This window comes from Mesorhizobium sp. FG116, from assembly GCF_057809835.1.
On record NZ_JBMDKS010000016.1, the window covers coordinates 56745 to 114415 of the forward strand.

Sequence of the window (57671 nt, forward strand, 5' to 3'; positions counted from 1 at the left end):
AGCACCACCGCCGGCACGAAGTAGAACGAGACGCGGTCGGCGAGACCCTGGATCGGGGCGCGGCTGCGCTGCGCCTTGGCGACCAGTTCGACGATCTGCGACAGCGTGGTTTCGGCGCCGACCTTTTCGGCCAGCATGATGAGCGTGCCGTTCTTGTTCAAAGTGCCGCCGATGAGGCTGTCGCCCTCGGCCTTTGCGACCGGGATCGGCTCGCCGGTGATCATCGACTCGTCAATGGTCGAACGGCCCTCGACGACTGTGCCATCGACCGGGACCGATTCGCCGGGGCGGATGCGCAGCCGCTCGCCGGCCTTGACGTCCGCAAGCGGCACGTCGCGTTCGATGCCGTCGGCACCGATCAGCCGCGCCGTCTTGGGCGCGAGGTCGAGGAGGGCGCGGATGGCCGAGCCGGTCTTTTCGCGGGCTCTGAGTTCCAGCACCTGGCCGACGAAGACCAGCGCGACGATGACGGCGGCGGCCTCGAAATAGACCGGCACGGTTTCGCCATGGCCGCGCACTTCATGCGGGAACAGGTCGGGGAACAGGGTTGCGGCGACGCTGTAGAGATAGGCCGCGCCGACGCCGATGGAGATCAGCGTCCACATATTGGGGCTGCGGTTGAGGATGGACGACCAGCCGCGCTTGAAGAAGGGCAGCGCCGCCCACAAGACGACCGGCGTGGCAAGCGCGAACTCGACCCAGGCTGCGGTGCGCTCGCCCAGCCAGTCGCGGAACGGCAGGCCGACCATCGGAGCCATGGCGATGACGAACAGCGGCAGCGCCAGGAGCGCGCTGACCCAAAGGCGGCGTGTGAAATCGACCAGCTCGGGGTTGGGGCCTTCCTCGCCGGTCGGCACGCCCATCGGCTCCAGCGCCATGCCGCAGATCGGGCAATCGCCCGGTTTGTCGCGAATGATCTCGGGATGCATCGGGCACGTGTATTGCGTGCCCTTGGGCATTGGGGCGGGTGCCGGGCGGTCGCCGAGATATTTTTCTGGCTCGGCTTGGAATTTGTTCAGGCAGCCTTCGGAGCAGAAATAGTACTTGGCCCCGTCATGGCGATGGAAATGGCGGGCGCTGGCGCGGTCCACATTCATGCCGCAGACCGGATCCTTGGCGGTCAGGTAGTCTTCAGGTGCTACCTCGAACTTGGTTCGGCAGCCGTTGCAGCAGAAATGGAAGATGCGGCCCTTGTACTCCGCCGTCGGCTTGCCGGCGGCAGGATCGACGGTCATGCCGCAGACCGGATCGCGAACGATCATTTCAGCCTGAGGTGCTGCCTTGGCCGAGCAGCACGAGCCGTCGGCCGAATGGCCGTGCCCGTGGTGGTTGTGCCCGTGGTGGGTGTGATCGTCGTGCGAATGCGCCATGGCGAGCCTCGAAATCGTTCCGTTCAGCCGAGATAGGGCTTCCAGTAACTGGAAGGTCAAGACCGCTTTGTAAAAATTGGATTTTCAACGAACCGCTAAAATACGATCCAATTCCATAACCCTACGTCATCGTAATCTATGTTAAGACGGGTCATTATGGATCAACGCACGAAGCGGATAGCCGCCAGAACCTTGCTTGTTGTCGGCCCGGCCATCGTGGCGACCTTCACCATCTCGTTCTCGTTGCGTTGGGCCCTGTCGATGACGATCGACTGGCTGGGCTGGGTCGAGTGCCTGGCGATTCCGATTTTCGTCGGCACGCCGATTGCCGTCTACATCTTCACCCAGGCCGAGAAGCTGCAGAAGACGCACGAGAAGCTGGAACAGTCGTTCGCCGACCTTGCCAAGGCGCATGAGCAGTTGAGTTTCGTCGCCAGCCACGATCAGATGACGGGCTTGCTCAACCGGGAAGGCTTCCTGCGCCATGTCGATGAGCAGCGCGACCGCAGCGAAGGGCACTACCTTTTGATCGTCGATGCCGACCACTTCAAGGCGGTCAACGACCGCTACGGCCATCCCAAGGGCGACGAGGCGCTGGTGAAGATCGCCCGCGCTTTGCAATATGCGGTGCGCCGCAAGGACATCGTCGGCCGCATCGGCGGCGAGGAGTTTGCCATCCTGCTGGTTTCGGTCAGCAAGGATGAGGCCATGCAGATGGCGGAGCTTGTTCGCCGGCAGGTGCAGTGCATTCCGTGGCAGACCGAAGACCAGGATGGATCTGCGCTGACCGTCAGCATCGGCGGCGCCGAAGTCGGACGCCGTCGCGTCAAGTTTCCGGAAGTCATGCGGCAGGCCGACCGCTGCCTTTACGAGGCCAAGCGGCAGGGCCGCAACCGCGTCTCGTTCGACTATGTTCTGTCGGCGGTGGCCTGACGCGCCTTGCCGTCCCTTGCGACAAGCCCATACCGTTTGCCGTAAAAACAGGATATAGACGCCGCCGAAACGAAGAGGCGTTCCGGCGCATATGGCGAAAATCTCCCTCAAGCTGGATGAGCTGATCGACGGCGAGGCACTGCGCCGCGAGCTTTCGGCGCTGGTGGTCGAAAATGCCGCCTCCGCGCCCGAAACGCGCGCGGCCGCGCTCAACCTTCTCAAGGACCGCAGGGCGGCCGGCATGAAAATCGCCGAGGCGCTGCTGAAGAAGGACGGCGGCGGCACCGCCTGCGCGGCAAGGCTGTCGCATGTCATGGACGAGATTGTGCGCGCGCTCTACGACTTCGCCGCCAGCCACGTCTATCCGGCCAAGAACCCGTCGGCTGCCGAGCGCATGGCGGTGGTCGCCGTCGGCGGCTATGGGCGCGGCACGCTGGCGCCCGGCTCCGACCTCGACCTGTTGTTCCTGCTTCCCTACAAGCAGACGCCGTGGGGCGAGCAGATCGTCGAATACATGCTCTACATGCTGTGGGACATGGGGCTGAAGGTTGGCCACGCCACCCGCAACATCGACGAGTGCATCCGCCTTTCGCTGTCCGACATGACCATCCGCACCGCCGTGCTCGAAACGCGCTTTTTGTGGGGCGAGGAGAAGCTGTGCCAGGAACTTCTGAAGCGGTTCGACAAGGAAGTCGTCGCTTCGACCGGGCTCGAATATGCGCAGGCCAAGCTTGCCGAGCGCGATACGCGCCACGCCAAGGCCGGCGAGAGCCGTTATCTGGTCGAGCCCAACGTCAAGGACGGCAAGGGCGGGCTGCGCGACCTGCACACGCTGTTCTGGATCGGCAAGTATTTCTACCGCGTGCGCACCGGCGCCGAACTGGTCGGCAAAGGTGTGTTCACCCAGAGCGAATACCGGCAGTTCCTGAAGTCGGAGGATTTCTTGTGGGCAGTGCGCTGCCACATGCATTTCCTGACCGGCAAGGCCGAGGAAAGGCTGCATTTCGACATACAGCGCGATATTGCCGAGCGGCTTGGCTACACCAGCCATCCCGGCCTGTCGGCGGTCGAACGCTTCATGAAGCACTACTTCCTGATCGCCAAGGAGGTCGGCGACCTCACCCGCATCTTCTGCGCGGCGCTGGAAGAAGAGCAGGCCAAGCATGTGCCGGGCTTCAACCGCATGATAACCGGTTTCTCGCGTCGCCGCCGCAAGCTTGCCGGCACCAGCGACTTCATTCTCGACAATCATCGCCTCAACGTTGCAGACGACGAAGTGTTCGAGCGCGATCCGATCAATCTGGTACGGCTATTCTGGTTCGCCGACCGGCACGGGCTGGAGTTCCACCCCAATGCGCTGAAGCTGGTGACGCGCTCGCTGCGGCTGGTCGACAAGAACCTGCGGCGCAACGCCGAGGCCAACAGGCTGTTCCTCGATATCCTGACCTCGGACCGCTATGCCGAGCTCAATTTGCGCCGCATGAACGAATCCGGCCTATTGTCGAAGCTCATTCCGGACTTCGGCAAGATCGTCGCCATGATGCAGTTCAACATGTACCACCATTATACGGTGGACGAGCATCTGATCCGCTGCGTCGGCGTGCTGGCCGAGATCGAACGCGGCGACGACGCCAAGGTGCACCCGCTGTCGCATTCGCTGATGCCGGGTTTGAGGAAGAGCCGCGACGCGCTCTACGTCGCCGTGCTGTTGCACGACATCGCCAAGGGCAGGCCCGAGGACCATTCGGTTGCCGGCGCTCGCATCGCCCGCAGGCTCGGTCCGCATATGGGCCTCTCGGCTGCCGATACCGAGACGGTGGCGTGGCTGGTGGACAATCACCTCGTCATGTCGATGACGGCGCAGACGCGCGACCTCAATGACCGCAAGACCATCGAGGATTTCGCCGCAATCGTGCAGTCGGTCGAGCGGCTGAAGCTTCTGCTGATCCTGACCGTCTGCGACATACGCGGCGTCGGGCCGGGCGTATGGAACGGCTGGAAGGGGCAGTTGCTGCGCAATCTCTATTACGAGACCGAGCTTCTGTTGACCGGCGGCTTTTCCGAGATGTCGCGCGCCGAGCGCGCCGCCGAGGCGCGCGACAAGCTGGCCGCCGCCCTGACCGGCTGGACCGAGCAAGCGCGGCGCGCCTATGTCGGCCTGCACTATGAGAATTACCTTTTGACCGTCGATCTCGCCGATCAGGTCCGCCACGCCGAGTTCGTGCGCGAGGCCGATGCGGCGGGCCGCAAGCTCGCCACCATGGTCAAGACGCATGAGTTCGAGGCGGTGACCGAGATCACGGTTTTGGCGCAGGACCACCCACGCCTGCTTTCGGTGATCGCGGGCGCTTGCGCCGCTGCTGGCGGCAACATCGTCGATGCGCAGATTTTCACCACCTCGGACGGTCGCGCGCTGGACACCATCCTGATCAGCCGCGAATTCGATCTCGACGAGGACGAGCGCCGCCGCGCCGAACGGGTCGGCAAGCTGATCGAGGACGTGCTGTCGGGCAGGGCCTGGCTGCCGGAGATGATCGCGAAGCGCACCAAGCCGAAGCGCGGCGCCAAGGTGTTCCGCATTCCGCCGCACGCCGAGATCCGCGACAGCCTGTCCAACCGCTTTTCGGTGATCGAGGTGGAGGGGCTGGACCGGCCGGGCCTGTTGTCGGAGATCACCGGGGCGCTGTCCGACCTGTCGCTCGACATTGCGTCCGCCCACATCACCACCTTCGGCGAGAAGGTCATCGACACTTTCTATGTCACCGACCTGACCGGGCAGAAGATCGACAACCCGGCGCGCGTCAAGCAGATCCGCGCCAAACTGGTCGAGGCGCTGGAAGGCTCCGGTCTGGAGCAGCTTGCCAAGTCGAAAGCCGCGGCGGAATAGAGTGAGAGCCAGTTTCTTGAAATCCTCCCCATTTGCGGCGGTCGCACGATGAGCCTGGTGAAGAAATTCGCGACGGTCGCCTCAGGCACGCTGGTAAGCCGGGTGCTTGGCTTCACCCGCGAGATGCTGATGGCGGCAGCACTTGGCACCGGGCCGGTGGCCGACGCCTTCTACGCCGCGTTCCAGTTTCCCAACACATTTCGCCGGCTGTTTGCGGAGGGCGCGTTCAACACCGCCTTCGTGCCGCTGTTTGCCAAGGAGATCGAGGCCGACGGCATCGACGGCGCGCGGCGCTTTTCGGAAGAGGTGTTCGGGGTTCTGTTCAGCGCGCTGATCGTTTTGACCATCGCCATGGAACTGGCGATGCCGCTTCTGGTGCGCACCATCATCGCGCCGGGCTTCGCCGATGATCCGGAAAAATACGATCTGACCGTGGCGCTGGCCACGATCATGTTTCCCTATCTGGTGTGCATGTCGCTGGCCTCGATGATGGCCGGCATGCTGAATTCGCTGAGGCGCTACTTCGCCGCCGCGATTGCACCGGTATTCTTGAACGTCATCCTGATCGGCGTGCTTTACCAGGCGTGGCGAAGCGGGGCAGACGGCCTGTCGGTTGGCTATGCGATGGCCTGGGGCGTGATGGCGGCGGGCGTTGTGCAACTGGCGATCGTATGGATCGCCGCCCGCCATGCCGGCATTTCCATCGGCTTCAAGCGGCCGCGCCTGACGCCGGGGGTGAAGCGGCTTTTGTTGCTGGCGCTGCCGGCGGCGGTGACCGGCGGCATCACCCAGATCAACACGCTGATCGGCACGGCGATTGCCTCGACGCAGGACAGCGCCGTGTCCTCGCTGGCGTTGGCGGATCGCGTCTATCAATTGCCGCTCGGCGTCGTCGGCATAGCGGTGGCGATCGTGCTTTTGCCGGAACTGTCGCGGGCGCTGAAGGCGAACAACATGGTCGAAGCGGCCAATCTGCAGAACAGGTCGGTCGAGTTCGTGCTGTTTTTGACCTTGCCGGCGGCGACGGCACTTCTGGTGTTTTCCGAGCCGATCGTGCGCCTGCTCTATGAGCGCGGTGCCTTTGCCGCCAACGGTTCGACGCCGACGGTCGCCGCGATCCTTGCCATCTTCGGCCTCGGCCTGCCGGCGTTTGTGCTGATCAAGGCGTTCACGCCGGGCTACTTCGCCCGCGAGGACACGAAGACGCCGATGATTTTCGCCGCTATTTCGGTTGCGGTGAATGTTGGCTTCGCGCTCGCCCTGTTTCCGCGCATGGGCGCTCCGGGCATTGCGGTGGCGTCCGCGGTCGCCGGCTGGGTCAACGCACTGATGCTGCTCGTGGGGCTCGTTAGGCGTGGCCACTGGCAGCGCGAGGCGGCGTTGATGAAGCGCATTCCGAGGCTGGTGCTGGCGTCGGTCCTGATGGGGGCAGCACTTTATTTTGCCGGCATCTGGTGCGCGCCATGGCTCGGATCGTCGGCTCCGTTGGTCACCAAGGCGACGGCGGTGGCGGCGCTGTCGGGGGCTGGTGCGGCGCTTTATTTTGCCATTGCCTTCGCCATTGGCGGTGCGGACATCGGGATGATCCGCCGCAATGTCAGGCGCGGCGCGGCGCGCTCCGACACGTCAGAGAAATAAAGACAAAAAGAAAGGGCGTTGCCGCCCTTTCAAAGCCGGAGTCAAACCACTCCGGAAATTGCCGCGTCGAAGGCTTACTTCAGCGCTGCTGCCGCGTGCTCGGCATGCTGCTGGTGACCCTGGAACAGCTTCAGGCCGGTCTCAAGCAGGCTCTTCAGCTCGGGATTGGTGGCCGAGGGGATGAGCAGGGTCTCGAGAGCGCCGTTGACCTGTGCGTGGTAGGCAACTTCGTTTTCGATGTAGGCCTTGTCGAAGGCAGCGCCATCGAGCTTGGACAGTTCGTCACGCTTGGCGGCGCCAGCGGCAGCCAAAGCCTTCGAGGTGTCGTTGTCTTCCGGCGTTACGTTCAGCTTCTTGACGAGGTCGAGCGCCTGGACGTTGACGGCTTCGTGGTCGGCCAGCATCGAGTTGGCGAAATCGACGACTTCCTTGGTCTTCGACTTCTCGACGGCGAGCTTGGCAGCTTCGATGTCGATCACGCCGGCGGTGTAGGCGATGTGGGCGATCTGCGGATCGGTCGGCTTGTCGGCAGCCTGGGCAAAGCTGACGGTGCCAAGCAGGGCAGCGGCCATGACGGCCAGGTTCAACTTGATGGTCATTTGGAACTCCATTTTTCAGGCGCGGCAGGGTGCGCGCCACCTTCTGACGCTGCTTGGATGCGCGGCATGCCGAAACGTTCCCGGCATTTCCGCAGATTGCGGAAACAATCTCGCGCAATGGAGTTTTCAGGGAGAGTTGGAAGTTGGTTGCCGGTTTCAGGTCTCCCCGGTTTCAGGTATCTTTGGGGTCGCTCGGAAAGCCGAGCCTCTTCATCACTTTCTCCGTAACGCAGGCGCAGCGCTCGCCGGCAAACGGAAAGGCATCGCCAAGCACTTCGCCAACCTGCGCTTCCATGCGCTCGCGCAACAGCTTGCGGGCGCGAAACAGCCGGGTCTTCACGGTCTCCGGCTTGATGTCGAGAAGTTCGGCGGTCTCTTCCGTGCTGAGGCCCTCGATCGCGCGCGCCATGAACACGGCGCGAAAGCTTTCGGGCAGGCTGTCTGTGGTCTTTTCAACCAGTTCGAGGATTTGTCTTTGTGCCATGTGTCGTTCCGGATCGTCCGGGCTCGCGGTGTTGGGAAATGCGATGATCTGTGCGCTGTCTGGGCCGGGATGCGCCGGCGGCACGGTGGGAAAACGTCGTTTCTTGCGCAGGCGCGCGATCGACTCGTTGATGACGATGCGCGACAGCCAGCTTGCCAGCGCCGCGTCGCCGCGGAAGTCCGCGAGATGGGAAAAGGCGCTGAGGTAAGCCTCCTGCAGCACGTCTTCCGCTTCACTGTCGTCAACGAGAATGCTTCGCGCCAGCCGGTATAGCCTCTGGTTGTATCGTGTCATGATGGTGCGCAACGCGGTGGCATCCTGCGCCATTGCCAGACGGACCAGCGTCTGGTCGTCAAGGTCGCCAGCGCGCCTCAGCGCACTTTGCTCCGGCAACGGCATTAGAATTCCTCCGTCCGGCCCATTGGATGGCCGGCGGGAAAAAACGTTCCCGCCAAGGTTGTTTTATCACGGGAGGGCCGGAGGCGTCAGCAACAAGAATGCTTCGATCCGGCCTCTTGATCGCGCCCTTGCCATCGTTCATAAGCGCGCCGTCGAACGACGTCGAAACGCAGGTTCTAAAAAAAGCCGCATGATCCTTCCCGAAAAGCCGGCAGCTTTTCAAGGTCATGCTCTAACGGCCCTCCACAAGCCAAGAGGACATCATGACCGCCTTCAAGCCCCTCGTTTTCTCAGGCGTCCAGCCGACAGGCAACCTGCATCTCGGCAACTATCTCGGCGCCATCAAGAAGTTCGTCGCACTGCAGGAAACCTCCGACTGCATCTATTGCGTCGTCGACCTGCATTCGCTGACCGCGCAACTGGTGCATGACGACCTCAAGGACCAGACGCGCCAGATCACCGCTGCCTTCCTTGCCTCCGGCATCGACCCGAAGAAGCACATCGTCTTCAACCAATCGCGGGTGATGCAGCATGCCGAACTGGCATGGATCTTTAATTGCGTTGCGCGCATCGGCTGGATGAACCGCATGACGCAGTTCAAGGACAAGGCCGGCAAGGACCGCGAGAATGCCTCGCTCGGCCTGCTCGCCTATCCGAGCCTGATGGCGGCCGACATCCTCGTCTACCGGGCGACCCATGTGCCGGTCGGCGAGGACCAGAAGCAGCATCTGGAGCTGACGCGCGACATCGCCCAGAAGTTCAACAACGACTTTTCCGCCCGCATCGCCGAATTGGGCATCGGTGTCGAGATGAAGGTCGGCGACGAGACCGTGAACGGCTTTTTCCCGATTACCGAGCCGGTGATCGGCGGGCCGGCGGCACGCATCATGAGCTTGCGCGACGGCTCGAAGAAGATGTCGAAGTCCGATCCGTCTGACCTGTCGCGCATCAACCTGACCGACGATGCCGACACCATTTCGAAGAAGATCAAGAAGGCCAAGACCGATCCCGAGGCGTTGCCAAGTGAAGTCGACGGGCTGGCCAGCCGGCCCGAGGCGGAAAACCTCGTCGGCATCTATGCCGGGCTTGCCGAGATCACCAAGGAAGCCGTGCTGAAGCAATACGGCGGCCAGCAGTTCTCGGTGTTCAAGCCGGCGCTGGCCGACTTGGCGGTGGACAAGCTTGCCCCGGTGGCGAGCGAGATGCGCCGCATTTCAGCCGACCGCGCCTATGTCGACGCCGTTTTGAAGGACGGCGGCGAACGGGCCGGCGCGCTGGCCGAAAAGACGATGCGCTCGGTGCGCGACATCATCGGCCTCTTGCAGGATTAATCTGTAGTCAGGCGCGCGCGGCGAGGAAGCCGGGCAGTTCGGCAACCGATCCGAGCACGACATCGGCAATCGGCGACAGGCTTTCGCGCGTGCCGGTGCCGGACAGAACGCCGATGGCCAAGCCGCAGCCGCCGGCCCGCGCCATTTCGAGATCGTGGCGGTTGTCGCCGACCATCGCGATTTCGGCCGATTTCAGCCCGGTGAGGTCGCAAAAGGCAACGACGGTATCCGGCGCCGGCTTCGGATTGGCCACCGCATCGTAGCCATAGGCGGCGTCGAACAGTTGCGCGATGGAGAGTGTGGCCAGCGTCCGCTCGCAGCCGAGCGTCGAATCGTTGGTGGCGACGCCCAGCCGGTACGGCCTGGCATGCAGCGTGTTGAGTGCGTCGATGATGCCCGGCAGCGGCACCGCAAGCGCGGCGCCCTGTTCGGTGGTGATGATGTTGAACCGCTCGACCGCCGCGATCTGCTCGGCGCGTGAAAGATGCGGCAGCCACAATTCGATCACGTCGAGATTGGTGCCGGCGGCAAAAACAGAATCCGCCTTGAAGCGGCGGGTCTTCGGATCGAGCCCGGCGGCGGCCAGAAGACTGTCGGCTTGCGTGCGGTCGCCTTCGGCAGCTTCCAGCGCCATGAAGTCGGCAACGCCGGACCATGTCGCGTCGAAATCGACAAGGGTGCCGTCCTTGTCGAAGAGGATTCCCTTGATGTCGGCCAAAACCTACCCCCTCAAATGGTGGATATGTGCCACCAGCCCCGCGGTCGACGCATCCCTGCCAGCGGCATCCTGCTTGCCTTCGACGACAGGCAGAAGCTGCGTCGCCAGTTCCTTGCCCAGTTCGACGCCCCACTGGTCGAACGAGTTGATGTCATAAAGCACGCCTTCGACGAAAACGCGATGCTCATAGAGCGCGATCAGGCGGCCGAGCGTGCGTGGGTCGAGGCTCTGGTAGAGGATGGTGAGCGAGGGCCTGTTGCCGGAAAAGACGCGGTGCGGCGCGATCTTTTCAACTTGCTCGGCCTTCATGCCCTTGGCCAGCATCTGGGCTCGCGCCTCCTCCAGCGTGCGGCCCTTCATCAGTGCTTCCGACTGGGCGAGGCAGTTGGAGAGCAAAAGATCGTGATGATGCTTCAGGTCAGGCTCGTGGCCGTTGGCCGCGGCGAGGAACTCGACCGGGATGATGTCGGTGCCCTGGTGCAGGAGCTGGAAGAAGGCGTGCTGGCCGTTGGTGCCGGGCTCGCCCCACACCAGCGGTCCGGTGGGCGTCGGAACGGGACCGCCTTCCAGCGTGACGCTCTTGCCGTTCGATTCCATGTCGAGCTGCTGGAGATAGGCAGGCAGCCGCGACAGCCGCTGGTCGTAAGGGATGACGGCGCGGGCCGGATAGCTGCACACCACCCGGTGCCACCAGCCGACGAGGCCGAGCAGCGCCGGCAGGTTCTTCGCCAGCGGCGCGGTGCGGAAATGCTCGTCCATCTCATGCGCGCCGGCGAGCATGGCGCGAAAATTCTTCGGGCCGACGGCGATCATCACTGGCAGGCCGATCGCGCCCCACACCGAATAGCGGCCGCCGACCCAATCCCAGAAGCCGAACACGCGTTCGGACGCGATGCCGAATTTCGCCACGAGGTCGAGCGCGGTGGAAACGGCGGCGAAATGCTTGCCGACGGCGTTGGGGCCGAGCGCCTTTTCGATCCAGCGCCGTGCCGTCTCGGCATTGGTCATCGTCTCGACCGTGGTGAAGGTCTTGGAGGCGATGATGAAGAGCGTCGTCTCGGCGTTGAGCCCTTTGAGCGTGTCGTGGATGTGCGCGCCGTCGATGTTGGAGACATAGTGCGCGCGCGGGCCGTCATGGTAGGGCGCTAGCGCCAGCGTCGCCATGGCGGGGCCGAGGTCGGAGCCGCCAATGCCGATATTGACGATGTCGGTGATGGCCTTGCCGGTCGCGCCCTTGGCCTTGCCCGAGCGAACCTCGTCGGCAAAGGCGCTCATGGCGTCGAGCACGGCATTGACGTCGGCCTGCACGTCCTGTCCGTCGAGGGTGAGGCCCTTGCCGTCGAGATTGCGCAGCGCGGTGTGCAGCACGGCGCGGTCCTCGGTCAGGTTGATGTGCTGGCCGGAAAACATGGCTGCCCGGCGTCCCTCGACGTCGGCTGCTGCCGCCAGCTTGACGAGCAGGTCCATCGTCGTCTGATCGACGGCGCATTTCGACCAGTCGAGCAGGAGATCGCCGTCGGTTGCGGAAAAGCGGCTGAAGCGCTTGGCATCAGTGGCGAAGGCCGCGCGCATGTCGGCTGGCCCGGCAGGGCGATGATCGCGCAGGGCCGCGAGGTTTTCTCGGAAAGACGGTTTATCCACGGGGAGGCTCCAGAGACGAGATGCAGGGCACTCTAGCAGACCTCGCGCGGCTGCGGCGAGGTTCAGGTCGATCTATCTAATCGAATTTCAATCGATTGAATAGCGGTTTAGCAATTGGAAACCTAAGCTGGCCGCATCGGGATCGATCACTGGCATAAATCCTAGCGATCAGAAAAATTGATTGGCTTAATGTCTTGTGCCACGGCACATTCGACTGGTCCACGAAAATAAAAAAGACTGACCACCGAGGAAACTCTCATGCCACAGCGAAATGACACGGCCATTTGGTCGGGCCTGTTCCGCATTTCGGCGGAATCCGGCCAGACCCTCCAGGCGCAGATCAGGCAGGCGATCGTTGCAGCCATTCTGGACAGGCAGATTGCCGCCTCCATGCCGCTTCCCTCGTGCCGCATCCTGGCCGAGAAGCTCGGCGTTGCCCGCGGCACCGTGGTGCTGGCTTTCCAGCAACTGGTGGACCAGGGCTTCCTCGTGGCGCGCGAGCGCCGCGGCCATTTCGTCAATCCGGAAGTGCTGGCGACGCCCGCCAAGCCGCAAAAGGCGCCCGAGCAGGCCAACGAGATCGACTGGAAGGCGCGCTGCCAGATTTCGGCCAGCGACATGCCGCCGCCGGCCAAGCACGACAACTGGATCAAGTCGTCCTATCCGTTCGTCTACGGCCAGTTCGATCCGGCGCTGTTCCCGACCGCCGAGTGGCGCGAATGCAACCGCATGGCGCTGGCGGTGCTGGAAATCCGCAGCTGGGCGTCCGACATGGTCGACCGCGACGACCCGTTGCTGATCGAGCAGATCCAGGCAAGGCTTCTGCCGCGCCGGGGCATCTTCGCCAATCCGGACGAGATCATCGTTACGCTCGGCGCGCAGAACGCGCTTTATATGCTGGCGACGCTTTTGATGACCAAGGGCTCGAAGGTGGCGATGGAAGATCCGGGCTACCCGGATGCGCGTTCGATCTTCAGGCTGGCAGGCGCCCAGACGCTGCCGGTGCCGGTCGACCAGTCCGGCATCGTAACGTCATCCATCCCGTCGGACGCGGGCTTTGTCTTCGTGACGCCGAGCCATCATTGTCCGACCATGGTGCCCTTGTCCGACGAGCGCCGGCAGGACCTTCTGGCGCGGGCCAACCGCAACAACCAGATCATCATCGAGGACGGCTATGACAGCCAGTTGCTCGACGAAGCGCCGCAGCAGGCGTTGAAGAGCGTCGATCGCTCGGGGCGTGTCATCTATGTCGGCTCGATGTCGAAGACCTTGGCGCCAGGCCTGAGGCTTGGCTACATCGTGGCTTCCGCCGGGTTGATCGCGGAGTTGCGCGCGCTGCGCCGCTTCATGCTGCGCCACCCGCCAGCCAACAACCAGCGCGCGGTGGCGCTGTTCTTGTCGCTCGGCCATCACGAGGCGCTGGTGCGCCGGCTGTCGTCGGCCTTCGAAGAGCGGCGCAAGCGCCTGGTCCATGCCATTTCCGCATTCCTGCCGGAATGGAGCTCGACCAATTCGGCCGGCGGCACCTCGCTTTGGCTGGAAGGGCCGCGCGGCACCGATTCTCGTGATCTGGCCATCGCTGCCGCCAGCCGGTCCGTCATCATCGAGCCGGGCGGCCGCTTCTTCGACCAGAACGACAAGCCGTCGCGCTTCATGCGGCTGGGCATTTCCTCGATCGCCTTGCAGCACATCGAGCCGGGCATCCGCGAGCTTGCCACGGCGGCGGGCCGCCGTCCCGCAGCCGCCTGACCTACCCGTTGCCGCGCATTTCCCGCAGGAGATGCGCGGTATTCTTCTGGCCCATCTGGTGAAATTTCCTGGCCCATGGTCTGTGCCAATGGCGAGAGCATAGTCACGCAAAATGGGAACAAGGCCGGCAAGCGGTGGATCAACCATCGAGGCTAGGCTTTTCTACAACCAGGAGGACCAGCCATGTCTGTAGTGGCTGAAAAGCAGGAAGAATCGACCGATCAAAGGGCGCGACGCGCCGGTGGACGCGAGGCAAGGCGTGCGATGCGGGCCGCGCCGCTGGCCGATGACGTCAGGCCGATCCGGCCCGGAATGGAGGGCGGCAGGTATAAGCCGTTGGACCAGAACGATCTGGAACGCATCCACGAAGCCGTGCTGACGATCCTCGAAACGGTCGGTTTCGCCAACGCCATACCTTCCTGCATCGAAGCCTTGACACGGGCGGGCGCGATCCTCAGCGATGATGGCCGCATCCGCTTTCCACGCAACCTGGTGCTCGACACGATCAAGCGCGCGGCGCGCAATTTCACGCTGCACGGGCAGGACCCGAAGCATGACATGGTGATCCAGGGCAAGCGCGTGCACTATGGCACCGCAGGCGCTGCCGTGCATCTGGTCGATGTCGAGAAGCGCCAGTATCGCGAATCGCTGGTGCAGGACATTTACGATGCCGCCCGCCTCGTCGATGGGCTCGACAACATCCATTTCTTCCAGCGCCCGATGGTGCCGCGCGACATTCCCGATCCGCTCGAAATGGACTTCAACACGCTCTACGCCTGCGTGATGGGGACGTCGAAGCATGTCGGCACCTCGTTCACCGTGCGCGAGAACGTCAAGCCGGCGCTGGAGATGCTCTATGCGATTGCCGGCGGCGAGGACAATTTCCGGGCGCGTCCGTTCGTCTCCAACTCAAACTGCTTCGTCGTGCCGCCGATGAAATTCGCCGAGGACGCTTGCGGCGTGCTCGAAGCCTGCGTCGAAGGCGGCATTCCGATCCTGCTTCTGTCGGCGGGACAGGCGGGCGCGACCGCGCCGGCGGCGATTGCCGGCGCTGTGGTTCAGGCGGTGGCCGAAGTGCTGGCCGGCCTCGTCTACGTCAACGCCATCAAGCCCGGACATCCGGCGATCTTCGGCACCTGGCCGTTCGTGTCGGATTTGCGGACAGGCGCCATGTCGGGCGGCTCGGCCGAACAGGCGGTGCTGACTTCGGCTTGTGCGCAGATGGCGCAATTCTACGACCTGCCCGGCGGCTCGGCGGCCGGCATGTCGGACTCCAAGCTGCCCGATATTCAGGCGGGTTACGAAAAAGGCATCACCAATGTCATGGCCGGCCTGTCGGGGCTGAACCTCGTCTATGAGTCGGCGGGCATGCACGCCTCGCTGCTCGGCTTTTGCCTCGAAAGCCTGATCATCGACAACGACATGCTCGGCCATTGCCTGCGCTGCGTGCGCGGGGTCGAGGTGACCGACGACGCGCTGTCGATCGCCACCATTTCGGAAGTGTGCCTGAACGGACCCGGCCACTATCTGGGCAACGAGCAGACGCTGAAGCTGATGCAGACGGAATATTTCTATCCGGCGGTGGGCGACCGGTTTTCGCCCAAGGAATGGAACGAGAAGGGCCGTCCCGATATCCTGATCCGGGCAATCGCGGAAAAAAAGCGCGTGCTGGCCGAAGTGTTCCCTCGCCATGTCTCGCGGGCAACCGACGACAAGCTGCGCCAGCGCTTCGAGGATTTGATCAAGCTGCCGAGAAGCGGCATGGGCGGATAGTTATTCAGGTGAGGGCGGCCTGCAAATCGCAGCTTTCTGCGCTTCCGGTGATCACGTCCCTTAAAGTACGTTCCGCTCCGGTTCTCGAAAGCTACGATTTTCGGCGCGCCCTGACCTGAAAACCTCGCGCACTCCCCAAAGCGCTGCGCGCCACGCGTAGGGGACTCAGGCCTTCACCTCGCCGATCGACCACGGCAGCACCTCGCCGCCGCGGAACACGACCACTTCCTTTTCATCGACCGGCACCGCCGACAGGACGCTGGACGGGCGCTTGAGAAGCGTGAGCGTGCCCTTGTTCGGCTCGAGCCCATGGAAGCGCGCGCCGTTCAGCGAGGCAAAGCCCTCGAAGCGGTCGAGCGCACCCTCTTCGTCGAAAACCTGGACATAGGTCTGCAAGGCGGTGACGCCGCCGAAAATGCCGGCCGAGCAGCACTCGGCTTCCTTTGCGCCGCGCACATGCGGGGCGGTGTCGGTGCCGATCATGAAGCAGCTTTCGCCCGACGTGACGGCCTTGCGCAGCGCAAGGCGATGGCTTTCGCGCTTGGCCACCGGCAGGCAGTAGAGATGTGGGCGCAGGCCGCCCTGGAAAATCGAGGTGCGGTTGATGACAAGGTGATGCGGCGTGACGGTTCCGGCAACGCGCGGCGCATGTGCGCGCACGATATCGACCGTGCCGGCGGTGGTGACGTGTTCGATCACCGCTTTCAGGCCCTGATGCCGCTTGAGCAGCGGCAGCAGGCTCTTTTCCATGAACACTTCCTCGCGGTCAAAAATGTCGACTGTCGGGTCGGTCGATTCGCCGTGGATCAGCACCGGCATGCCGATCTTTTCCATGCGCTCCAGAACGGGAGCCAGCCCGACGAGGTCGGTGACGCCATGGTGCGCGTTGGTGGTGGCGCCCGCCGGATAGAGCTTGGCGGCGATCCAGACGCGCTCGGAAAAGCCGCGTTCGATTTCATCCGGGCTGGTGTGGTCGGTGAGATAGCAGGTCATCAGCGGCCGGAAATCGGAGCCGGCTGGACGGGCAGACATGATGCGCTCACGGTAGGCGATGGCGTCGGCAACGCTCGTCACCGGCGGCACGAGATTGGGCATGACGATGCCGCGCGCAAACTGCGCCGCGGTGAAAGGCAGCACGGCCTTCAGCATCTCGCCGTCGCGCAGGTGGATATGCCAGTCGTCCGGGCGGCGGATGGTGATCGACGGCACGGCGTCCGCAGCATCTGCCGTCGCGTCGAAAAGCTCGCCGATGTTCATCGCATTCCCCCTTCGCAGCCGGAACCGGCACTACTTGTGAGCAGCGATATACATGGCTTGCCGCCGAATGGCAGGCCCTTATTCAGTCGAGGCCGCGCGTCGTGGCGTCAGGCGTGGCCGTGCGAGATCAGGCGGTTCAGCACCGGCTGCAGCCGGTCGGGCGTAATCGGCTTGGCCACCACGACATCGATCAGGCCCGACAGCGACAGATTCTCCGGTGAGCCGGTGCGGTTGGAAAGCAGGATGACCGAGGGTCTCGATTGGCCCGATGCCCGCCGCAATGCGGCAATTGTCGGCATCAGGGCATCGCAGTCCTTGTTGTCGGCGCCGCCGTCGAGAACAATGGCGCCGGGTACCATGGCCAGCAGGATCTTCGTCGCTGTTTCGGGTGTTTCCGGGACCGGCTTAAGTCCCAATCCCTCGATGATCTTCGAAACCACCACCTGGTTGATGCGGGATTTTCCGACGATCACGACTTTAGACATGTCCACGACCAGTTCACCTTGCCCGCCTCTCGCGGTTCTGGAGGTCTCGTCGTTTCTTTCGGTATGCGTAGGCAAGGCGACTTTACACCAATACTTCAATTCAAGGTTGAAAGGAGTAGAACCTTTGGTTGATGTGGCAAGCCGTGTCAAGGACCAAAAAAGCGGCCCGGACCATGTTCGCCGTAGGTTGAGTAAGGCAAATTCCGATGCAGATGTCTATAGGGTCTAGCCCGTGCGGGCTGTGCGCTCAAAGTGCCGTGGAAATGGCAACGGACACTGCGACGATGGACCCGAAAAGCCCGCAAGCCGAAGCGGTTCCGACAATAGAGACGGTCGAATGTCCCGCCTGAAACGAAACCACCCGCACGTCCAACGCGCGGGTGGTCACTAAATCGTGAGCCTTCTCGGATCGAAGAATCGATGCCTGATCAGCTATGACTTTGCGTAACGATCACCGGGATGAGCAGGTCGCCCCAGTTGCCGTCGCCGCCGTGATGACGGGCGGAGCGAACCAGTTCGACCGACACGCCGGCTTCGACCGCCTTCATCACCGACTGGTTGAGGCGGTGCAGGTCGTTGGCCAGCATGCGGATGGTCGCCTGCTGGTCGGTGTTCATGGCCGACGACTGTTCCTCGGCTCTTTCCTTGACTCGGCTGATCGAAGCCATTTCGGTTCTCCCTGGAAATTGACGTCTTTCCGGACGTCGGTGCTGGTTATTCCGCAGCCGGCTTGAATTGAGCCTGCTCGGTCGATTCCTTCATTGCGGTGGTGGACGACTGGCCGCCGGTGATGGCCACCGACACGGCATCGAAATAGCCGGTGCCGACTTCGCGCTGGTGCTTGGTCGCCGTGTAGCCATTGACCTCCGCCGCGAATTCCGCCTCCTGCAACTCCGAATAGGCTGCCATCTGACGATCCTTGTAGCCGCGCGCCAGTTCGAACATGCCGTAGTTGAGCTGGTGGAAGCCAGCCAGCGTGATGAACTGGAACTTGTAGCCCATGGCGCCGAGCTCGCGCTGGAACTTGGCGATGGTAGCGTCGTCGAGGTTCTTTTTCCAGTTGAACGACGGCGAGCAGTTGTAGGCAAGCATCTTGCCGGGATGGGCCTTGCGCACCGCTTCGGCGAACTTCTTGGCCTGGCCGAGATCCGGCTTGGAGGTTTCCATCCAGATCAGGTCGCAATTGGGCGCATAGGCGATGGCGCGCGCAATGCACGGCTCGATGCCGTTCTTGACCTGGTAGAAGCCTTCCACCGTGCGGCCCGCGTCGTAGTCGACGAAGGGCTGGTCGCGCTCGTCGATGTCGGAGGTGAGCAGCTTGGCCGCTTCGGCATCGGTGCGGGCGACGATCAGGGTCGGCGTGCCCATGACGTCCGCTGCGAGGCGGGCGGCATTGAGGTTGCGGATATGCGCCGCGGTCGGGATCAGGACCTTGCCGCCGAGGTGGCCGCACTTCTTTTCCGATGCGAGCTGGTCTTCGAAGTGAACGCCGGCAGCGCCCGCCTCGATGAAGGCCTTCATGATCTCGAAGGCGTTGAGCGGACCGCCGAAGCCGGCTTCCGCGTCAGCCACGATCGGCGCGAACCAGGTGTCGACCGAGAGGCCCTTGCCCTCGGAAACTTCGATCTGGTCGGCGCGCTGCAAGGTTCGGTTGATGCGCTTGACCAGCTCCGGCGCTGCGTTGGCCGGATAGAGCGACTGGTCGGGGTACATCGCCGAAGCGGTGTTGGAGTCTGCGGCGACCTGCCAGCCCGACAGGTAGATGGCTTTCAGGCCGGCGCGAACCTGCTGCATGGCCTGGTTGCCGGTCATGGCGCCGAGCGCGTTGACGAAGGATTCTTCGTGGATGAGCTTCCACAGGCGGTTGGCGCCGTTCTCGGCCAGCGTGTGACGGATCTGCACCGAACCGCGCAGCCGCTTCACGTCTTCCGGGGTGTAGGGGCGCTCGACACCGTCGAAGCGGCCTTCCGACGCGGATGGGACGAGGTTGTAAAAATCGGTCATTTGCGGCTCCAACTCACTTGGCTTGTAAGAAAAGCACCATGCCCGCAACCCGGATTTATGGTGCATCGATATGACTGTCTTTACATTGCGCCGCGAAAAGGGCGAGAAAAACCGTATGAAAGCCCGGAAAATAAAGGAAAATCTGTGTTGCCTTTGACATCGAGGCGTTGTAAATTTGTAAAAGATGTAAAAGGCCTTTGTGGCCTTCAGGTCAGTCAAACTTGTAAATTGCTGTAAAGCCGGAGTGTAGGGCGACTGGCATGGCCGAACAGAAGATCTTCGCCGGGCCGCGTATTCGCCGCATCCGCAACGCCAAGGGCCTGACCCAGACGGCGATGGCGGAAGGGCTCGGCATTTCGCCGTCCTATCTCAACCTGATCGAGCGCAACCAGCGGCCGCTGACGGTGCAGCTCATCCTCAAGCTTGCCTCGGTCTACAAGGTCGAGCCCGACGAATTGCAGGGCGAGGCGCGCGGTTCCATCGCTGCGCTGAAGGAGGCCTTTTCCGATCCGCTTCTGGCCGGCGAACTGCCGGGTGACCAGGAGCTGGTCGAGGTTGCCGAGGCTGCGCCCAATGCGGCGGCGGCCATCGTCAAGCTCTACCGCGCCTACCGCGAGCAGGCGGAGCGGCTGTCCGACCTCAACGAGCTGCTTGCCCATGAAGGGCGCGGCACGGCCCTTTCCGGCGCGCGCCTGCCGATCGACGAAGTGCACGAAGTGTTCGAGCGGCGGCCCAACCACTTCACCAATATCGAGGAAGAGGCGGAAGCTTTTGCCGGCGTGCTCGACCCGGGCGACGACCTGTTCGGGGCGCTGAAGGCGTGGCTGAAGCGCGAATACGGCATTGTCGTCAAGGTGCTGCCGGTGGCGACCATGCCGAACTGGCGTCGTCGCTATGACCGCCATTCGCAGCGCCTTTTCCTGTCGGAGCGGCTGTCGCCCTTCGACCAGTTGCGCGAAGTGGCGATGGAGGCCTGCCTGATCCGCATGACGGTCGCGGTTGCCGCCGAGATACAGGGACTGAAGCTGTCGAGCGACGAGGCGCGGCGGCTGGCCCGCTTCGAACTTGGCCGCTATGCGGCGCATGCGCTGATGATGCCCTACCAGCCGTTTCTCGCCGCGGCGAACCGCTCGCGCTACGACATCGACGTGCTGCGCTCGCGCTTCGGAGTCTCGTTCGAGCAGGCCGCCAACCGGCTGACCATGCTGCAGCGGCAAGGCAGCGCCGGCGTGCCGTTCTTCATGCTGGAGATCGACAATGCCGGCCATCCGTTCCGCAAATCCGGCAGCCTCGGCTTCCCGCACAGCCGGTTCGGCGGCGGCTGCCCGAAACTGCCGGTGCATGCCGCCTTCACCCAGCCCGGCCAGATCTTCGTCGAGGCGGTGGAAATGCCGGACGGAGCGGAATTTTTCTGCCTGGCCCGCACGCTCGAAGGCCCGCAGGGCGCTTACAACGAACGCCCGCGCCGCACCGCGCTTCTGCTCGGTTGCGACATCGCCTTCAAGGACGAAATCGTCTATGGCGCGGCGCTGATCACGGCGGCAGGCAAAGGGCAGGGCGCGGTCGTCACCACGCCGGTCGGTGCCGCCTGTCGCCTGTGCGAACGGCCGGGCTGCCTGTCGCGCGCCGCCCCGCCGGTGACGCGTCCGCTCGGGTTGGACGAGATGGTGACGGGCCTTTCCGCCTTCGACTTCCAGTAGTCGCAATCCGGCCCTCGCCCAAGTCTCAGTTGGGTTAAGTTCGCTTTGCCACAACCACGAACAGCGCGTGGATCACGCAGGCGTGAGCGCTTTGCGTTATCGAGACGAAATCAAGCATCGGCCGCTTAGCCTGTCGCTTACGGCCCCGTTTTCCGAAATCGCCGCCAGACATGACCGAAGTCGCATCCAGTCCAGTATCATCCGGCCCGGCGCTTGCGCCGCGCGACGAACGCCGTGGCGCATTGCTGGTGTTCCTGTCGGCACTGATGTGGAGATTCGGCGGCGCGATCGCCCGCTATATCGACATCGACGATAGCTGGACCATCGTTTTCTGGCGTTCGGTGTGGGCGGCGATCTTCCTGCTCAGCTTCATGGCCTGGCGCGACGGCGCGCGCGGCACGCTCAAGCTGTTCCGCGACATGGGCCTGCCGGGTTTCGCGGTGGCGCTGTGCTTTGCCACCGCCTCGACCTCTTTCGTGGTGGCACTGGCCTATACGACGGTTGCCAACATCCTGCTGATGCAGGCGGGCGTGCCGCTGATGGCGGCGCTGTTTGCCTGGATCGCCTTTCGCGAGAAGGTTTCGACGACGACCTGGATCGCCATCGCCACCGTGATTCTTGGCGTCGGCATCATGGTGTCGGAATCGCTCGGCGGCACGGTCTCGCCGATCGGCGACGGGCTGGCCCTGCTGATTGCCGTGGTCTTCGCCACGGCAACGGTGATCACGCGCCGCTTCTCGCATGTGCGCATGACGCCGGCGACGTGCCTTGGCACTATGTTTGCCGCCGCCTTTGCCTTCAGCCAGGCATCGACGCTTTCTGTGTCGGCCCACGACATGACATTCCTGTTTGCCTTCGGCGTCGTCAATCTCGGCCTCGGCCTTGCCTTCTTCGCCACCGGCGCCCGCATGATCCCGGCTGCCATGGCGGCGCTGCTCGGCACGTTCGAGCCGCTGATGGGGCCGATCTGGGTCTGGCTGGCGCATGGCGAGATCCCGTCGGGCCGCACCATCATCGGCGGCGGGGTGGTTTTCATCGCGCTGTTCGTCCACCTCGTGCTCGAATTCAAGCGCCAGACACAGCCATCGCGCCCAGGCGTCACCGGCTTGCCTTCTCCCAACTGACCCATCCGGCTCGCCCTTTTGTGACGGGCCTGAACCCGGGCCACAGTGCTTGACCATTGACAAGTTATCGAAACGGCGGGCAGGCTGGGGCAAAGGCAACAACGAGACAGGCTGATCTTGCCCCTTGTTCCAACCAGTCTTCACACGGCTGGCCAAACTCATGGATTGTCCGGAAGCACCCGGATTGGAACTGTGCCGCCGCGCGAGCTGCTGCCCCGCCTTCTCGAAACAACCGCTTCCCTAGCGGCCAAATGCCGCTTGCTGGAAGCCAAAAAGCTCAATAGATTGAGGCACATGTCTGCCATTAGCGGTTACGCCGCGAACTGGCGCTGAAAATATCTGTAATGGGAGAATTGCATGAACATCAAGTCAAGCTGGCTCGTCGCCACGACCGCGGTAGCGGCCGTAACCTTTGCATTTGCGGCACAGGCGCAGGAGCGCGTGGTCAACGTCTACAACTGGTCGGACTATATCGATTCCTCGATCATTGAGGACTTCACCAAGGAAACCGGCATCAAGGTCGTCTATGACGTCTACGATTCCAACGAAATCCTCGAAACCAAGCTTTTGGCCGGCGGCAGCGGCTATGACGTCGTGGTGCCGACGGGAAGCTTCCTCGCCCGCCAGATCCAGGCCGGCGTCTACCAGAAGCTCGACAAGTCGAAGCTGCCCAACCTCAAGAACATGTGGGACGTGGTTTCCGAGCGCACCGCGATCTTCGACCCCGGCAACGAATATTCGATCAACTACATGTGGGGCACGATCGGCATCGGCTACAACATCAAGAAGATCCAGGAGGTGCTGGGCACCGACAAGATCGATAGCTGGAAGGCGGTCTTCGATCCGGAGCAGGCGGCCAAGCTGAAGGACTGCGGCATCAACTTCCTCGACTCGCCGACCGACATGATCCCGGTGACGCTGGCCTATCTTGGCTTGAATCCAGACAGCCATGAGGCCGGAGACATCGCCAAGGCCGAGGAGGCGCTTTTGGCGGTGCGCCCCTTCGTGCGCAAGTTCCATTCCTCGGAATTCATCAACGGCCTTGCCAATGGCGACATCTGCGCAGCCGTCGGCTGGTCGGGTGATATCTTCCAGGCGCGTGACCGCGCCGACGAGGCGAAGAACGGCGTCGAGCTGGCCTATGCCATTCCGAAGGAAGGCACGCAGATGTGGTTTGACCAGATGGCTATCCCTGCCGATGCCCCGCACGTCGCCGAGGCGCACGAGTTCCTCAACTACATGATGCGGCCGGAAGTGATCGCCAAGTCGTCGAACTATGTCTACTACGCCAACGGCAACAAGGCCTCGCAGGAATTCCTCGACGCCGAAGTGCGCGACGATCCGGCTGTCTATCCGCCGGAGGACGTGCTGGCCAAGCTGTTCGTCAACACGCCTCTCGATCCGAAGACCCAGCGCCTGTTTACGCGCAGCTGGACCAAGGTCGTCACCGGTCAGTAACCGGCATGATAAGGCCCCGGTGGCATGCTGCCGGGGCCATCTCAAAAAGCGCAGATTTCACAAAAGCGTACAAGCCGAAGGGCAAGCAGGGACGGAGTGGGACATGAAGTCACTGGGCAGCATACGCAGGGATTTTGCACCGTGGAACGATCCGGATGCAAAGCCGTATATCCGCTTTGAAAACGTCACCAAGCGCTTCGGCGATTTCACCGCCGTCAACAACCTGTCGCTGACGATCTTCGAGCGCGAGTTCTTCGCGCTTCTGGGCGCGTCCGGCTGCGGCAAGTCGACTTTGCTCAGGATGCTGGCCGGCTTCGAGGAGCCGACCGAAGGGCGCATCCTGCTCGACGGACAGGATTTGCGCGGCATTCAGCCTTACCGGCGGCCGGTCAACATGATGTTCCAGTCCTATGCGCTGTTTCCGCATATGACGGTGGAGAAGAACATCGCCTTCGGCCTGAAGCAGGACGGCATGGCCAAGGCCGACATCGACGCCCGCGTTGCCGAGATGCTCAAGCTGGTCAAGCTCGAGCGCTTCGCCCAGCGCAAGCCGCATCAGCTCTCGGGCGGCCAGCGCCAGCGCGTGGCGCTTGCCCGTTCCGTCGCCAAGCGCCCGAAGGTGCTTTTGCTCGACGAGCCGCTTGGCGCGCTCGACAAGAAGCTGCGCGAGGAAACGCAGTTTGAGCTGATGGACCTGCAGCAGGAACTTGGCCTGACCTTCGTCGTCGTCACCCACGACCAGGAGGAGGCCATGACTATGGCCGACCGCATCGCCATCATGGACAAGGGCGAGGTGATGCAGGTTGCGACGCCCGCCGAAGTGTATGAGGCGCCCAATTCGCGCTTCGTTGCCGGTTTCGTCGGCAATGTGAACATGTTCGAAGGCTCTGTTGCCGAGCGGACCGAGAAGACGGCCCGCATCACCGGATCGACCGGAGCCCAGATTCTGGTCGAAAATGCCGGCGATGCTGCCAAGGGCGCCAACGTCGCCTTCGCCATTCGTCCGGAAAAGATCAAGGTGTCGTCAAAGAAGCCGGCCGACGACGTCAACGCGCTGGAAGGCGAGATCTACGATATCGCCTATCTCGGCGACATGACGGTCTACCACGTCAAGCTTGAGGACGGGCAGGTGGTGCGCGCCAGCACGATGAACGCGGCGCGTATCGTCGAAGATCCGCTGACCTGGAACGACCGTGCCTGGGTGTCCTTCCGGCCTGACGCCGGCGTTGTCTTGACGCGCTAGGAGGCGGCCATGACCAATGCCGCCGCGTCCGTCCCCGCCAGCCTTTCAGCCGATGCGGAAAAATCCGCAGGCGCCCGTCTTTTGTCGGGCATTGCGTCCCGCCTCGTCATCCTCGTTCCCTATTGCTGGCTGCTGTTCTTCTTCCTCATTCCTTTCGTCATCGTCTTCAAGATATCGCTGTCGCAGACGGCGATCTCGATGCCGCCCTATACGCCGGCGCTCGATTTCGGGGCCGGCCTTGCGGGGTTCACGGATGCGCTGAAACAGCTGAGCTTCGACAATTATGTCTGGCTGACGGAAGACGCGCTTTATTTCAACGCCTACGTCTCCAGCGTCGTCATCGCCGGCATATCGACCTTCCTGACCCTTCTGGTCGGCTATCCGATCGCCTACGGCATGGCGCGTGCGCCGGCTTCGCTCAGGCCGACGCTGTTGATGCTGGTGATCCTGCCGTTCTGGACCTCGTTCCTGATCCGCGTCTACGCCTGGATCGGCATCCTGAAGCCCGAAGGCCTGCTCAACCAGTTCCTGATGGGCGTCGGCGTGATTTCCGAGCCGCTGATCATCCTCAACACCTACACCGCCATCTTCATCGGCATTGTCTATTCCTACCTGCCCTTCATGGTGCTGCCGCTTTATTCGACGCTGGAGAAGATGGACAATTCGCTGATCGAGGCGGCCAACGATCTGGGCTGTACGCCGATCGGCGCGTTCTGGAAGATCACCTTCCCGCTGTCGCTGCCCGGCGTGATCGCCGGCTGTCTTCTGGTCTTCATTCCCGCCGTTGGCGAGTTCGTCATTCCCGACCTGCTCGGCGGATCGCAGACGCTGATGATCGGCCGCACGCTGTGGAACGAGTTCTTCAACAACCGCGACTGGCCGGTTGCCTCGGCGGTGGCCACCATCCTGCTGCTTGTTCTGGTTATCCCCATCGTCTTGTTCCAGCACGCGCAGGCCAAGGCCCAGGAACAGGATCGCTGACATGAACACGACCTGGAGCCGTTTCAACATTACCTCGATCGTGCTGGGCTTTGCGTTCCTCTATCTGCCCATCGTCCTGCTCGTCATCTTCTCGTTCAACGCTTCCAAGCTCGTCACCGTCTGGGGCGGCTTCTCGACCAAGTGGTACACCTCGCTGTTCCACAACCAGGGCCTGATGGATGCGGCCTGGGTGACGATCCGCGTCGCGCTGGTCTCGGCTTCGGTCGCGACCGTGCTCGGCACGCTGGCGGCACTTGTGCTGACGCGCTACACGCGCTTCCGCGGCCGCGTCCTGTTCACCGGCATGGTGTTTGCGCCGCTGGTGATGCCGGAAGTGATCACCGGCCTGTCGCTGCTGCTTTTGTTCGTTGCGGTCGGCCTCGATCGCGGCTTCCTCACCGTCACGCTTGCCCACATCACCTTTTCGATGTGCTTCGTTGCCGTGGTTGTGCAGTCGCGCCTGTTGTCCTTCGACCGCTCGCTTGAAGAGGCGGCGATGGATCTTGGCGCGCCGCCGGTGAAGACATTTTTCCAGATCACGCTGCCGGTGATCGCGCCGGCGGTGATCTCGGGTTGGATGCTCGCCTTCACCCTCTCGCTCGACGATCTGGTCATTGCGAGCTTCGCCTCCGGTCCGGGCGCGACCACACTGCCGATGAAGATCTACAGCCAGGTGCGCCTTGGCGTGACGCCTGAAATCAATGCGGCCTGCACGATCCTGATCGCGATTGTCGCCGTGGGGGTTCTTGCGGCCTCCGTCGTCAACAAGCAGCGCGAGGTCCAGAGACGGCGCGACGAGCAGGCGGCGCAGCGGGGCTGACTTGGTCTCTATTGGGCAGGAGCTGCCGGCGTTACCGGTGAGATGAACGGCCTGCTCCAGCTTCCGCCGACGAAGAACTGGGGCAGGTTCGCGGGAGCTGCGACAGCGGTTTCGCCGGTCGCCGGAGCTGCAGGCGCGGTAGTGTCGGCGATGCCGCCGGAAAGGGCAAGGCCGCGTCCGGCATAGGGCATGATGCCGGTCAGCCACAGCCGCGACTTGCCCGACATGGCCTGCGCCTTGTCGATGCGGATTACGCCCTTGGCAATGCTCGCCTTCAACTCCGCGCCGTCGATTGCGACGGTGCCGTCGTCGACGTCGTCGAGCGGGAAGAAGCCGCGCTCGGAATTGCGCTTGAGGAACGCCGGCAGGTTGAGGCCGGGCAGCGCGCCGGCTCCGAAGTTTGCCGTGATCGAGCCGTCGGCGTTTTCCAGTACGGAATTCCAACCCTTGCCGGGGCCCTTGAGAATGACCGAGATCGTTCCCTTGCCGGTCGGCATCAGCCGCGACATGCCTGTTGCCGCGCCGAAGGCGCCGCCATTGATGTCGGAGGCAAGCAGCCGCATCTCGACCTGCGTGCCGCCCGGATCGCGGTCGAAGCGCAGGCTGGTCTGCACATTGCCGCCGAAGGCCACGGCATCCGAAACGTCAAAAGCGGCAAGGCCGTTCTTGACCTGTGCGGTCGCGGCGACCTCGGCGAGCGGAATCGCTCCGGCCATGGCATGAGCCGCCGAAAGCCTGAGATCCAGGTTGAGCCGGTCGGCGAAAGAGGTGTCGATTTCGCCTGAAACCTGGCCGGCGGAGGACGCCAGCGGCGTGAACGCGGACAGGAACGAGCCGAGGTCGAGCGTGTCGAAGGCGAGCGTGCCGGAAACGACCGGGCGTCCCTCGGCAAGCGCGAAATCGAGCGCGCCCATGCCGGGGTTCTTGTCGAGGACGATCTCGGCGCTGTCGAATTTCAGCCGGCCGGCACTGCCGGAAACCTTGCTTGAAATGGAGACCGAGCCGATTGCTGCACCGGGCGCAATGCCGGTCCCCGACCAGTCCAGCATGCGCCTGAGCGACGGCGCGGAGAATTTCACTTGGCCGTCGACATAGGCATTGGCGGAAAGGCTCGCCGTTCCGTCGAACGACAGGCTGGCGGGCGCTGCCTTGAAATTCAGCGTGAAGGGGGCGGGACCGCCGGCGGCGAGCAGGAGCGGCTTGGGCGACGATGCCTCCAGCGTCACGCCTTCGCCATGCCAGATGCCGGACGCGCTGAGCGATGCGCTGCTGTTCATCGCAGACCAGCTTGCCTGCCCGGTCAGGCTGGTGGCGATCTCGTCTTCCTTGCCGTTGAGCGAAGCGACGATGCGGCCGTCGCGGAATTCGAACATGCCGAGAGGATCGGCGGGCAGCCTGCCGAGATCGGGATTGGCCGGATCGGCGGCCAGAAGCGCGCGGGCGGCATTGACGGAGCGGCTGATGCGGCCGCCTTCCGGCAGGGCGGGCAGGTAAAGGCCGGTGGCCGTGCGCTCGACCCGGATCGTGGGGCGGATAAGGCGGGCCGAGGAAAACACGACATCGCCGCGCAGCGCGGCCATTGCCGACAGGCCGACCTCGATGCGCTCGGCCTCGATCACCGGCTGTTCGCTGGCATCGGTCCATTTCGAAAGGGCGACCTGGGTCAGGATGGCGCGAAACTGCGGCCACACCTCGATTTGCGGCGCGCCGGCAATGGTGACGCGGTAACCGCTCCACGCGCTCATCTCCCAGGCGATGCGGTCGCGCACGATCCGCGTCGAGGCGATGAAGGGCAGCGCCACGAACACCAGCACGGCGACGAGCCCGACAAGGGCGGCCGCCCATACGCCACGTCGCATCCAGGATGATGGCATCTCGCCCCTTCTTTGCGTTCCGCCAAGCCGACGCAAGGTGTAACCGGTGGCCGATGCATTTCAAGTCTTTATGACTTCGCTATGGCGCATTGCCCACATCGATGGGCGCTGCGGGACACATGCTTGCCCTGCTGCTTGCCAATATGCTTAACCGTTGCCGACACTGCGAAATGGCGCTGCCGCCTTTGCCAAGGTGATTGTGGCGCAGATGGAGGATGGACGATGACCACTTCAACGCCCCTGTGGGAGCCGAGCGCCGAGCGCATCGAGGCAGCACCCTTGACGGCGTTCACCGCCAAGGCGGAAGCGCGGGCGGGAAGAGCATTTTCGTCCTATGCCGAACTGCACCAATGGTCGGTGACGCAACCGGAGGACTTCTGGGATCTGGTCTGGGATTTCTGCGGCGTGGTCGGCGACAAGGGCGAGACCGTGCTTGCCGAGGGCGACAAGATGCCGGGTGCGCGATTCTTCCCCGAGGCAAGGCTGAATTTTGCCGAGAACCTGCTCGCCACCAGCGGATCGGGAACTGCGATGGTGTTTCGCGGCGAGGACAAGGTTGAGCGGCGGCTGTCGTGGAACGAGCTTCATGCGCTGGTCTCACGCCTGCAGCAGTTGTTTTCCTCGCTCGGGGTCAAAGAGGGCGACCGCATTGCGGCAATGATGCCGAACATGCCCGAAACGATTGCGGCCATGCTGGCGGCGACTTCGCTTGGCGCGGTCTGGTCGTCCTGTTCGCCGGATTTCGGCGAGCAGGGCGTGCTCGACCGCTTCGGCCAGATCGAGCCGGTGATCTTCATCGCGCCGGACGGTTATTGGTATAATGGCAAGGCGATCGAGGTGGCCGACAAGGTGGCGGCGGTTTCGGCCAAGATTGCCAGCGTGAAAAAGGTGCTGATCGTCGACTATCTCGGCACCTCCGGCGATGTTGCCGGTTCGATCGACAAGGCCGTGGCGCTGAACGACGCCATCGAACCCTTCGCCATCAAGGAGGTGACGTTCGAGCGGCTGCCGTTCTCGCATCCGCTGTTCATCCTGTTTTCGTCGGGCACGACGGGCATTCCCAAATGCATCGTGCATTCGGCCGGCGGCACGCTGATCCAGCACGCCAAGGAGCATCGGCTACATGCCGGACTGGTCGAAGGCGACCGCTTCTTCTACTTCACCACCTGCGGCTGGATGATGTGGAACTGGCTGGTGACCGGACTGGCGACCGGGGCGACGCTGCTGCTCTATGACGGCTCGCCGTTCTATCCGAGCGGCAACGTGCTGTTCGACTATGCCGATGCCGAGAAGATGACCTATTTCGGCACCTCGGCCAAATTCATCGATTCGGTGCGCAAGGCTGATCTCAAGCCGATCAGGAGCCATGACCTCGCCAGCGTGCGAACCATCTCCTCGACCGGTTCGCCGCTGTCGCCGGAAGATTTCCGCTTCGTCTATGAAGGCATCAAGCGCGACGTGCATCTGGCTTCGATCTCGGGCGGCACCGACATCGTGTCGTGCTTCGTGCTCGGCGTTCCGACCGAACCGGTATGGGAGGGCGAGATACAGGGGCCGGGTCTCGGCATGGCGGTCGATGTCTGGGACGACGACGGCAAGCCGATCCGGCAGGAGAAGGGCGAACTGGTTTGCACAAGGCCGTTCCCGGCCATGCCGATCGGCTTCTGGAACGATCCCGAAGGCAAGAAATATCACGGCGCTTATTTCGAGCGCTTCGACAATATCTGGTGCCATGGCGACTTCGCCGAATGGACCGGCCATGGCGGCATCATCATCCACGGACGCTCGGATGCGACGCTCAATCCGGGCGGAGTGAGGATCGGTACGGCGGAGATCTACAACCAGGTCGAGCAGATGCCTGAAATCCTCGAAGCGCTGTGCATCGGCCAGGATTTCGACAATGACGTGCGGGTGGTGCTGTTCGTGCGGCTGGCACCCGGCGTCGAACTGGACGAGGCCTTGGAAAAGCGCATCAGGACGAAAATCCGCACCGGCGCCAGCCCGCGCCACGTTCCGGCGCGCATCGTTGCGGTCACCGATATTCCGCGCACCAAGTCAGGCAAGATCACCGAACTTGCCGTGCGCGACATCGTCCACGGCCGCAGCGTGAAGAACAAGGAAGCGCTGGCAAACCCCGAGGCGCTCGACCTGTTCAGGGACCTGCCCCAGCTTGCGAGCTGAGGTGAAGGCTCGCCAGACAATGGTAAATGAAAGCTGAACGGACAAATTTACCTAAACTTCAGTTGTGGTACAGATTCGTAAAGTTTTCAGTAGGCTGGTAAGGATTTGTTAACGCCCCCGCCCCGATAGTCGCGGGTAACTTGAGGGAGAAATCCCGTTCCGCGGCCCGGCCAAGGTGCAGAATTCGCTCAAGCCCGTTGTGACAAATTCCAAAAACTCAGGCGCCCTCCAGGGCGCCTTTTTCTTTGCACAACAAGAATACGCTTCGGATGAGTAAAGTTACTCGGCCAGCACCCGCGTCGACGGGAAGGCGACCTCGACCAGCGTTCCTTCGCCGGGCGTAGAGCTGATGGTGAAGCGGGCGCGGTTGGCTTCGACCATCGCCTTGGTTAACGGCAGGCCAAGCCCGGTGCCGTCGCCGCGGCCGCGCTTCAGCGCGTTGATCTGCTTGAACGGCTTCAGCGCCTGTTCGATCTCGGCCTGCGTCATGCCGATGCCGGTGTCGCGCACACGCAGCACCACGTCGCCCGAAATTTCATAGGCAGTCGAGACGATGACCTGGCCGCCGGCCTGCGTGTAGCGGATGGCGTTGGACAGGATGTTGAGCGCGATCTGGCGCACGCTGCGCAGGTCGGCCACCACCTCGGGCAGTCTTGATGCGAAGCTCGATCGGATGATGACGCGCTCGCGGTTGGCCTGCGGCTGCATCAGCGCGACCGTCTCCGCCAGCGTGTCGTTGAGCGAAACCGCTTCATAGGCCATGTCCTGCTGGCCGGCCTCGATCTTGGAGATGTCGAGCAGGTCGTTGACCAGGTCGAGCACATGGTTGCCGGAGCGGTTGATGTCGCGCAGGTAGTCGCGGTAGCGGTCGTTGGCGACGGGACCGAACTTCTCGTCCACCATCAGTTCGGAAAAGCCGATGATGGCGTTGAGCGGCGTCCTGATCTCGTGGCTGATGCGGGCGAGGAAATCGGTTTTTTGCGAGGATGCCCGCTCGGCCACGGCGCGCGCCTGGGTCAGGTCTTCCTCGGCCCGCTTCCACTGGGTGATATCGCGCACGACGGCGCAGAAGCCGCTGTCGCCGGGCAGGCGGCCGATGGTCATGAACAACGGGATGAAACGGCCCTGCGCCTCGCGGCCGATGACCTCGCGCCCATCGTTGAGAACGCTGGCGACGCCGTGTTCGGAGAGGCCCGCGAGATAGTCGCGCGCGGCGCGCTGGCTCTCGATGGCAAACAGCGAGGCAAACGGCTTGCCGTTTACCTCTTCCGTGTCAAAGCCGAACAGGGCTTCGGCCGGTCGGCTGATCGAGCGGATGTTGCCGTCGCGGCCGATCAGCACCACGCCGTCGGTGGCGGTGTCGATGATGGTGCGCATTTCGGCGATGCGCGCCTTGAGTTCCGAAACCTCGGGCTGCGGAGCAACGTTGGTTATCGCCGGCATGACCGGAGCGGCGGGTGCGGCGGGCGCACGTGTTTCGCCGGTGCGGCGCACCACCAGAAGCAGCGCCTTGCGCTCCTGCCATGGCACCGAACGCAGGATCGCTTCGACCGGAAACTCGCTGCCGTCCCGGCCCCTGAGCCGCAGCGAACGATCGCTGTCGTCGGCAGCGTCGCCGCCATAAGGCTCGGCGAAAAGGGCATCGAGCCCGCCGGCATCATCGAGTTCGTCGAGCGTCTCAAAGCCGGCGAGATCGAGGAACTCGTCATTGGCATAGTGCAGCACGTCGCCGGAATGGATCAACACCGGGACCGGCAGCTTGGCGAGGATCGAGACGTCGGGCGTGTCGGGGTCGCCTTTTGCGAAGGCCGATGGCAGGAAACCGCCGATCTGCAACGGCCATTGCGGGGCCTCTGCGCGGGCAGGTGCGGCAGGCGCTGCCTCAAGATCGGCTGGAACAGCTTGCGCTGGACCGGCGCCAGCTTCCGGTTCGCGATATTCGGCGTCGCGCAAATCGGCGGCGGCCATGTCGTCGTCGTCGCTGTCGTCGGCTTCGGTAGATGCGTAGTCGAGCAACGAGCCATGCGCAGCAGGCGCTGGCTGAACGGGTTCGGCGGCATGGCCTTCAGGCGAAACGTCGCTCTCCAGCTTTTCAACCGTGTCCGCGCGTTCGACTTCGTTGCCGGTGACCGACGACGAAGACGTTTCTGTTGCCGGGGGCGTCTCGGGTTCGCTGACCTTCTTTAACCGCTCGCCGATCTCGCGAAACGCGCTGCGTTCAATCGAAGACAGGCCCTTGTCGTTGGCTGCCGGGCGGTGTTCCGCAAGCCGGATGATCTTGTCAGTGAAGCGTCGCTCCGGCTTTGGCGTGATTTCGAGAGCCGGCACCTCGCCCTGGAACGGATCGGCTGTTGGCGCTTCCGATGGTGGCGAGGCTTGCGGCAGCGCCGGTTCTTCAGTTGGCGCAGGCTGGTTCGGAACCAGCACCGTGCCGATGCCTTCCGGATCGGCGATCGCATCGCCCATGCGGGCAACGCCGAAGCCGCGAAAACCCTCGAACTCGCGGTTGCGGTTGTAGACGGGTAGCGCTGCCAGATCGACGGGCACTTTCAGGTCGGTGCCGGAAAGCGGCCACCAGACCGAGCGGCCGGACCAGGTGTCGCGGCGTTCGAGCAGGCCTGAGATTTCGCCCGACGGATCGAGACCGAATGTGGTGGCGACATCCTTGAAGCGGCGTCCGACGACATCGGCAGCCGGTTGGCCAAGCGCGTCGGCAAATTCCGGCGAGACCGAACTGAAACGGCCATCGGCATCGGTGCGCCAGACAAAGCGAACAGGGCTGGCATTGCGCTGGGCCGGTTCCTGTTCTGCCTCGTCGGCTGCCTGTTCGGTATCCGGCGTCTTTGCCTCAGCCGGCTGGCCCGGGCCGGTATCGACCTCGCTATCGCTGAAATACCAATGGTCGTGATGATGCTTTTCTGGCCTCTCGGTGGTGGCTTGAACGGCGCTTGGAGGGGAAACCACCTCGACCGGCGGTTCTGCGTCGGCCTCGTCGCTCTGCCCTTCGTCGATGACGACGAGAAGGTGGCGGGTGGGATCGTCGGTGAGCCGTGCGATGCCTGCGGGATAGGATTTCCTGCCGACGGTGACGAGGCGCTTGACGATGCGGTCGCGTTCGTTGGCGACCTCGCGCACCAGCGTGGCCAGCGTCGAGGCGGGAATGCCGAGCTTGGCGAAATCCGCCGAGGCGGTTTCGATGTCACCTTGTCCATTGATGAAGGCGAGGAAATGGCCGTCTTCTGCGAAGCCGCCGATGGCTTTCGCGGTGCGCTCAGATGCGTTGGCCTGTTCGTCCTGTTCCGGGGCGACGGCCAGCAGGATGGCCTTTTCGCCGTCGGGCAGCGTGATGCTGCTGGCCAGGAAGCCGACGGCCCGGCTGGTCATGCCGCTGGTGAGCCGCACCATCAGCGAGCGGTTGCTGCCGATATCGGGATAGCCCGAGGTTGCCATGATCTGCCGGCGCGCGACCGCGGACAGGCCGGATGATTCGCCGATGATACGCTCGATGTCCGGATATCCGAGCAGGGCCGCGCCCGGGCCGTTCGCCCACAAAACCTGCTCCAGGTCCGCCGCCAGGATGACCAGCGCGTCGCCTGCGGCAAAGCGCTGGCGCACCGCGTCGAGTACGGCAACGTCGAGGAAGGAGTAGCTGTCGGACGGCATGCGCTTGGAGAACCCTCGCAGGTCTGGCAGTTTGCAGTTAACGCTTTGTTAATAAAAGCCGATGGCGCGAACGTCCACAAGCCACCGCGTTTGGACGCCGAAATCTGGCCACGTGGTTAACGCCGCAAGCCGGCAAAAATATTGCGCTGCAACAAAAATATTGCAATGCACAAAAATCGTGCTATATATGCCCATCATACATGAACGAGACGGCTTTGAGCTAAAGCCGCTGCCCCCGAAAGGATGGAAAATGACCAAGACGAAGAGCGCCGACTTCATTGGCAATGTCGAATTCCCGAGCTTTGACGCTTCCAAGGCCACCGACCAGATCCGCGCTTTCGCCGAAAAGGGCGTTGAGCAGTCGAAAGAGGCCTATGCCAAGCTGAAGACCGGTTCGGAAGAGGCCCAGAAGGTTCTCGAGACCACCTACGAGACCGCCAAGTCGGCTACCAGCGACCTGTCGCTGAAGGCGATCTCGGCACTGCGCACCAACGCGGAAGCCAACTTCTCGCACCTCGAGGCTCTCGTCGGCGCCAAGTCGCTGTCGGAAGTCGTCGAACTGCAGACCGCTTTCCTGCGTCAGCGTTTCGAGCAGAGCGTCGAGCAGGCCAAGGACTTCCAGGCTGCCGCTTCGAAGGCTGCCGAAGACGTCTCCAAGCCGGTCAAGGCCGTCTTCGAAAAGACCTTCAAGGAACTCAAGGTCGCGTAACTTTCTTGGGCGCGCCGGTTTCGGCCGTCAAACAATACCCGGCGGGTGGTTCCTCCTCCCTCCATCTGCCGGGCGAAGCGGCCAGCGCATTCCGCTGGCCTATAAAGGAAAAGGTCGGCACCTCCTCCCGCCGGCCTTTTTCTTTGCCTGCCGCAAGGTGAGAAAAGGGGCGAATCGCGCAAGCGACCTTTTGCCCTTCCAAATCGCTTGAATTAGACTCCATTAACCCGTATTGACGCTTCGCCGAACGACAAAGCTTATCGCAAAGGATGGACTTTCAGCCGATCGGGCCATGCAGATGTGCCGTTGTAGCTCAGCTGGTTAGAGCGCCGGATTGTGGATCCGGAGGTCGCTGGTTCGATCCCAGCCAACGGTACCATCCCTTCCCAATCAATCTGTTGAAACCCGCAACTCCTTCAGGCCTTGGGCTGTCGATATGGTACGCCTGATGAATGGCAACGCAGTTTGAAAGCAATCGGCATCTTTTCGGGACGCCGCACGTTTAGAGCAACGAAGACCAGGAAGTGCAGGGCAGTGGAATGAGTGAACATGCGATCAAGTTCCTTCAGGAATGGATCGGCGAGAAGTGCCAGTCTCCGGCCTTGCCGATAAAGATCGAGCAGCACGCTGAAACGCTTGCCCGCGAATGCGCCGCCAAGGCGGCCGAAGCCGGGATTCCGATGGAAGACATCCAGGAAGAAGTCGGTGACATCCAGGAGCTGATCGCCTCGCGTCTCGAAGACGCGGTGGAAATCGACGAGGACGCCCATGGCGACGCCTCGACGGACGATCGCGCCGCCTGATTGGTCGGACATTACGCCGAAGCCGACTAAAACCGCTCTATGATAGAACAAAATTCCAATATTTGAATAATATTGGAATTTTCATCTTGGACAAGGCAGGCCAAGGTCTGCGATCAGTGCGCCCATCGGAGCCAAAGGAGCTATCCGATGACGCGCACCGCAAAAATCGAACAGAATGCCGCATTCGACCGGGTGAGGCCGCCCTATGGCTCGGTTCTCGACCTGATCGGCGAGACGCCGGTGGTGGAACTGACCAAGTTCGACACCGGGCGCTGCCGCCTGTTTATCAAGCTTGAGAGCCAGAACCCGGGCGGCTCGATCAAGGATCGCATCGCCCGCTCGATGATTGCCGCGGCCGAACGCGACGGCCGGTTGGCGAAGGGTGGCGTCATCATCGAGGCGACGGCGGGCAACACCGGTCTTGGCCTTGCACAGGTCGGCATCCCGAAGGGCTATCGCATCATCCTCGTCGTGCCAGACAAGATGTCGCGCGAGAAGGTGCAGCACCTGCGCGCGCTGGGCGCCGAGGTGCGGCTGACCCGCTCCGACGTCGGCAAGGGCCATCCGGAATATTATCAGGACATGGCCGAGAAGATCGCCGCCGAGACGCCGGGATCGTTCTACGTCAACCAGTTTGCCAATCCGGCCAACCCGCTGGCACATGAGACCACGACCGGGCCGGAGATCTGGCAGCAGCTTGACGGCGACGTCGATGCGGTGGTCGTCGGTGTAGGCTCGGGCGGTACGCTTACCGGTCTCGGCAGGTTCTTCGCCGAGGTGTCGCCGAAAACCGAGATGGTGCTGGCCGATCCGGCCGGCTCGGTGCTGGCGCCGCTGGTCAAGACCGGCAAGCTGGAACAGGCCGGAAGCTGGACGGTCGAGGGCATCGGCGAGGACTTCGTGCCACCGAATGCCGACCTTTCGCTGGTGAAGCAGGCCTATACGATCTCGGATCGTCATTCGATGCTGGCGGCGCGTGACCTGCTGTCCAAGGAAGGCATTCTGGCCGGCTCTTCGTCGGGAACGCTTTTGGCCGCCGCGCTTCGCTACTGCCGCGAGCAGCAGACGCCGAAGCGCGTCGTCACTTTCGTTTGCGACAGCGGCAACAAGTACCTGTCCAAGGTGTTCGACGACTTCTGGCTGGCTGAACAGGGCTTGGCCGAGCGCGAGCAGCATGGCGATCTGAGCGATCTCGTCGCCCGTTCACATCGCGAGGGCGGCACCGTCTTCGTAGGCCCGGACGATACGCTTTTGACCGCCTATGGCCGCATGCGCCGAGGCGACGTTTCGCAACTGCCGGTGCTTGAGAATGGCAGGCTGGTCGGCATCATCGACGAAGGCGATATACTCGGCAAGGTCGATGGCGACTATCAGGGCCGCTGGCAGCGGTTCGAAGGCCCGGTGCGCACCGCCATGACCTCGGAACTGCATACATTGCAGGCCAGCCAGACACTTGATGCGCTTTTGCCGGTTTTCGACCGCAACGAGGTCGCAATCGTCTTTGACGGCGATGAATTTGTCGGCCTTATCACCCGTATCGACCTGATCAACCATTTGAGACGTTCAAAATGACCGACCAGCCGCAAAAAGGCAGGAACCGCCTCGCCTTTTCGACCCGCACAATCCATGGCGGCCAGAGCCACGACCCAACAACGGGCGCGGTGATGGTGCCGATCTACGCCACCTCGACCTACGCCCAGCAGAGCCCCGGCGTACACAAGGGTTTTGAATATGCGCGCAGCCAGAACCCGACCCGCTTCGCTTTCGAGCGCGCCATAGCCGATCTCGAAAGCGGCTCGGCCGCCTTTGCCTATGCGTCCGGCCTCGCCGCGATCGCCAATGTGTTCGAGCTGCTCGATGCGGGTGCGCATATCGTCGCCACCGACGACATCTATGGCGGCACCTTCCGCCTGCTGGAACGGGTGCGCAAGCGCTCGGCGGGCCTTCAGGTCACCTTCGTCGACTTCACCGACCTTGCCAAGGTCGAGGCGGCGATCCGGCCAGATACGAAGATGCTGTGGGTCGAGACGCCGACCAATCCGCTGCTGCGCATTGTCGATCTCGAGGCGGTTGCAGCGCTTGCCAAGCGCAAGGGCGTCATTGCCGTTGCCGACAACACCTTCTGCAGCCCCTACATCCAGCGCCCGCTGGAACTGGGCATCGACCTCGTCGTCCATTCGACCACCAAATATCTCAACGGCCATTCCGACATGATCGGCGGCACGGTCGTTGTCGGGGAAAATGCCGAGCTGCGCGACAAGCTGAAGTTCCTGCAGAACGCGGTTGGCGCAATTTCGGGACCGTTCGACAGTTTCCTCGCCTTGCGTGGCCTGAAAACGCTGGCGCTGCGCGTCGAGCGCCATTCGCAGAACGGGCTGAAGATCGCGCGCTGGCTGGAGGCGCGCTCCGATGTCCGCCGCGTCATCTATCCCGGCCTTGAAAGCCATCCGCAGCACGCCGTAGCCAAGGCCCAGATGCACGCCTTCGGCGGCATGGTTACGTTCGAGCTCGACCGCGATCTCGTCGGCACCAAGCGCTTCCTGGAACATGTGCACCTGTTTGCGCTGGCCGAGAGCCTTGGCGGCGTCGAAAGCCTGATCGAGCATCCGGCGCTGATGACGCACGGCTCCATTCCCGCCGAGCAGCGCGCGGCGATCGGCATCTCGGATTCGCTGGTGAGACTGTCCGCCGGCATTGAGGACGCCGACGACCTCATCGCCGATATCGAGCAGGCTTTGTCGGCCTGACGGGTTCTCGTCAGAGGCCGTTATCCGGAGCTTGCGAGGGTAAGCACGCCGGCTGCAACCACGGCGGCCGCGATCATGCGGCCCTTCCACGGCCTTTCGTGGAAGACAATCGTGCCGATAAGGGCGGCGATGATGACGCTGGATTCCCGCACGGCCGAGACCGCACCGATGGGCGCAATGGTCTTGGCATAAAGCACGAGGCCGTAGGCGGTGACGGCGAACAGTCCGCCGACCAGGCCGATGCCGAAAATGCGCCAGCTAAAGGCAATCCCGGCCTTCTTGCGTGTCCACAGGATGGCGAAGGTGACAGGTGATTCCAGCAGGAAAAGCCAGCCCATATAGCCGGTGGGGTTGTCGGACAACCGCACGCCAATGCCGTCTGCCACGGAGTATGCTGCGATGCTGGTGCCGAGCAGCACTGCCACCCCAATGGCCTTGCGGTTGGCCCCGGCGGCGCCTCTCTGCAGGGCAAGCAAGCCTATGCCGAAGGTGACGAGACCAAGGCCGACCCACCCCAAGGTGGTCAGTTTTTCATCGATAAGAAAAAAGGCGCCAAGCGCAACCAAGGCCGGGGCCATGCCGCGCGAGATTGGGTAGACCTGACCAAGGTCTCCCAGTCGATAGGCATGGAACAGAAAGACATAGTAAGCGTAGTGAATTGCGGTCGACGTCAGGATCAGCAGCCAGCTCACCGAGGATGGCGCGCCTGAAATGCAGATCAGCACCACGCCCGCCAGCGCGTGCATGCCCGATACTGCGGCAAGCGTCAGGGCACGGTCCGGCGCGGCCTTGACCACGGCGTTCCAGCTCGCATGAAGCAGGGCGGCGAAGAGAACGATTGAAAGTGCTGTTGCTGACAAGTTTATTCCAACCGAATGCGTGGCGGGCCGCCGGCGAAGATGGCATCGAAACTGGTAGTTGTCTAAGCGAAATCAGAACCGGTCGCGCAGTGCGAACCAGTTCAAGGCGAGGAACAGAAGCGGCGTGCGCAAGGTGCGCCCGCCGGGGAATGACGGGATTTTGAGATCTTCGATCAGCTTCAGCCGGTCGCGGTTGCCGCCGACAGTTTCGGCATAAAGTTTGCCGACGAAATTCGACAGCATGACGCCGTGGCCTGAATAGCCGCCGGCCGAAATGACATTGGGCATGACCTCGCGCACGAACGGCTTGCGCGGAACGGTGATGCCGACATAACCGCCCCAGCCATGGGTGATCTCGACATCGTTCAGGACCGGATAGATTTCGGCGATCTGCCGGCGGATGCCGATATGGATATCCTTGGGGTCGCTGACGGCGTAGATCTCGCGCCCGCCGAACAGCAGGCGACCGTCCTTCGACTTGCGGAAATAGCGCACGACGAAGCGTGAATCGTCGACGGATTCGCCGCCCGGCAGCACGGGCGAGTCGGCGCCGAGCGGAACCGTCGCGCCGATGAAGGAGCCGATCGGCATGATGTGGGCGGCGCTGACGGGTTCAAGCGTGCCGCCATAGGCGTTTACCGCGATCAGGCACTTGTCCGCCGTGATCGTGCCCTTCGGTGTCGTCACCTGGACCTTGCCGCCATTGGTGGCGATGCCGGTCGCGGGCGTGTTCTCGTGGAGGTGCGCGCCGGCCTCGGCAGCGACGCGCGCCGTGCCGACGACCAGTTTGAGCGGATGGATGTGGCCGGTGCCGGCATCGCGCACGCCGCCGAAATAGTGGGTCGAACCGAGCCGCTCCGCCGTCTCCTTCGCGTTCATGAAGGAAAGGTGCGGATAGTCGAAGCGGTTTGCCATGATTTCGGCATGCGCCTTGTAGTCGTCGACGAAACGCTTCTTGTGCGCCACCGACATCTGGCCCGGCATGTAGTCGATGTCGATCTTGTTGGCCTCGGCAAATTCGAGCAGGTGCGCCTTGGCTTCCTCGGCCATGTCGAACAGCGCTTTGGCCCGCGTCAGGCCGTACTCGGCCTCCAGCTCTTCGGCCCACGAGCGTTGCCCGGTACCAAGCTGGCCGCCGTTGCGGCCGGATGCGCCGTCGCCGAAGCGATGCGCCTCGATCAGCACGACGTTGCAGCCCGCCTTGGCGAGATGTGCGGCCGCCGACAGGCCGGTGAAACCGCCGCCGATGATGACGACATCAGCCTTCCGGCTGCCGTCAAGCGCCGGATATTCCGGGCGTTGGCCGGCAGTATCCTCATACCATGAGCGGCCGGGTGAAATGGGAGACTGGTAGGGCATGGGCGGAGACACGGGTTGGGGCAATCGGATGGTGATAGATGCTGCTGATGGAACAGGCGTCATCCATCCAGAATCAAATCAGTCACCATTACCGTTACCCACGATGCGCCGCTGTCTTACCTCACACATTCAGCAGCAGATATTCCCGTTCCCACGGGCTGATGACTTCCATGAAGGTTTCGAACTCGGCCCGCTTGATCGCCGCATAGGTGGTGGCGAAGGTCGTTCCCAGCATCTCGCACAGGGCCTCGTCGCCCTCGAACAGATCGACCGCTTCAAGCAGGCCGCGCGGCAGGTCGATCTCGTCTTCGTTGGCGGTGGTCAGGATCGGCGGCTCGGGCTTGACCTTGGTGATCATGCCGATGAGGCCGCAGGCAAGGGATGACGCCAGCGCCAGATAGGGATTGGCGTCCGAGGAAGGAATGCGGTTTTCGACGCGCCGGGCCGCAGGGTCCGAGCGCGGCACCCGGAAGGCCGTGGTGCGGTTGTCGTAGCCCCATTTGTTGTTGACCGGCGCGGAGGCCGCCTGCGTCAGCCGCCGGTAGGAATTGACGTAGGGCGCGAACATCACCAGCGCATTCGGCACGTGTTTCTGCATGCCGCCGATGAAGTGGAAGAAAGCATCGGTTTCCGAGCCGTCTTCGGCGGTGAAGATGTTCTTGCCGGTCTTCTTGTCGATGATCGACTGATGGATGTGCATGGCCGAGCCCGGTTGCCCCTGGATCGGCTTGGCCATGAAGGTGGCGTAGATGTTGTGCTTCAGCGCCGCTTCGCGAATGGTGCGCTTGAACATGAACACCTGGTCGGCGAGTTCGACCGGATCGCCGTGGCGCAAATTGATCTCGAGCTGGCCGGCGCCCTCCTCGTGGATCAGCGTGTCGATCTCGAGGCCCTGGCTTTCGGAGAAATGGTAGATGTCGTCGATCAGTTCGTCGAACTCGTTGACGCCCGCGATGGAATAGCCGGCGCCGCCGCCGATGGCGCGGCCCGAGCGGCCGACCGGAGGGGTCAGCGGATAGTCCGGGTCGGGGTTCTTATGGACGAGGTAGAACTCGATTTCCGGCGCGACAACCGGCTTCAAGCCGCGCTTGTCATAAGCCGCAAGCACGCGCTTCAACACGTTGCGCGGCGTAAACTCGACCGAGCGTCCGTCCTGATGCACCAGATCGCAGATCACGGCCGCCGTCGGGTCTTCCTCCCACGGCACTACGGTGAGCGTCGACAGGTCGGGCAGAAGCTTGAGGTCGCCGTCATCCTCAGGATAGACGAAGCCGTTGCCATCCTCGGGATAACCGCCGGAAATCGTCGCCATGAATACGGCGGACGGCAGGGCAAGCGAGGTGTTGGAGGTGAATTTCTTCGACGGCATCATCTTGCCGCGGGCGACGCCGGCCTGGTCGGGGGTGATGCATTCGATGTCTTCGATGCCGCGCCATTCAAGCCAGTCGGTGGCTTCTCTCCAGTTTTTGACCCCGCGCAGGTTCTTGACGAATGCGGGAGTGCGGGCGCGTTTCGGGCGTATTTCCTTTTTTACAGGCGGCATCAATCACCAGAATAAGTTGAAGTGTCGGAAGTATGCCGCTTCGCCAGACGGAATGGAAGGGGTCGGGCGATGACGCCGCGTTTGCCGAGCCGTTATCCCGTCCAAGAAGCGGAAACGGAGGGCAAAAGCTTGCCCTCCGTCGAAATAACTCATCGATGTGGCTTCCGTCAGCGGATCAGCGGCAGCTGCTGGAACTGATGGTAGGGCGGCGGCGACGACAAGGTCCATTCGAGCGTGGTCGCGCCGACGCCCCACGGATTTGCGGCAGCCGCACGCTTGCGGTTGAAGGCTTCCAGGATCATCAGGAAGAAGATCAAAAGGCCTGCGGCGGCAATGTAGGAGCCGATCGAGGAGACGTAGTTCCAGCCGGCATAGGCGTCGGGATAGTCGGCATAGCGGCGTGGCATGCCGGCAAGGCCGAGGAAATGCTGCGGGAAGAACACCAGATTGACGCCGACGAACATCGTCCAGAAATGCAGCTTGCCGAGCGTCTCATTGTACATGTAGCCGCTCATCTTCGGGAACCAGTAGTAGAAGCCGGCGAAGATGGCGAAGGCCGCGCCCAGCGATAGCACGTAGTGGAAGTGGGCGATGACGTAGTAGGTGTCCTGCAACGGTCGGTCGAGGCTTGGATTGGCAAGCTGCACGCCGGTCACGCCGCCGATGGTGAACAGCAGCACGAAGCCGGTGGCAAACAGCATCGGCGTCTTGAACTCGATCGAGCCGCCCCACATCGTGGCCAGCCAGGAAAACACCTTCACGCCTGTCGGCACCGCGATTACCATCGAAGCGAAGGCGAAATAGCGCTGCGAATCGACCGACATGCCGACGGTGAACATATGGTGCGCCCACACGACGAAGCCGATCGCGCCGATCGCCACGATGGCATAGGCCATGCCGAGATAGCCGAAGATCGGCTTCTTGGAGAAAGTCGCGATGACGTGGCTGATGATGCCGAAGCCCGGCAGGATCATGATGTAGACTTCGGGGTGACCGAAGAACCAGAACAGGTGCTGGTAGAGGATTGGATCGCCGCCGCCGGCAGGGCTGAAGAAGGTCGTGCCGAAATTGCGATCGGTCAAAAGCATGGTCACCGCGCCGGCGAGAACCGGCAGCGATAGCAACAGCATGAAGGCGGTGATCAGCATGCCCCAGGCAAACAGCGGCATCTTGTGCATGGTCATGCCGGGCGCGCGCATGTTGAGGATGGTGGTGATGAAGTTGATCGCGCCGAGGATCGACGATGCGCCCGACAGGTGGATCGACAGGATCACCAGATCGACGGCGGGACCCGGCTGGCCCTCGGTGGAAAAGGGCGGATAGAGCGTCCAGCCGCCGCCATGGCCGAGCGCGCCGGGAGCGCCCGGAACGAACATCGAGGTGACGAACAGGATCAGCGAGACGACGAGCAGCCAGAACGAGATGTTGTTCATGCGCGGGAAGGCCATGTCGGGTGCGCCGATCATGATCGGCACCATCCAGTTGCCGAAGCCGCCGATCAGGGCCGGCATGATGACGAAGAAGATCATGACAAGGCCGTGCGCGCTGACCACGACATTGTAGACGCCGGGGTCGGCAAAGATCTGCATGCCGGGTTCCTGAAGCTCCATCCTGAGCAAGACCGAAAGGCCGGTGCCGAAAATTCCCGCAAGCATCGAAAACAGCAGGTAGAGCGTTCCGATATCCTTGTGATTGGTCGAAAAGAGCCAACGGCTCATGAAGCCGGGCCTGTGGTCGGCGTCGGCTGTGGTGGTGGCGGACATGGTTTCTTACCTGCCTTTCCTATTGGCAGGCTTGCGGTCTCTGCGGGTGGCGGGTGGTCGGGAACCTGTCGTCACGGGCCGGAAAAGGCCGAGCCTGCTTTGTTGTCATTCATCCGTGACGATGGCGTCCAGTGCGATGTCGTGGGGTTGAGGGTAGATCGTGGCGAGCCTGCTTTCGGCAGCACCCACGCCGATGACGAATGCGCGGCGCGGCATGGCCGCCAGCGTCCGATCGAAGAAACCGCCGCCATAGCCGAGCCGGAAGTTGGCCGCGTCGAAACCGACCAGTGGTGCGATGGCGACGTCCGGCTGCACCGATGGGCCGCGCGACGGCACCAGTATGTTCATGAGGCCGCGCTCCAGCGGATCGCCGGGCGACCAGATGCGGAATTCGAGCGGCCAGCCCTTGCGGATAACGACGGGCAGAGCAATGCGTCCGCCGCGTTCGATGATGCGGATTGACCAGTTGCGCAGATCCGGTTCACCCCGAAACGGCCAATAGCTGCTGATGATGCGTCCGCTGACCTTGCCGACGATGCGGTCGAGCGTCGCGGCGATACGCTCGGAACGCGCCTGCCGTTCTTCGGCGCTGAGCGCCAGCCGCGCTGCGATCAGGCGCTTCCGCTCGGCAGTGCGCCAGCGGGCAACATCGGTCCAGCCTTCCTGCTTCACGGATTGGCCGCTCACGCCTTCGTCCGAGACTTCATGCATGAAGCACGGCGGCGACGCATAGGTACCAGGCTCGGGTGTCCCCGTTCGCTTGTCTGCCATATGCGCTCCGTTCATGCCGCTGCCGCGGCCTCTAGCCCGCCCCACCTCGCATGCGACGGTGCGCCGCTTGAAAGTGGAACGCAAACGGAATTAAATGCTTCATTGACGCAATATTATTGCACTAAATGGGGGATAGTGTGGATATTGACCGAGCGCGCACATTCCTTGAAATCGTGCATTCCGGCAGTTTCCTGCGTGCGGCGGAGAAGCTTTTTGTAACGCAGACCACGGTCAGCGCCCGCATCCGCACGCTTGAGGAGGAGCTTGGACGGCAGCTTTTCGTGCGCAACCGCAATGGCGCGCACCTGACGCCGGCCGGCCGGGAGTTCGAGCGCTTCGCTCAGTCTTTCGTGCAGATCTGGGAGCGCGCCCGCCACCAGCTTGCCATACCGAGCGGGCGTACGAGCGTGGTCGCGCTCGGTGGCGAACTCAGCCTGTGGAACCCGCTTTTGCTCGACTGGCTGGTGTGGATGAAGAAATCCAAGCCCGAAATCGCCATCCATGCCCATGTTGGCGTGCCTGACCAGTTGCTGGAGCAACTGAGGACCGGCGTGCTGGACATTGCCGTTCTCTACGCGCCGAAGCTGCTGCCGGGCTTCAGGGTGGAGCTTTTGGAAGAAGAGCAACTGGTGCTGGTGCGCACCAAGGGGACCGAAGTCAGCAACTCGAAGGACTATGTCTATGTCGATTGGGGCCCGCTTTTCGCGGCCCAGCACGATTCCGGTTCGGCGACGTTCGGCGAACCGGGCCTTCTCGTCGGCCTCGGACCGCTCGGCCTGAGCTACATCCTGCGCGCCGGCGGCATGGGATATTTCCGCAAGGGCGTTATCGCACCGCATCTGGAATCGGGCGAACTCGAACTCGTCGAGGGCGCGCCGGAATTCACCTATCCGGCCTATGCCATCTATCCCGAACCCGCCGAAGCGCGCGTCGACATACAGGACGCCTTGCGCGGGCTGAAGGAAGTCGTGCGCTAGGCGGATATGGAGCGCCAACCGGCGATCTGAGCGAAATCAGCTTTCCGAAGATTGCCCGTCGCGCGCCGCGAGCAGCGTACCGATCACCAGTTCGCGTCCGGCCCGGTTGATGCCGATGCCGCGCGGCCTGTCTTCCACCAGACCAAGCTCAATCAGCCTTTGGCCCAGCGCCTTCTCCAGTTCGGGGTAGGGGCCGCGGTTGAGGCGCTTGAGTGCGGTTTGTTCTTCCTTGCTAAGATCGTTCCAGCCCGTCGTCACTTGCATGTCTTTCCTGCATGGCCAGATCAGCGAAAACGGAGCCGCCGGCCGCATTATCTAATTGCTTTCGCACTGGATTGTCGTGACAGCCGCGTGTGGCGCATGTCGGTCCGGTGCGTCGGTTCGCCGCTCGCTGGCGTTCCGCTCTTCAAGTCTGCATGAAAAACGGCGAGTGGAAAGTCCATGTTGCGACGCCGGATGGCGGCTATTCAACGCAAGATTATTGCCTTGAAACCGCAATAAATTTCGCTTGCATTATTCCAATGTGCAAGCGATGGGTCTGCCATCGCGCTCCTTCCTTGAACAGGTTGGACCGCTGGTTGCTGCCAAGCAGAGTTTTGCCGTGTCATCGAGTGCCGTCACATCCAATGAACGGATTTGTGCGTTCATTGCCAGGCAGGATGGCATGACAACGGTCACTTGCTTGCGGATAGGGATGGCCGACCGGAAATGACAGTTCAGGCATTGCAGGCATCTTCGCTCTACCTTGGCATCGACACGGGCGGCACCTACACCGACGCGGTTCTGTGGTCCGAGGCAACGGGCATCGTCGCCAAGGCGAAGTCGCTGACCACGCGCCATGATCTTGCCGAAGGCATTGCCGGCGCGGTCGATGCGGTGCTGGCCGAGGCGGCCATCAAGCCCGGCGTGATCAAACTTGTCTCGATGTCGACGACGCTTGCCACCAATGCGCTGGTCGAGGGCCAGGGCGGCCGGGTCGCGCTCATCATGATCGGTTTCGGCGAGGACGATCTTGCCCGCAACGGCCTCTCCGCCGCGCTGGGCTCCGACCCGGTGATCTTTTGCCAGGGCGGCCATGACGTGCATGGCAACGCCAGCGAGCTTTCGCTGGAACCGCTCGAGGCGGCGCTGGCAACGCTTGACGAAACGGTGTCGGGCGTCGCGGTCGCGGCCTATTTCGCCGTGCGCAATCCGGAGCACGAAATTGCCGCGCGCAAGCTGATCCGCGAGCGCACGCGGCTTCCCGTCACCTGCTCGCACGAACTGACCTCAAAGCTCGGCGGTCCACGCCGTGCACTGACGACGCTGCTCAATGCGCGCCTCATTTCCATGATCGACCGGCTGGTCGACGCCACCGAAGGCTTCCTGCACAAGCGCAACATCGTGGCGCCGCTGATGGTGGTGCGCGGCGACGGCGCGCTGGTCACAGCGGAATTTGCCCGCTCGCGCCCGATTGAAACCATCCTGTCCGGCCCGGCGGCCAGCCTTGTCGGCGCGCGCCACATGACCGGCTTCGACAATGCCGTGGTGTCGGACATCGGCGGCACGACGACCGATATTGCCGTGCTCGATGGCGGCCGGCTGCGGCTCGATCCCGACGGCGCGACTGTCGGCGGCATGCGCACCATGGTCGAGGCCGTTGCCATGCGCACCTTCGGCCTTGGCGGCGATTCCGAAGTCGCGCTGAAGGACCACTCGCTGGTGACGACCATCGTTCTCGGTCCGCGCCGGCTGGTGCCGTTGTCGCTTGCTGCCGTCAAGCATGGCGAAATCATCGCGAAGGGCCTGAACAGGCAGCTGCTGAGCCCGACCACAAGCAGGCTGGACGGCCGCTTCGCCATGCGCACCGGCGTCCCCGAGCGGCTGGCTTCCGGCCTTTCGAACACCGAGGCCAGGCTCTATGCGGAACTGACGACGGAGCCGGCTCCGCTCGACCGGTTGCTGGCGGCAACCTCGCAGATCGCGACGCTCAACCGTCTCGTTGCGCGCGGGTTGGCCCATATCGTCGGCTTCACGCCGTCGGACGCGGCGCACGCGCTTGGCCGGCAGGCGAACTGGAGCGCCGAGGCGGCCAGGCTGGGCGCTGAGCTTCTTGCCCGCCGCCGCAACGGCCAGGGCCAGACGATTGCCGAGAGCGGGGATGATTTCTCCGAGATGGTGCTTGCCGCCGTCACCCGCCGTTCAGCCGAAACCATGATCGAGACGGTCTTTGCCGAAGATGGCCTTGAGGCGGATGTGTCTGTCGCCAATGTGCTGGTGCAGCGGGCCATCAACAAGGAGGGCGGCATGGCGCGCCTGTCGATTGCGCTGGACCGTCCGGTGATCGGCCTCGGCGCTTCGGCCCATCTCCACTACGCCAAGCTGCCAGCGCTTATCGGCAACGACTGCGAGATCGCCAAGGATGCCGATGTCGCCAATGCGCTGGGCGCAGTTGTCGGGCAGGTGCGCATGTCGGCGGAAGCGCGCGTCAGCCAGCCCGAGATCGGCCTGTTCAGGGTCAACGCCGGCGAAAGGCTCGATGATTTCGAGACCGAGGAAGAAGCGATGGCGGCAGCCGAGGCGCATATCCGCGAGATGGCTGCCTTGCTTGCCGAGCGCGCCGGAACCGACCAGGCCCGCATCGAAATCGCCCGCGACATCAAGGTCGCGACCATCGAGGGCGAGCGCAGTTTCGTGGAAGCCTTCGTGGTGGCGACGGCGACCGGAAGGCCGCGCGTCGCCTCTTGATGCAGGTCTCTGTCCCGAAACCGGGATCCGGTTTCGGGATAAGCACATGTCCGAAATCAAGGAGCCAACGCGCGTCAAACGAATCCGAAAGATCGCGACGCGCTTTAGAGCTTTCCAGCGAACCGTGAACCCGCTCCGGTATCAGGCCGCGGCTTCACCGCCCATCGAGGCTTCGCAGGCCAGGGATTGCGCATCCCGCCCGATCGCGGCGACGGCAACGACCTTGCCGCCCAGCTTGTAGCTGATGATGCAGTCGTGTTCGGCAAGGCTGCCCTCGATCTCGATGTCGTCCCACGAGCGGGTATAGCCGGTGTAGCGGATGGTGACGTCGTAATGCGCGCTCCAGAAGAAAGGCACGCTTAGGAACGGCCTTTCGAAGCCCAGCATATTCTCGGCTGCAACCTGGCCCTGGCGCTGGGCAACGACCCAATGCTCGACGCGTCGCGACTGTTCGCTGGCGATGTCGTGCCAGCGAGCGGCATCGCCGGCCGCGAACACGCCCGGCACGTTCGTCTCGAGATATTCATTGACGACGATGCCCTGGTCGACGCTAAGGCCGGAGGCGCTGGCGAGCTCAACGCGCGGCCTGACGCCGACGCCGATGATGACCATGTCTGCCGCGATCTGGCGCCCGTTCGTCAGGATCACCGACTTGTCGTTGATGTTGCCGATCGTGGTGTCGAGATGGAACTTGACGCCGTGCTCTTCATGGATGGCGCGGATGAAGTCGCCGAGGTCGGGACCGAGGATATGCTCGAACGGCCGGCTGTCCTGCGTCACGACATGGACCTCGAGATCGCGGCTGCGCAAGGCTGCGGCGACTTCCAGCCCGATGAAGCCGGCGCCCAGGACCACTGCCGACTTTGCATGCTGGATGTTGTCGATGATGGCACGGCTGTCGGCCAGCGAGCGCAGCACGAAGACATGCGGGCGATCCGCGCCGGGAATCTTGAGGTGGATCGGTTCGGCCCCTGTTGCCAAAAGCAGGCGGTCATAGCCGAAGGTACGCCCGTCGACGGCAGTCACCGAGCGCTTGTCGGTGTCGATGCGCTCGACGGCGGTCGACAGGTGCAGGTCGATGCGGTTGTCCTTGTAGAAATCCTCCGAGCGCAGCGGTATCCATGCCTCTTCCGCAGTGCCGGCAAGGTAGTCCTTGGACAGGTTGGGGCGGTCGTAGGGGGCGTCTGCGTCGGCGCTTATCATGGTGAGCTCGCCCTCAAAGCCGCGCCGGCGCAACATCTCGGCAGCGGCGAAGCCGGCGGCGCCACCGCCGACGATCACGATCTTCTCGGGGTGCGCGGTCGTATCCGTCTCTGGCGCTGCCGCATCGCCATTCCCCGAAGGCAGCTTGTCGGTCACCGAAACCGTGTCGCCCTTGCGCACCACCTTCCAGCGCGCCAGGGGGTCGAAGGCAGGCGCATTGACCGCTTCGCCGGTGCGCAGGCTGAAACAGGCATGGTGCCAAGGGCAGCGCACCGTGTCGCCGACCACGATTCCGTGCGCCAGCGGCGCGCCGTAGTGGGTGCAGTTGGCGCCGACGGCCATGATTTCGTCGCCGACGCGGGCAAGCACCACCGGCTCGCCATCGACATGCCCCTGTAGAAGCCCGTTTGCGCCGAAGGCGTCTATGGCGACGCCTTGCGTCAGGTCGGGTCCGGTTTCCTGGGGCTCATGCGATGACATTGTTGCGCTTCCTCTTAAAAACGGGCGCTCATCAGGCGAGCACGTTATGGGAGCTTGGATGATTAGACGCCAAAAAGGTTCCCTGGCGAAGCCTTTTCCGCCGCGGAATTTGCTGATGCGCAATGACGGGAACCTTTTTTCCGCCGTGCCATCTAATGACCAAAACGTGGAGGAACCCATGGCACCTGTTGGCAAGCCCCTTACGCGAAGCACGGACGGTCTGAGCGACGTTGAACTCGTGGAGCGGGCCCGAGCCCGCGACGCCTCGGCCTTCCGCACCATCATGAAGACGCACAACCAGCGGCTCTACCGGCTGGCGCGCGGCATTGTGCGCAACGACAGCGAAGCCGAGGACATCGTCCAGGAAGGCTATGTCCGCGCGTTCTCGCATCTCGATGGGTTCCGCGGCGACTCTTCGCTGGCCACCTGGCTGTCGCGCATCGTCATCAACGAGGCGCTCGGGCGCATGCGCAAGAAACGGCGATCGGTCGAAGTGCCGGAATCGAGCCGGCAGCCCGAAGCCACCATCATTCAGTTTCCAGTCAATGTAAGCAATGACGATCCGGAGCGGACCATGGCGCAACGGCAAATCCTCAATCTCGTCGAGCGTGCAACCGATAATTTGCCGGATGTCTATCGCACGGTGTTCGTCGCCCGCGTCATCGAAGGGCTCAACATCGACGAGACATCCGAACTGTTGGGCGTCAAGCCGGAGACGGTCAAGACCCGGCTCCATCGCGCCCGGCAGCTCGTGCGCAAGGAGCTCGACGCGCAGATCGGTCCCGTCTTGCTCGATGCCTTCCCGTTCGCGGGCCGGCGCTGCGAGCGGCTGACCGTTGCAGTCCTTGGTCGTCTCGGTCTGTCGGAGTGATCCGGCCGGTCGTGGTGTGCGATTTCCGGGAACGTTTCTGAGTACCGCGTATCCAATGAGTAACGGATGACAGGTCGGGCGTAACGTTTCGAGCTGGGCCGGTACAAGGTAGGAATCAGGATATTGAGACAGTCTATTTTCATTGCGGCAACGTTGGCGTTTGGCCTTTTCGCTTCCGCGGCGCAGGCCGAAACCATCCAGGTCCAGGTCAATAAGCTCGTTTACAACCCGATCGACGTGCAGGCGAAGGTCGGTGACACCATTGAGTGGGTCAACAACGATCCGTTTGCGCATACCGCGACGGTAAAGGGTGGCTGGGAAGTCATGCTGCCACCGAAGAAATCGGGAACTTATGTTGTGACGGAGGCCGGCACCATCGATTACTATTGCCGCTTCCACCCCAACATGAAGGGCCGCATCATCGTATCCGCCAAGTAACGGCGGCTCCGGGTAGCCTGCGCAGTTGCAGACCTGCCGTCGGATGACAGACCCGCCTTTCCCGTACCGGCGACGGACCCCGGGAAAGGCATGCAGGAGCCACGCGTCGGCTTGTGACGCGCGGCAGGCAAGGAAAGCCTCCGACAGCCGCCGCAGGCTGGCTTTCCATCGGTGCGCCGTTCCCTTCACGGCGCACCGGCCTGTCCGGCTTCGGCCCCGAACGACCGCGGGCGGCACACAAGAAAAGTCCAGCAACTCTATCCGGGGTGCCTCATGACACTTGCCGTGCGCGAAGCATTATCTTCTGAACTCAGCAACAAACGCGGCGACCACCTCGCTGCGGACGTGGCGATGGGACGCCAGGCAACCATTTCGAACGCTCTCTGTTCGGCCTTCGGCCATGGCAACTGCGCCGAATTCCTGTCCAGCCGGCGGCTGACGTCCTTCCGCAAGAACGACGTCATCTACAATGTCGGCGACCGCGACCGCGTGTTCTTCTTCATCAAGAGCGGCTTCGTCAAAGTGGGCGCCACCACGTCGAGCGGTAGCGATGTCATCTATGATTTGCGCTGCCAGGGCGATGTCGTCGGCGAGCTTTGCCTGACCGAGACCGAGCGCCCCGATTGGGCCGTTGCTCTGGAAAAGGTCGAGGTTGTGGCGGTTCCGCTGCACGAGATCAGGCAGTTGCTGGCGTCAAAGCCGGCGATGATGACGGCGATGATCGACGTCTTCAGCCATACCCTCAAGGATGCTTACAGCCAGATCAACACGCTCGCCGCCGACGGCACCGTGAGGCGGCTGGCCAATGTGCTGTCGGTCCTTGCCCGCAAGGTTGGCCGGCAATCCGGCGAAATGGTCGAGATACCGATCTACCTTACCCAAGAAGAGATCGCGCAGATGGTTGTTGCTCGGCGTGAAAGAATATCCACTGCCTTGAATAGTCTTAGACGAAACGGCGTCGTCCAGTACACGACGCGCGGTCTCCTCATGGTCGACCAGAATAAACTGGAAGCCATGTCGGATGTTTCATTCGAATAATAAATTCAGCTTGTTACGGATGTAACTGACAATGCTTCCACTCTACGCAACCATCAATATTAGGATTTGGCGCATCCTTTGAAAAACTGGATGCGGATGGATTCTGGCGCACGATGCCGAAGCCGATTTCGGAACGGACGACGCGCTGATTGAACGATCTGCAGCGCCCTTTGCGCGTCCTGTTCGGCGCGCGGTGCTGCAAAGGCAAACGAACTCGAATGTCTGAGGGTGTCATGAAACGGAAAGCTCTGCTGATAGGAACGGCGGCTTCGCTAGGGATGGCTTTGGCCATCGGGGCGACGACCGCGGCCAAGGTCGACGGATACGACGCAGCTGCTGGCAAGTACGCACGTACCATGCTTGACCAAGGCAAGAAAACCTTTCGCTACGACACGTTCGGCAGCGAGGCCTTCTGGGGCGATGCGCTACAATTGCACAAGGCGGTGGCCGGCGAAAAGAACGGTGGCGTCGGTCCCGGCGTATCGCCAAAAACGGCACTGGCAGTCGGCCTGAAGGTCGATGCCGATGCGCTGCCAAAGGCTCTCAAGAGGAAGATCGCGGCTGGCAAGGTCAATCTCGACGATCCGGCAACGACACTCGCGTTGCTGAAGCTGAACGCGGTTGTTGGCGTCAAGGCCTTCCTGAACAAGGATGGTAGCGTCAAGTCGATGGGCATCCAGTGCTCGCTGTGCCATTCGACGGTTGACGATTCATTTGCGCCCGGTATCGGCAAGCGCCTCGACGGCTGGGCCAACCGTGACCTCAATGTCGGCGCGATCGTTTCCCTGGCACCCAACCTGAAGCCTTTCACCGATCTGCTTGGCGTCGATGCCGATACGGTCAAGAAGGTGCTGGCAAGCTGGGGTCCGGGCCGCTACGACGCCTATCTCGACAAGGACGGCAAGGCGCTGCGCCCCGACGGCAAGGCTGCCGCGACGATGATCCCACCGGCCTTCGGCCTCGCCGGGTTCAACCTCGCGACATCGACCGGCGCCGGCTCGGTGACCTACTGGAACGCCTATGTCGCCGGCACCGAAATGCACGGCATGGCGACGTTCGTCGATCATCGCTTCGACGACAAGAAGCAGTATCCGGTGGCATCCAAGTCAGGTGCCGGCAATACGCGCCACTCGCCGGACGACGCCACGGGCAAGCTGGCGGCGCTTCACTTCTACCAGTTGTCCCTACCTGCGCCGAAGGCTCCGGCCGGAACGTTCGACAAGGCTGCCTTCAAGCGCGGCGAGGCCGTGTTCTCGGGCGCCGGCAAGTGCTCGACCTGCCACGTGCCGCCGCTGTTCACCGAACCGGGCTACAATATGCACACGCCTGAAGAGATGGGCGTCGACAGCTTCCAGGCTGATCGTTCTCCGACGCATATGTACCGCACGGCCCCGCTGGCAGGGTTGTGGTCGCACCAGAAGGGCGGCTTCTATCATGACGGCCGGTTCGCTTCTCTGCTCGACGTGGTCAATCACTACGACAAGCAGTTCAGCCTGAACCTCAGCCAGCGCAACAAGACCGACCTGGTCGAGTACCTGAAAGGTATCTGATCCATAGCCTTCGGGCGGTTCCGGGAAAGCAGTCTCGCGTTTCCCGGAATTGTCCTGGGTGAGGTCAGCGTGGCTTTTGCCGCGCAGGTCCTCCGCCCGGTAGCGGAAGTGAGCGTGCAGGACGTGGGTGGTCGTCCCTGCAATGCTCCTTGTCGCTGCCGGGCGGAGGCTTTTCTGCTGTGTCCTGCAACTACAGAGATCCGGCTTTCTGCGCATCCATGCATCTGCTCGATGTCGCTCGACAAAGCTACTTTGCTAAAAACTCTCAGTACGACAGTGGTTTGGGCCGAGTTTTCGGGCCAGATCTGCGCCCGCGCGCAAAAATATTTCCTCCGTCGGTCCGCACGTTTCATCCACGCGGCGGCATGTTGTTAGAAGGATTGATGCGCCTGTCCGACCCTCGGCAGAATGCCCGTTTCAAGAACAATTGCCTGCAATTTTCTTGCACCATATCAGCAATATCATTCGTTTGTCTGCGACCGTAGTCCGAGTCATTTCTCCCGTCGAAAGACTTCAAAACCGCATGAATTCAACGTGTTCGAGCTGCCGCGCCACGCGACGGCCTGGCAGCGCTTTGTCACGCGGGCGAGGGAGGAACCGAAATGACGGCACTTCAATTTCCCGGCCCGGGATTTACGGCAGAGCAGTGGGAGCGGCTGAGCACGCTTGCGGTTTCGCTGCAGCCGGGCCAGGCGCTTTGGATCAGCGGATACTTTGCCGGCATCGAGCACAGCGCCCGTGGCTTCGCCGGCGCTGCGGATCTGGCCTTCCCGCTGCACGCACCGGCGGCAACCGCGCCCGCCGTGGCGGTGACCCGCACGCTGACCATTCTCTACGGCAGTGAAACCGGAAACAGCACCGGCGTTGCCAAGCTGTTGGCCGACGCCGCGCGCAAGGCCGGCGTCGAGCCGGTGCTTGCCGACATGGCCGAATACAAGCCGCGCAAGCTCAAGGATGAGCAGGACATACTGGTCATCACCAGCACGCATGGCGAGGGCGAGCCGCCGCTTTCGGCGGTGGGCTTCTTCGAATTCGTCGAAAGCCGCAAGGCGCCGCGCCTCGAAGGCGTTCGTTACGCCGTGCTGGCGCTGGGCGACTCGACCTACGAGTATTTCTGCGGCGCGGGCAAGCGGCTCGATGCGCGCCTGGCTGAACTTGGCGCGACGCGCCTGCATGATCGCGTCGACTGCGATGTCGACTATGACGATCCGGCCGAGGGCTGGATCAAGACGGCGGTGGACCAGATCAAGCCGGACGTTGCGCCGGCGGTGCCAATTCATACTGTGGCTGCTTCCGCAGCGTCGGCCGTTGCTCCCACCTACGACAAGAAGTCGCCGTTCACCGCAACGATCATCGACAACCTCGCGCTCACCGGCAAGGGCTCGAGCAAGGAAACTCGCCACGTCGAATTGTCGCTTGCCGACTCCGGCCTGACCTTCGAGCCGGGCGATGCGCTGGGCGTGATGCCGCGCAACGATCCTGCAATGGTCGAAGCGCTTCTCGGCGCGTTGTCGCTTTCCGCCGATGCGCCCCTTGCCGTCAAGGACCGCGCCACCACGCTTGGCGACGCCCTGTCTTCCACGCTGGAAATCACCGCCGCAACGCCGCGCTTCATCGAACACTGGGCCGAGGTGAGCGGTGCGGACGAGTTGAAGGCCCTGCGGGGCGAAGCGGCGGTTGAAGCCCGCGCTACCTTCCTTCGTTCCAACCACGTCATCGACATTGTGCGGCGCTTCCCGGTTACCGGCGTCGACGCCCAGATATTCGCAGCCGGGCTGCGCCCGTTGCAGCCGCGCCTCTATTCGATTGCGTCGAGCCTGTTGGCCGCGCCCGATGAAGTGCACCTGACGGTGAGCACCGTGCGCTATCAACTGAACGACGAGCAGCGCTTCGGCGTCGCCTCCGGGCATTTTTCACGGCATGCCGAACCGGACACCGAACTGCCCGTCTATATCCAGGCCAATCCGCATTTCCGGTTGCCGGCGGACGACGCGCCGATCATCCTGATCGGGGCAGGCACCGGCGTTGCCCCCTACCGCGCCTTCCTGCAGGAACGCGAGGCGCGGGGCGCTTCCGGCAAATCCTGGCTGTTCTTCGGCGAGCGCAATTTCGACAGTGATTTCCTTTACCAGACCGAGTGGCAGGGTCTGTTGAAGGACGGGGTTCTCAGCCGCATGAACGTCGCCTTCTCGCGCGACGGCGCGGCAAAGACCTATGTCCAGCATCGGCTGCTCGAGCAGGCCCGCGATGTCTATGCGTGGCTGGAAGAGGGCGCTCACATCTACGTCTGCGGCGACGGGGCGAAACTCGCGCCGGACGTGCATTCCACGCTGGCGGCAATCGTCAGCGAGCAAGGCGGCCTCGGCAAAGCTGCCGCCGCTGAATACCTCGCCGGGCTCAAGAGCAGCCACCGCTACCAGATCGACGTTTACTGAGGCCGCAATGACCCTGCTCGAAAAAGACCGCAGCCGCGATGTCTCCCAGCCGCTCGACCGGCTGGGTCCGGACGAGACGCTGAAGGCCAACAGCGACCAGTTGCGCGGCACCATTGCCGCCGGCCTCGATGCGGAATTGACGGCGGCCGTGCCGGGCAACGACATCAAGCTGATGAAGTTCCACGGCATCTACCAGCAGGACGACCGCGATATCCGCGACGAGCGCCGTCGCCAGAGATTGGAGCCGGCCTACCGTTTCATGGCGCGGGTGCGCCTGCCGGGCGGTGTTCTTTCGCCGGCGCAATGGCTGAAGCTGGATGAGCTTGGCCGCGCCTATGGCGCCGGCTCGCTCCGGCTGACGACGCGCCAGACCTTCCAGTTCCACTACATTCACAAGCAGAACCTGCGTTCGCTGATCCAAGGGTTGCGCGACGTTTTGCTCGATACCAAGGCGGCCTGCGGCGATGATTCGCGCGGCGTCATGGCCTCGATCAATCCGCAACTGTCGGCCCTGCACGCCGAGGTTCATGCCCTCGCCAAGAAGGCCAGCGACCACGCCATTCCCAAGACCGGCGCCTACAAAGAAATCTGGTACGGCGAGGAGCGCACGCCGGTGAGCGGGCCGGAAGAGCCGCTTTACGGCAAGACCTACATGCCGCGGAAATTCAAGATCGGCTTCGTCGTTCCGCCGATCAACGATATCGATGTCTATGCGCAGGACCTCGGCTTCATCGCCATTGTCGACAACGGCAAGCTCGTCGGTTTCAACATTGCCATCGGTGGCGGCATGGGCCGCACCGACCAGGCGCCGCAGACCTATCCGCGTCTTGCCAGCGTCATCGGCTTCGTGCCGGCGGACAAGGTTCTGGAAACCTGCGATGCGGTGATGTCGGTACAGCGCGACTATGGTGACCGCTTGGATCGTGGCCGCGCGCGCTTCAAATACACAGTCGACGACAAGGGGCTGGACTGGATTGCGGCGGAAATCGAAAACCGGCTTGGCTTCGCGCTTCAACCGGCCCGTCCCTACAGCTTTACCTCCAATGGCGATCCGATCGGCTGGACGACCGGCGAGGATGGCCGCG

The 57671-nt window shown here is 62.9% G+C and carries 43 protein-coding genes and 1 tRNA gene (2 of these 44 cut by a window edge); 26 read left to right on the forward strand and 18 right to left on the reverse strand.

The window, feature by feature from the left end; translation table 11 throughout:
• Positions 1-1370, reverse strand: the 5' portion of a protein-coding gene (locus ACODTY_RS14000) for a heavy metal translocating P-type ATPase (RefSeq protein ID WP_488994863.1). It extends 1168 nt beyond the left edge of the window; 1370 of the gene's 2538 nt are visible here — the first part of the coding sequence; the start codon lies at positions 1368-1370; its stop codon lies off the left edge, out of view.
• A 156-nt stretch (positions 1371-1526) separates the two neighbouring features.
• Here ACODTY_RS14000 and ACODTY_RS14005 point away from each other — a divergent pair, with 156 nt between their 5' ends.
• The 3 genes from ACODTY_RS14005 to murJ all read left to right on the forward strand — a co-directional run bounded on the left by ACODTY_RS14005 (position 1527) and on the right by murJ (position 6828).
• Positions 1527-2303 carry a GGDEF domain-containing protein gene (locus tag ACODTY_RS14005; RefSeq protein ID WP_488994864.1) on the forward strand — a complete coding sequence of 259 codons (777 nt, stop codon included), beginning with the start codon at positions 1527-1529 and terminating at the stop codon, positions 2301-2303.
• 91 nt (positions 2304-2394) lie between these two features.
• Positions 2395-5190 carry a [protein-PII] uridylyltransferase gene (locus ACODTY_RS14010; protein WP_488994865.1) on the forward strand — a complete coding sequence of 932 codons (2796 nt, stop codon included), beginning with the start codon at positions 2395-2397 and terminating at the stop codon, positions 5188-5190.
• Positions 5191-5238: 48 nt separating this feature from the next.
• The gene (murJ, locus tag ACODTY_RS14015) at positions 5239-6828 is read left to right on the forward strand and encodes a murein biosynthesis integral membrane protein MurJ (RefSeq protein WP_488994866.1); all 1590 of its coding nucleotides are present in this window, start codon (positions 5239-5241) and stop codon (positions 6826-6828) included.
• A gap of 74 nt (positions 6829-6902) precedes the next feature.
• On the opposite strand, the gene ACODTY_RS14020 is transcribed toward murJ, so the two are convergent.
• Positions 6903-7427, reverse strand: a complete 525-nt coding sequence (locus ACODTY_RS14020; RefSeq protein ID WP_488994867.1) for a DUF4142 domain-containing protein — start codon at positions 7425-7427, stop codon at positions 6903-6905.
• 172 nt (positions 7428-7599) lie between these two features.
• Positions 7600-8310, reverse strand: coding sequence for an RNA polymerase sigma factor (locus tag ACODTY_RS14025; protein WP_488994868.1), 711 nt, complete (start codon positions 8308-8310; stop codon positions 7600-7602).
• Positions 8311-8573: 263 nt separating this feature from the next.
• Here ACODTY_RS14025 and trpS point away from each other — a divergent pair, with 263 nt between their 5' ends.
• Positions 8574-9641: a tryptophan--tRNA ligase gene (gene trpS, locus ACODTY_RS14030; protein ID WP_488994869.1), complete on the forward strand. Its 1068-nt coding sequence runs from the start codon at positions 8574-8576 to the stop codon at positions 9639-9641.
• A gap of 7 nt (positions 9642-9648) precedes the next feature.
• On the opposite strand, the gene ACODTY_RS14035 is transcribed toward trpS, so the two are convergent.
• Together ACODTY_RS14035 and pgi are read right to left on the reverse strand one after the other, a co-directional pair.
• Entirely contained in the window at positions 9649-10359 is a 711-nt protein-coding gene (locus tag ACODTY_RS14035; protein WP_488994870.1) for an HAD family hydrolase, read from the reverse strand.
• A 3-nt stretch (positions 10360-10362) separates the two neighbouring features.
• Complete coding sequence (gene pgi, locus ACODTY_RS14040) at positions 10363-12000, reverse strand: glucose-6-phosphate isomerase (RefSeq protein ID WP_488994871.1); 1638 nt, start codon at positions 11998-12000, stop codon at positions 10363-10365.
• A 258-nt stretch (positions 12001-12258) separates the two neighbouring features.
• Between pgi and pdxR the strand changes: the two genes are divergently transcribed.
• Both pdxR and ACODTY_RS14050 read left to right on the forward strand, forming a co-directional pair.
• Positions 12259-13749 carry a MocR-like pyridoxine biosynthesis transcription factor PdxR gene (pdxR, locus tag ACODTY_RS14045; protein WP_488994872.1) on the forward strand — a complete coding sequence of 497 codons (1491 nt, stop codon included), beginning with the start codon at positions 12259-12261 and terminating at the stop codon, positions 13747-13749.
• 183 nt (positions 13750-13932) lie between these two features.
• Entirely contained in the window at positions 13933-15522 is a 1590-nt protein-coding gene (locus ACODTY_RS14050) for a trimethylamine methyltransferase family protein (protein WP_488994873.1), read from the forward strand.
• 165 nt (positions 15523-15687) lie between these two features.
• Here ACODTY_RS14050 and pyrC read toward each other — a convergent pair whose 3' ends face one another.
• The 4 genes from pyrC to aceA form a co-directional block, all read right to left on the reverse strand.
• Positions 15688-16779: a dihydroorotase gene (gene pyrC, locus ACODTY_RS14055; protein WP_488994874.1), complete on the reverse strand. Its 1092-nt coding sequence runs from the start codon at positions 16777-16779 to the stop codon at positions 15688-15690.
• A gap of 107 nt (positions 16780-16886) precedes the next feature.
• The gene (locus tag ACODTY_RS14060) at positions 16887-17264 is read right to left on the reverse strand and encodes a response regulator (protein ID WP_488994875.1); all 378 of its coding nucleotides are present in this window, start codon (positions 17262-17264) and stop codon (positions 16887-16889) included.
• A 428-nt stretch (positions 17265-17692) separates the two neighbouring features.
• The gene (locus tag ACODTY_RS14065; RefSeq protein WP_056235237.1) at positions 17693-17932 is read right to left on the reverse strand and encodes an SMc00767 family acetate metabolism repressor; all 240 of its coding nucleotides are present in this window, start codon (positions 17930-17932) and stop codon (positions 17693-17695) included.
• A 46-nt stretch (positions 17933-17978) separates the two neighbouring features.
• Entirely contained in the window at positions 17979-19268 is a 1290-nt protein-coding gene (gene aceA, locus ACODTY_RS14070) for an isocitrate lyase (protein ID WP_488994876.1), read from the reverse strand.
• 260 nt (positions 19269-19528) lie between these two features.
• Here aceA and ACODTY_RS14075 point away from each other — a divergent pair, with 260 nt between their 5' ends.
• From ACODTY_RS14075 to ACODTY_RS14100, 6 genes are all read left to right on the forward strand, one after another.
• Entirely contained in the window at positions 19529-20968 is a 1440-nt protein-coding gene (locus ACODTY_RS14075) for a helix-turn-helix domain-containing protein (protein WP_488994877.1), read from the forward strand.
• A 170-nt stretch (positions 20969-21138) separates the two neighbouring features.
• Entirely contained in the window at positions 21139-22092 is a 954-nt protein-coding gene (locus ACODTY_RS14080; protein ID WP_488994878.1) for a DMT family transporter, read from the forward strand.
• A gap of 357 nt (positions 22093-22449) precedes the next feature.
• Entirely contained in the window at positions 22450-23550 is a 1101-nt protein-coding gene (locus ACODTY_RS14085) for a polyamine ABC transporter substrate-binding protein (protein WP_488994879.1), read from the forward strand.
• Positions 23551-23653: 103 nt separating this feature from the next.
• Complete coding sequence (locus ACODTY_RS14090; RefSeq protein WP_488994880.1) at positions 23654-24793, forward strand: ABC transporter ATP-binding protein; 1140 nt, start codon at positions 23654-23656, stop codon at positions 24791-24793.
• A gap of 9 nt (positions 24794-24802) precedes the next feature.
• Entirely contained in the window at positions 24803-25774 is a 972-nt protein-coding gene (locus tag ACODTY_RS14095; protein WP_488994881.1) for an ABC transporter permease subunit, read from the forward strand.
• A 1-nt stretch (position 25775) separates the two neighbouring features.
• Complete coding sequence (locus ACODTY_RS14100; protein ID WP_488994882.1) at positions 25776-26594, forward strand: ABC transporter permease subunit; 819 nt, start codon at positions 25776-25778, stop codon at positions 26592-26594.
• Between the two features lie 8 nt (positions 26595-26602).
• On the opposite strand, the gene ACODTY_RS14105 is transcribed toward ACODTY_RS14100, so the two are convergent.
• Positions 26603-28468, reverse strand: coding sequence for an AsmA family protein (locus tag ACODTY_RS14105; protein WP_488994883.1), 1866 nt, complete (start codon positions 28466-28468; stop codon positions 26603-26605).
• Between the two features lie 222 nt (positions 28469-28690).
• On the opposite strand from ACODTY_RS14105, the gene ACODTY_RS14110 reads away from it, so the two are divergent.
• Complete coding sequence (locus ACODTY_RS14110) at positions 28691-30649, forward strand: acetoacetate--CoA ligase (RefSeq protein ID WP_488994884.1); 1959 nt, start codon at positions 28691-28693, stop codon at positions 30647-30649.
• A gap of 279 nt (positions 30650-30928) precedes the next feature.
• Here the strand turns inward: ACODTY_RS14110 and ACODTY_RS14115 are convergent, their stop codons facing one another.
• On the reverse strand, positions 30929-34312 hold the full coding sequence (locus ACODTY_RS14115; RefSeq protein WP_488994885.1) for a PAS domain-containing sensor histidine kinase: 3384 nt from the start codon (positions 34310-34312) through the stop codon (positions 30929-30931).
• Positions 34313-34562: 250 nt separating this feature from the next.
• On the opposite strand from ACODTY_RS14115, the gene ACODTY_RS14120 reads away from it, so the two are divergent.
• From ACODTY_RS14120 to ACODTY_RS14140, 5 genes are all read left to right on the forward strand, one after another.
• Positions 34563-35021: a phasin gene (locus ACODTY_RS14120; protein ID WP_488994886.1), complete on the forward strand. Its 459-nt coding sequence runs from the start codon at positions 34563-34565 to the stop codon at positions 35019-35021.
• Between the two features lie 302 nt (positions 35022-35323).
• Positions 35324-35400: transfer RNA gene (locus tag ACODTY_RS14125), tRNA-His, on the forward strand.
• A gap of 160 nt (positions 35401-35560) precedes the next feature.
• Positions 35561-35824 carry a hypothetical protein gene (locus ACODTY_RS14130; RefSeq protein ID WP_488994887.1) on the forward strand — a complete coding sequence of 88 codons (264 nt, stop codon included), beginning with the start codon at positions 35561-35563 and terminating at the stop codon, positions 35822-35824.
• Between the two features lie 147 nt (positions 35825-35971).
• Positions 35972-37396, forward strand: a complete 1425-nt coding sequence (locus ACODTY_RS14135) for a pyridoxal-phosphate dependent enzyme (RefSeq protein WP_488994888.1) — start codon at positions 35972-35974, stop codon at positions 37394-37396.
• Positions 37393-38571: a trans-sulfuration enzyme family protein gene (locus ACODTY_RS14140; RefSeq protein WP_488994889.1), complete on the forward strand. Its 1179-nt coding sequence runs from the start codon at positions 37393-37395 to the stop codon at positions 38569-38571. The genes ACODTY_RS14135 and ACODTY_RS14140 overlap by 4 nt, the downstream gene beginning before the upstream one ends.
• Positions 38572-38591: 20 nt before the next feature.
• Here ACODTY_RS14140 and ACODTY_RS14145 read toward each other — a convergent pair whose 3' ends face one another.
• The 5 genes from ACODTY_RS14145 to ACODTY_RS14165 all read right to left on the reverse strand — a co-directional run bounded on the left by ACODTY_RS14145 (position 38592) and on the right by ACODTY_RS14165 (position 44867).
• Positions 38592-39431 (reverse strand): EamA family transporter, encoded by an 840-nt coding sequence (locus ACODTY_RS14145; RefSeq protein WP_488994890.1) that lies wholly within the window; start codon positions 39429-39431, stop codon positions 38592-38594.
• 72 nt (positions 39432-39503) lie between these two features.
• A complete protein-coding gene (locus ACODTY_RS14150; protein WP_488994891.1) occupies positions 39504-40790 on the reverse strand; it encodes an NAD(P)/FAD-dependent oxidoreductase in 1287 nt (428 codons plus the stop codon).
• A gap of 121 nt (positions 40791-40911) precedes the next feature.
• The gene (locus tag ACODTY_RS14155; RefSeq protein ID WP_488994892.1) at positions 40912-42333 is read right to left on the reverse strand and encodes a glutamine synthetase family protein; all 1422 of its coding nucleotides are present in this window, start codon (positions 42331-42333) and stop codon (positions 40912-40914) included.
• Between the two features lie 167 nt (positions 42334-42500).
• On the reverse strand, positions 42501-44096 hold the full coding sequence (gene ctaD, locus ACODTY_RS14160; protein ID WP_488994893.1) for a cytochrome c oxidase subunit I: 1596 nt from the start codon (positions 44094-44096) through the stop codon (positions 42501-42503).
• A gap of 105 nt (positions 44097-44201) precedes the next feature.
• The gene (locus ACODTY_RS14165) at positions 44202-44867 is read right to left on the reverse strand and encodes a 5-formyltetrahydrofolate cyclo-ligase (RefSeq protein WP_488994894.1); all 666 of its coding nucleotides are present in this window, start codon (positions 44865-44867) and stop codon (positions 44202-44204) included.
• 137 nt (positions 44868-45004) lie between these two features.
• Between ACODTY_RS14165 and ACODTY_RS14170 the strand changes: the two genes are divergently transcribed.
• Complete coding sequence (locus tag ACODTY_RS14170; RefSeq protein ID WP_488994895.1) at positions 45005-45844, forward strand: LysR family transcriptional regulator; 840 nt, start codon at positions 45005-45007, stop codon at positions 45842-45844.
• Between the two features lie 36 nt (positions 45845-45880).
• Here ACODTY_RS14170 and ACODTY_RS14175 read toward each other — a convergent pair whose 3' ends face one another.
• Positions 45881-46108 carry a hypothetical protein gene (locus tag ACODTY_RS14175; RefSeq protein WP_488994896.1) on the reverse strand — a complete coding sequence of 76 codons (228 nt, stop codon included), beginning with the start codon at positions 46106-46108 and terminating at the stop codon, positions 45881-45883.
• Between the two features lie 444 nt (positions 46109-46552).
• On the opposite strand from ACODTY_RS14175, the gene ACODTY_RS14180 reads away from it, so the two are divergent.
• Positions 46553-48571: a hydantoinase/oxoprolinase N-terminal domain-containing protein gene (locus tag ACODTY_RS14180; protein WP_488994897.1), complete on the forward strand. Its 2019-nt coding sequence runs from the start codon at positions 46553-46555 to the stop codon at positions 48569-48571.
• 141 nt (positions 48572-48712) lie between these two features.
• Here the strand turns inward: ACODTY_RS14180 and ACODTY_RS14185 are convergent, their stop codons facing one another.
• Positions 48713-50254: an FAD-dependent oxidoreductase gene (locus ACODTY_RS14185; RefSeq protein WP_488994898.1), complete on the reverse strand. Its 1542-nt coding sequence runs from the start codon at positions 50252-50254 to the stop codon at positions 48713-48715.
• A 178-nt stretch (positions 50255-50432) separates the two neighbouring features.
• Here ACODTY_RS14185 and ACODTY_RS14190 point away from each other — a divergent pair, with 178 nt between their 5' ends.
• The 6 genes from ACODTY_RS14190 to ACODTY_RS14215 all read left to right on the forward strand — a co-directional run.
• Positions 50433-51125 (forward strand): RNA polymerase sigma factor, encoded by a 693-nt coding sequence (locus ACODTY_RS14190; protein ID WP_488994899.1) that lies wholly within the window; start codon positions 50433-50435, stop codon positions 51123-51125.
• Between the two features lie 120 nt (positions 51126-51245).
• Entirely contained in the window at positions 51246-51563 is a 318-nt protein-coding gene (locus ACODTY_RS14195; protein WP_488994907.1) for a cupredoxin domain-containing protein, read from the forward strand.
• A gap of 273 nt (positions 51564-51836) precedes the next feature.
• A complete protein-coding gene (locus ACODTY_RS14200) occupies positions 51837-52601 on the forward strand; it encodes a Crp/Fnr family transcriptional regulator (RefSeq protein WP_488994900.1) in 765 nt (254 codons plus the stop codon).
• Positions 52602-52834: 233 nt separating this feature from the next.
• A complete protein-coding gene (locus tag ACODTY_RS14205; protein ID WP_488994901.1) occupies positions 52835-54151 on the forward strand; it encodes a hypothetical protein in 1317 nt (438 codons plus the stop codon).
• 602 nt (positions 54152-54753) lie between these two features.
• Complete coding sequence (locus tag ACODTY_RS14210) at positions 54754-56586, forward strand: assimilatory sulfite reductase (NADPH) flavoprotein subunit (protein ID WP_488994902.1); 1833 nt, start codon at positions 54754-54756, stop codon at positions 56584-56586.
• 7 nt (positions 56587-56593) lie between these two features.
• On the forward strand, positions 56594-57671 hold the 5' portion of the coding sequence (locus tag ACODTY_RS14215) for an NADPH-dependent assimilatory sulfite reductase hemoprotein subunit (protein WP_488994903.1). The gene runs 650 nt beyond the window's last position; 1078 of the gene's 1728 nt are visible here — the first part of the coding sequence; it begins with the start codon at positions 56594-56596; its stop codon lies off the right edge, out of view.

Coding starts and splice junctions, on each gene's coding strand:
- ACODTY_RS14005 (WP_488994864.1), top strand. CDS start 1,527: ATGGATCAACGCACGAAGCGGATAGCCGCCAGAACCTTGCTTGTTGTC.
- ACODTY_RS14010 (WP_488994865.1), top strand. CDS start 2,395: ATGGCGAAAATCTCCCTCAAGCTGGATGAGCTGATCGACGGCGAGGCA.
- murJ (WP_488994866.1), top strand. CDS start 5,239: ATGAGCCTGGTGAAGAAATTCGCGACGGTCGCCTCAGGCACGCTGGTA.
- ACODTY_RS14020 (WP_488994867.1), bottom strand. CDS start 7,427: ATGACCATCAAGTTGAACCTGGCCGTCATGGCCGCTGCCCTGCTTGGC.
- ACODTY_RS14025 (WP_488994868.1), bottom strand. CDS start 8,310: ATGCCGTTGCCGGAGCAAAGTGCGCTGAGGCGCGCTGGCGACCTTGAC.
- trpS (WP_488994869.1), top strand. CDS start 8,574: ATGACCGCCTTCAAGCCCCTCGTTTTCTCAGGCGTCCAGCCGACAGGC.
- pdxR (WP_488994872.1), top strand. CDS start 12,259: ATGCCACAGCGAAATGACACGGCCATTTGGTCGGGCCTGTTCCGCATT.
- ACODTY_RS14050 (WP_488994873.1), top strand. CDS start 13,933: ATGTCTGTAGTGGCTGAAAAGCAGGAAGAATCGACCGATCAAAGGGCG.
- pyrC (WP_488994874.1), bottom strand. CDS start 16,779: ATGAACATCGGCGAGCTTTTCGACGCGACGGCAGATGCTGCGGACGCC.
- ACODTY_RS14060 (WP_488994875.1), bottom strand. CDS start 17,264: ATGTCTAAAGTCGTGATCGTCGGAAAATCCCGCATCAACCAGGTGGTG.
- ACODTY_RS14065 (WP_056235237.1), bottom strand. CDS start 17,932: ATGGCTTCGATCAGCCGAGTCAAGGAAAGAGCCGAGGAACAGTCGTCG.
- aceA (WP_488994876.1), bottom strand. CDS start 19,268: ATGACCGATTTTTACAACCTCGTCCCATCCGCGTCGGAAGGCCGCTTC.
- ACODTY_RS14075 (WP_488994877.1), top strand. CDS start 19,529: ATGGCCGAACAGAAGATCTTCGCCGGGCCGCGTATTCGCCGCATCCGC.
- ACODTY_RS14080 (WP_488994878.1), top strand. CDS start 21,139: ATGACCGAAGTCGCATCCAGTCCAGTATCATCCGGCCCGGCGCTTGCG.
- ACODTY_RS14085 (WP_488994879.1), top strand. CDS start 22,450: ATGAACATCAAGTCAAGCTGGCTCGTCGCCACGACCGCGGTAGCGGCC.
- ACODTY_RS14090 (WP_488994880.1), top strand. CDS start 23,654: ATGAAGTCACTGGGCAGCATACGCAGGGATTTTGCACCGTGGAACGAT.
- ACODTY_RS14095 (WP_488994881.1), top strand. CDS start 24,803: ATGACCAATGCCGCCGCGTCCGTCCCCGCCAGCCTTTCAGCCGATGCG.
- ACODTY_RS14100 (WP_488994882.1), top strand. CDS start 25,776: ATGAACACGACCTGGAGCCGTTTCAACATTACCTCGATCGTGCTGGGC.
- ACODTY_RS14105 (WP_488994883.1), bottom strand. CDS start 28,468: ATGCCATCATCCTGGATGCGACGTGGCGTATGGGCGGCCGCCCTTGTC.
- ACODTY_RS14110 (WP_488994884.1), top strand. CDS start 28,691: ATGACCACTTCAACGCCCCTGTGGGAGCCGAGCGCCGAGCGCATCGAG.
- ACODTY_RS14115 (WP_488994885.1), bottom strand. CDS start 34,312: ATGCCGTCCGACAGCTACTCCTTCCTCGACGTTGCCGTACTCGACGCG.
- ACODTY_RS14120 (WP_488994886.1), top strand. CDS start 34,563: ATGACCAAGACGAAGAGCGCCGACTTCATTGGCAATGTCGAATTCCCG.
- ACODTY_RS14130 (WP_488994887.1), top strand. CDS start 35,561: ATGAGTGAACATGCGATCAAGTTCCTTCAGGAATGGATCGGCGAGAAG.
- ACODTY_RS14135 (WP_488994888.1), top strand. CDS start 35,972: ATGACGCGCACCGCAAAAATCGAACAGAATGCCGCATTCGACCGGGTG.
- ACODTY_RS14140 (WP_488994889.1), top strand. CDS start 37,393: ATGACCGACCAGCCGCAAAAAGGCAGGAACCGCCTCGCCTTTTCGACC.
- ACODTY_RS14150 (WP_488994891.1), bottom strand. CDS start 40,790: ATGCCCTACCAGTCTCCCATTTCACCCGGCCGCTCATGGTATGAGGAT.
- ACODTY_RS14155 (WP_488994892.1), bottom strand. CDS start 42,333: ATGCCGCCTGTAAAAAAGGAAATACGCCCGAAACGCGCCCGCACTCCC.
- ctaD (WP_488994893.1), bottom strand. CDS start 44,096: ATGTCCGCCACCACCACAGCCGACGCCGACCACAGGCCCGGCTTCATG.
- ACODTY_RS14165 (WP_488994894.1), bottom strand. CDS start 44,867: ATGGCAGACAAGCGAACGGGGACACCCGAGCCTGGTACCTATGCGTCG.
- ACODTY_RS14175 (WP_488994896.1), bottom strand. CDS start 46,108: ATGCAAGTGACGACGGGCTGGAACGATCTTAGCAAGGAAGAACAAACC.
- ACODTY_RS14180 (WP_488994897.1), top strand. CDS start 46,553: ATGACAGTTCAGGCATTGCAGGCATCTTCGCTCTACCTTGGCATCGAC.
- ACODTY_RS14185 (WP_488994898.1), bottom strand. CDS start 50,254: ATGTCATCGCATGAGCCCCAGGAAACCGGACCCGACCTGACGCAAGGC.
- ACODTY_RS14190 (WP_488994899.1), top strand. CDS start 50,433: ATGGCACCTGTTGGCAAGCCCCTTACGCGAAGCACGGACGGTCTGAGC.
- ACODTY_RS14200 (WP_488994900.1), top strand. CDS start 51,837: ATGACACTTGCCGTGCGCGAAGCATTATCTTCTGAACTCAGCAACAAA.
- ACODTY_RS14205 (WP_488994901.1), top strand. CDS start 52,835: ATGAAACGGAAAGCTCTGCTGATAGGAACGGCGGCTTCGCTAGGGATG.
- ACODTY_RS14210 (WP_488994902.1), top strand. CDS start 54,754: ATGACGGCACTTCAATTTCCCGGCCCGGGATTTACGGCAGAGCAGTGG.